Annotated in this window: 53 protein-coding genes (1 of these 53 running past the window's edge); 39 read left to right on the forward strand and 14 right to left on the reverse strand. The window is 52.0% G+C overall.

The genetic code is table 11. From position 1 onward, the window contains the following. Positions 1-284 precede the first annotated feature (284 nt). Positions 285-986 (forward strand): 4'-phosphopantetheinyl transferase family protein, encoded by a 702-nt coding sequence (locus tag DP091_RS10475; protein WP_113058275.1) that lies wholly within the window; start codon positions 285-287, stop codon positions 984-986. Between the two features lie 102 nt (positions 987-1,088). Here DP091_RS10475 and DP091_RS10480 read toward each other — a convergent pair whose 3' ends face one another. Both DP091_RS10480 and DP091_RS10485 read right to left on the reverse strand, forming a co-directional pair. Next, the gene (locus tag DP091_RS10480; RefSeq protein WP_113058276.1) at positions 1,089-2,663 is read right to left on the reverse strand and encodes an FAD-dependent oxidoreductase; all 1,575 of its coding nucleotides are present in this window, start codon (positions 2,661-2,663) and stop codon (positions 1,089-1,091) included. Between the two features lie 149 nt (positions 2,664-2,812). After that, complete coding sequence (locus DP091_RS10485) at positions 2,813-5,125, reverse strand: helix-turn-helix domain-containing protein (protein ID WP_181469775.1); 2,313 nt, start codon at positions 5,123-5,125, stop codon at positions 2,813-2,815. A gap of 198 nt (positions 5,126-5,323) precedes the next feature. Here DP091_RS10485 and DP091_RS10490 point away from each other — a divergent pair, with 198 nt between their 5' ends. The 8 genes from DP091_RS10490 (at position 5,324) to DP091_RS10525 (ending at position 14,515) form a co-directional block, all read left to right on the forward strand. After that, positions 5,324-6,862 carry an extracellular solute-binding protein gene (locus tag DP091_RS10490; protein WP_113058277.1) on the forward strand — a complete coding sequence of 513 codons (1,539 nt, stop codon included), beginning with the start codon at positions 5,324-5,326 and terminating at the stop codon, positions 6,860-6,862. A 208-nt stretch (positions 6,863-7,070) separates the two neighbouring features. Then, positions 7,071-8,606 (forward strand): extracellular solute-binding protein, encoded by a 1,536-nt coding sequence (locus DP091_RS10495; protein ID WP_113058278.1) that lies wholly within the window; start codon positions 7,071-7,073, stop codon positions 8,604-8,606. Between the two features lie 150 nt (positions 8,607-8,756). Continuing rightward, positions 8,757-9,650 carry an ABC transporter permease gene (locus DP091_RS10500; RefSeq protein ID WP_258394480.1) on the forward strand — a complete coding sequence of 298 codons (894 nt, stop codon included), beginning with the start codon at positions 8,757-8,759 and terminating at the stop codon, positions 9,648-9,650. A 20-nt stretch (positions 9,651-9,670) separates the two neighbouring features. Further along, the gene (locus tag DP091_RS10505; protein ID WP_071222846.1) at positions 9,671-10,549 is read left to right on the forward strand and encodes a carbohydrate ABC transporter permease; all 879 of its coding nucleotides are present in this window, start codon (positions 9,671-9,673) and stop codon (positions 10,547-10,549) included. Positions 10,550-10,568: 19 nt separating this feature from the next. Next, complete coding sequence (locus tag DP091_RS10510; RefSeq protein ID WP_113058342.1) at positions 10,569-12,011, forward strand: family 43 glycosylhydrolase; 1,443 nt, start codon at positions 10,569-10,571, stop codon at positions 12,009-12,011. A gap of 15 nt (positions 12,012-12,026) precedes the next feature. Continuing rightward, positions 12,027-13,145 (forward strand): hypothetical protein, encoded by a 1,119-nt coding sequence (locus DP091_RS10515; RefSeq protein ID WP_113058280.1) that lies wholly within the window; start codon positions 12,027-12,029, stop codon positions 13,143-13,145. 176 nt (positions 13,146-13,321) lie between these two features. After that, positions 13,322-13,639: a cupin domain-containing protein gene (locus DP091_RS10520; protein ID WP_113058281.1), complete on the forward strand. Its 318-nt coding sequence runs from the start codon at positions 13,322-13,324 to the stop codon at positions 13,637-13,639. Positions 13,640-13,705: 66 nt separating this feature from the next. Beyond that, the gene (locus DP091_RS10525; protein WP_113058343.1) at positions 13,706-14,515 is read left to right on the forward strand and encodes an alpha/beta hydrolase; all 810 of its coding nucleotides are present in this window, start codon (positions 13,706-13,708) and stop codon (positions 14,513-14,515) included. A gap of 84 nt (positions 14,516-14,599) precedes the next feature. On the opposite strand, the gene DP091_RS10530 is transcribed toward DP091_RS10525, so the two are convergent. From DP091_RS10530 to DP091_RS10540, 3 genes are read right to left on the reverse strand one after another with little or no spacing between them, the layout of a single operon-like run. Further along, positions 14,600-15,703, reverse strand: a complete 1,104-nt coding sequence (locus tag DP091_RS10530; protein ID WP_113058282.1) for an ABC transporter permease — start codon at positions 15,701-15,703, stop codon at positions 14,600-14,602. Continuing rightward, the gene (locus DP091_RS10535) at positions 15,669-16,691 is read right to left on the reverse strand and encodes an ABC transporter ATP-binding protein (protein ID WP_113058283.1); all 1,023 of its coding nucleotides are present in this window, start codon (positions 16,689-16,691) and stop codon (positions 15,669-15,671) included. The genes DP091_RS10530 and DP091_RS10535 overlap by 35 nt, the downstream gene beginning before the upstream one ends. A 5-nt stretch (positions 16,692-16,696) precedes the next feature. After that, positions 16,697-17,860, reverse strand: a complete 1,164-nt coding sequence (locus DP091_RS10540) for a COG1470 family protein (protein ID WP_113058284.1) — start codon at positions 17,858-17,860, stop codon at positions 16,697-16,699. 229 nt (positions 17,861-18,089) lie between these two features. On the opposite strand from DP091_RS10540, the gene DP091_RS10545 reads away from it, so the two are divergent. The 3 genes from DP091_RS10545 (at position 18,090) to DP091_RS10555 (ending at position 20,689) form a co-directional block, all read left to right on the forward strand. Next, the gene (locus DP091_RS10545) at positions 18,090-18,695 is read left to right on the forward strand and encodes a sigma-70 family RNA polymerase sigma factor (RefSeq protein ID WP_113058285.1); all 606 of its coding nucleotides are present in this window, start codon (positions 18,090-18,092) and stop codon (positions 18,693-18,695) included. Continuing rightward, a complete protein-coding gene (locus DP091_RS10550; protein ID WP_113058286.1) occupies positions 18,670-19,566 on the forward strand; it encodes an anti-sigma factor in 897 nt (298 codons plus the stop codon). The genes DP091_RS10545 and DP091_RS10550 overlap by 26 nt, the downstream gene beginning before the upstream one ends. 88 nt (positions 19,567-19,654) lie before the next feature. After that, complete coding sequence (locus DP091_RS10555) at positions 19,655-20,689, forward strand: dienelactone hydrolase family protein (protein WP_113058287.1); 1,035 nt, start codon at positions 19,655-19,657, stop codon at positions 20,687-20,689. A 177-nt stretch (positions 20,690-20,866) separates the two neighbouring features. Here DP091_RS10555 and DP091_RS10560 read toward each other — a convergent pair whose 3' ends face one another. From DP091_RS10560 to DP091_RS10580, 5 genes are all read right to left on the reverse strand, one after another. Further along, entirely contained in the window at positions 20,867-24,121 is a 3,255-nt protein-coding gene (locus tag DP091_RS10560; protein WP_113058288.1) for a carbohydrate-binding protein, read from the reverse strand. Between the two features lie 85 nt (positions 24,122-24,206). Continuing rightward, positions 24,207-25,556: an ABC transporter substrate-binding protein gene (locus tag DP091_RS10565; RefSeq protein ID WP_113058289.1), complete on the reverse strand. Its 1,350-nt coding sequence runs from the start codon at positions 25,554-25,556 to the stop codon at positions 24,207-24,209. 95 nt (positions 25,557-25,651) lie between these two features. After that, positions 25,652-26,551, reverse strand: a complete 900-nt coding sequence (locus tag DP091_RS10570; protein ID WP_113058290.1) for a carbohydrate ABC transporter permease — start codon at positions 26,549-26,551, stop codon at positions 25,652-25,654. Between the two features lie 14 nt (positions 26,552-26,565). After that, positions 26,566-27,456 (reverse strand): carbohydrate ABC transporter permease, encoded by an 891-nt coding sequence (locus tag DP091_RS10575; protein WP_113058291.1) that lies wholly within the window; start codon positions 27,454-27,456, stop codon positions 26,566-26,568. Beyond that, positions 27,443-28,774, reverse strand: a complete 1,332-nt coding sequence (locus tag DP091_RS10580; protein WP_113058292.1) for a glycoside hydrolase family 125 protein — start codon at positions 28,772-28,774, stop codon at positions 27,443-27,445. The genes DP091_RS10575 and DP091_RS10580 overlap by 14 nt, the downstream gene beginning before the upstream one ends. Positions 28,775-29,309: 535 nt before the next feature. Here DP091_RS10580 and sigK point away from each other — a divergent pair. After that, a complete protein-coding gene (gene sigK / locus DP091_RS10585; protein WP_006208952.1) occupies positions 29,310-30,011 on the forward strand; it encodes an RNA polymerase sporulation sigma factor SigK in 702 nt (233 codons plus the stop codon). Between the two features lie 110 nt (positions 30,012-30,121). On the opposite strand, the gene DP091_RS10590 is transcribed toward sigK, so the two are convergent. The 3 genes from DP091_RS10590 to DP091_RS10600 form a co-directional block, all read right to left on the reverse strand. Beyond that, entirely contained in the window at positions 30,122-30,391 is a 270-nt protein-coding gene (locus DP091_RS10590) for a hypothetical protein (RefSeq protein ID WP_258394479.1), read from the reverse strand. A gap of 206 nt (positions 30,392-30,597) precedes the next feature. Continuing rightward, a complete protein-coding gene (locus DP091_RS10595) occupies positions 30,598-30,876 on the reverse strand; it encodes a hypothetical protein (RefSeq protein WP_113058293.1) in 279 nt (92 codons plus the stop codon). Positions 30,877-31,050: 174 nt separating this feature from the next. Next, complete coding sequence (locus DP091_RS10600) at positions 31,051-31,887, reverse strand: sugar phosphate isomerase/epimerase family protein (RefSeq protein ID WP_113058294.1); 837 nt, start codon at positions 31,885-31,887, stop codon at positions 31,051-31,053. Between the two features lie 298 nt (positions 31,888-32,185). Here DP091_RS10600 and DP091_RS10605 point away from each other — a divergent pair, with 298 nt between their 5' ends. The 7 genes from DP091_RS10605 to DP091_RS10635 all read left to right on the forward strand — a co-directional run bounded on the left by DP091_RS10605 (position 32,186) and on the right by DP091_RS10635 (position 39,112). Then, positions 32,186-33,151 (forward strand): acetylxylan esterase, encoded by a 966-nt coding sequence (locus tag DP091_RS10605; protein WP_113058295.1) that lies wholly within the window; start codon positions 32,186-32,188, stop codon positions 33,149-33,151. A 280-nt stretch (positions 33,152-33,431) separates the two neighbouring features. Beyond that, positions 33,432-33,806 (forward strand): Na-translocating system protein MpsC family protein, encoded by a 375-nt coding sequence (locus tag DP091_RS10610; protein WP_071222867.1) that lies wholly within the window; start codon positions 33,432-33,434, stop codon positions 33,804-33,806. A 307-nt stretch (positions 33,807-34,113) separates the two neighbouring features. Next, on the forward strand, positions 34,114-34,893 hold the full coding sequence (locus tag DP091_RS10615) for an ABC transporter ATP-binding protein (protein WP_113058296.1): 780 nt from the start codon (positions 34,114-34,116) through the stop codon (positions 34,891-34,893). Between the two features lie 31 nt (positions 34,894-34,924). After that, positions 34,925-35,806, forward strand: coding sequence for an ABC transporter permease (locus DP091_RS10620; protein WP_113058297.1), 882 nt, complete (start codon positions 34,925-34,927; stop codon positions 35,804-35,806). A 44-nt stretch (positions 35,807-35,850) separates the two neighbouring features. Then, positions 35,851-36,894: an ABC transporter substrate-binding protein gene (locus tag DP091_RS10625; protein WP_113058298.1), complete on the forward strand. Its 1,044-nt coding sequence runs from the start codon at positions 35,851-35,853 to the stop codon at positions 36,892-36,894. 51 nt (positions 36,895-36,945) lie between these two features. Continuing rightward, positions 36,946-37,608, forward strand: coding sequence for a cysteine hydrolase family protein (locus DP091_RS10630; protein WP_113058299.1), 663 nt, complete (start codon positions 36,946-36,948; stop codon positions 37,606-37,608). Between the two features lie 100 nt (positions 37,609-37,708). After that, entirely contained in the window at positions 37,709-39,112 is a 1,404-nt protein-coding gene (locus tag DP091_RS10635) for an MFS transporter (protein ID WP_113058300.1), read from the forward strand. 72 nt (positions 39,113-39,184) lie between these two features. Here the strand turns inward: DP091_RS10635 and DP091_RS10640 are convergent, their stop codons facing one another. Then, positions 39,185-40,258: a M42 family metallopeptidase gene (locus DP091_RS10640; protein ID WP_113058301.1), complete on the reverse strand. Its 1,074-nt coding sequence runs from the start codon at positions 40,256-40,258 to the stop codon at positions 39,185-39,187. Positions 40,259-40,816: 558 nt separating this feature from the next. On the opposite strand from DP091_RS10640, the gene spoVAC reads away from it, so the two are divergent. From spoVAC to DP091_RS10735, 19 genes are all read left to right on the forward strand, one after another. Next, entirely contained in the window at positions 40,817-41,305 is a 489-nt protein-coding gene (spoVAC, locus tag DP091_RS10645; RefSeq protein ID WP_113058302.1) for a stage V sporulation protein AC, read from the forward strand. Positions 41,306-41,311: 6 nt separating this feature from the next. Further along, positions 41,312-42,325, forward strand: a complete 1,014-nt coding sequence (gene spoVAD / locus DP091_RS10650; protein ID WP_113058303.1) for a stage V sporulation protein AD — start codon at positions 41,312-41,314, stop codon at positions 42,323-42,325. Positions 42,326-42,329: 4 nt separating this feature from the next. Next, positions 42,330-42,680 (forward strand): stage V sporulation protein AE, encoded by a 351-nt coding sequence (gene spoVAE, locus DP091_RS10655; protein ID WP_015734153.1) that lies wholly within the window; start codon positions 42,330-42,332, stop codon positions 42,678-42,680. A gap of 171 nt (positions 42,681-42,851) precedes the next feature. Then, entirely contained in the window at positions 42,852-43,808 is a 957-nt protein-coding gene (locus tag DP091_RS10660; RefSeq protein ID WP_113058304.1) for an AAA family ATPase, read from the forward strand. A 2-nt stretch (positions 43,809-43,810) separates the two neighbouring features. Continuing rightward, positions 43,811-45,058 (forward strand): DUF58 domain-containing protein, encoded by a 1,248-nt coding sequence (locus DP091_RS10665; protein WP_113058305.1) that lies wholly within the window; start codon positions 43,811-43,813, stop codon positions 45,056-45,058. After that, entirely contained in the window at positions 45,055-47,295 is a 2,241-nt protein-coding gene (locus tag DP091_RS10670) for a DUF4129 domain-containing transglutaminase family protein (protein WP_113058306.1), read from the forward strand. Before DP091_RS10665 ends, DP091_RS10670 begins: the two co-directional genes overlap by 4 nt. 237 nt (positions 47,296-47,532) lie before the next feature. Continuing rightward, entirely contained in the window at positions 47,533-48,063 is a 531-nt protein-coding gene (locus DP091_RS10675) for a YqeG family HAD IIIA-type phosphatase (protein ID WP_009592142.1), read from the forward strand. Further along, positions 48,060-49,187: a ribosome biogenesis GTPase YqeH gene (yqeH, locus tag DP091_RS10680; protein ID WP_113058307.1), complete on the forward strand. Its 1,128-nt coding sequence runs from the start codon at positions 48,060-48,062 to the stop codon at positions 49,185-49,187. The genes DP091_RS10675 and yqeH overlap by 4 nt, the downstream gene beginning before the upstream one ends. Before the next feature lie 54 nt (positions 49,188-49,241). Continuing rightward, entirely contained in the window at positions 49,242-50,108 is an 867-nt protein-coding gene (locus DP091_RS10685; RefSeq protein WP_113058308.1) for a shikimate dehydrogenase, read from the forward strand. Between the two features lie 99 nt (positions 50,109-50,207). Beyond that, a complete protein-coding gene (gene yhbY, locus DP091_RS10690; protein WP_071222881.1) occupies positions 50,208-50,498 on the forward strand; it encodes a ribosome assembly RNA-binding protein YhbY in 291 nt (96 codons plus the stop codon). A gap of 66 nt (positions 50,499-50,564) precedes the next feature. After that, on the forward strand, positions 50,565-51,155 hold the full coding sequence (locus tag DP091_RS10695; RefSeq protein WP_113058309.1) for a nicotinate-nucleotide adenylyltransferase: 591 nt from the start codon (positions 50,565-50,567) through the stop codon (positions 51,153-51,155). Beyond that, complete coding sequence (yqeK, locus tag DP091_RS10700) at positions 51,139-51,717, forward strand: bis(5'-nucleosyl)-tetraphosphatase (symmetrical) YqeK (RefSeq protein ID WP_113058310.1); 579 nt, start codon at positions 51,139-51,141, stop codon at positions 51,715-51,717. Before DP091_RS10695 ends, yqeK begins: the two co-directional genes overlap by 17 nt. Next, positions 51,714-52,061 (forward strand): ribosome silencing factor, encoded by a 348-nt coding sequence (rsfS, locus tag DP091_RS10705; protein ID WP_071222884.1) that lies wholly within the window; start codon positions 51,714-51,716, stop codon positions 52,059-52,061. Before yqeK ends, rsfS begins: the two co-directional genes overlap by 4 nt. Continuing rightward, entirely contained in the window at positions 52,058-52,960 is a 903-nt protein-coding gene (locus DP091_RS10710; protein ID WP_113058311.1) for a CvfB family protein, read from the forward strand. The genes rsfS and DP091_RS10710 overlap by 4 nt, the downstream gene beginning before the upstream one ends. Positions 52,961-53,002: 42 nt before the next feature. Further along, positions 53,003-53,773, forward strand: coding sequence for a class I SAM-dependent DNA methyltransferase (locus tag DP091_RS10715; protein WP_113058312.1), 771 nt, complete (start codon positions 53,003-53,005; stop codon positions 53,771-53,773). 323 nt (positions 53,774-54,096) lie between these two features. Continuing rightward, complete coding sequence (locus DP091_RS10720; RefSeq protein ID WP_113058313.1) at positions 54,097-54,963, forward strand: sugar phosphate isomerase/epimerase family protein; 867 nt, start codon at positions 54,097-54,099, stop codon at positions 54,961-54,963. Between the two features lie 25 nt (positions 54,964-54,988). Beyond that, positions 54,989-56,158, forward strand: a complete 1,170-nt coding sequence (locus DP091_RS10725) for a Gfo/Idh/MocA family protein (RefSeq protein ID WP_113058314.1) — start codon at positions 54,989-54,991, stop codon at positions 56,156-56,158. Positions 56,159-56,181: 23 nt separating this feature from the next. Then, entirely contained in the window at positions 56,182-57,255 is a 1,074-nt protein-coding gene (locus DP091_RS10730) for a Gfo/Idh/MocA family protein (RefSeq protein ID WP_113058315.1), read from the forward strand. A gap of 77 nt (positions 57,256-57,332) precedes the next feature. Further along, positions 57,333-57,671: the start of an AraC family transcriptional regulator gene (locus DP091_RS10735; RefSeq protein WP_113058316.1), read on the forward strand. It continues 543 nt past the right edge of the window; the window shows 339 of its 882 coding nt (coding positions 1-339); the start codon lies at positions 57,333-57,335; the stop codon falls past the right edge of the window.

The raw sequence follows: 57,671 nt of genomic DNA on the forward strand, positions 1-57,671 counted from the left end.
TTTCCCCTCTTGAAGTGACCACTTAAAAGGGAGAAACCCTGCACTTTTTTCAAAGTGCAGGGTTTCTCGACAATCTGAGGCTGCCTACAGGGCAGTCTTTTTCTTTTTTTGTTATTCCGCCAACTATTCCACTTTCACCATTAGAACTTTCTTGTGCATCAGTGTCACTCCGTACGTCCGCTTACACATGGAATTGCGGAAAGGGAGCCGAAAGCAAGCAGGGGATTCGAACGTACATATCGAAGTGAACACTTGACTATGTTTTTTGTTGAAAGGACGGAGTTATGAATACTGTTCATGATGACCAACCAAGCCATATCGAAGTATACACAATCAGGAATTCGGACCAAATTCGCGATGAGACGTTTCGAGCCTTGTTCCAGACGCTATCACCGGAAAGGCAGGATTATGTATCCAAATTCAGAAGAGCGAGCGATTACCAGCGATCGGTGCTTGGTGATGCGATGGTCCATCGAATCCTTCGGGATAAGCTGGGACTTGATCCGATGAATATAGAAATCATAAGAAACGCTTATGGCAAGCCGTTCTTAAAGGATTATGACAACCTGCATTTTAACGTCTCCCATTCCGGGCATTGGATCGTCTGCGCCGTTAGCCATGAGCCGGTTGGGATTGACGTGGAGAAAATGGAGGCCATCGATATGGATATCGCCAAGCGTTATTTCCATAAAACCGAGTTTAACGCGCTGTTAGACTGTGATCCTTCCGTCCGGCTTTCCCGCTTCTTCGATTTATGGACGTTAAAGGAAAGTTATATCAAGGCCGTTGGCAAAGGCCTGCATTTGCCGTTGGATTCTTTTGCATTGGAGCTGCAAGGAAGCGAGTGGGCACCTGTTGTTGGCGAGGGCGGAGAGACCTATTATTTTAGACAGTATGCGGTGGAAGAAGGTTACAAGCTGTCGGTGTGCGGCATTAGCCGTCATTTCCCTGAGGAGGTCCAATTCGTAACCGCTGAGGAGTTATGAGTTATGAGTTACGAGATATGAGTTATGAACGGAACCGGGAAAAACCAGCCCAAGGACGAGGCCCTTGAGCTGGTTTCTTGGCATTTCTATAATAGTAGTGGATCAGACAGGACGCAGTGCCGGCCATGCCAGCTCGATGCCTTCACTGACGAGCTTTTGCTGGAAGCTGGCGAGTCTTTCTTCGTCGTTCCGGACTTCCGTCGGCAGAATATCATGGTCCAGGCAATAGCTGACGCAATATCCGGCGGCCTCGCCGATGTTCCATTCTACGGGATGCAGCCGGTAGCAGCCGTTCGTAATGTGGGTCACCCCGATATTTTTGCTGGCAGCCAGCACATTCTTCATCCGTTTCGGTATTAAGCTGCCCAGCGGGATTTGGAACGGCAGGGACGAGATATCAATGTATGGGCGTTCGCCCGTACTCGGATGCAGATCGATCCGGTAACAGCCGATGCCGACGGAATCAGGGAACGTTTCCGAAGCGCCGTCCGGCCGTGATTCGGTTGCCACATGCTGCTCCAGGACCGTGAACTCGGCCTGAATTCTTCTCGACTCACGGATGTAAGGATACATGGCCATCCCGTCTTCCGTTCCGACCACATCGGGACGCAGGCGCAGCCCGGGATAACCCTTCCCGCCGTCCGGCCGCGGCACCTCGGTCTGCAGCCAATACAGCAGGGACAGACTGAGCTGTTTGGCTTGATAGATATGATGGGCAGCGTCTTCCTTCGGCACATCGATAATGGAGCCGAGCCAGTAGTCGTTTTGCGGCCAGTTCACAAGCGATACCGAGCTTTCGAACGTACCTTCGGCGAAATGTTTCGGGTCCAGGATTTGCCGGTATTGATAGAGCGGAAACTTGCCGTGTCCCGGAAAGATCTCATACCCGATCGGCTCATTCGTGGACGGCTTGACGGCGGTCAAGCTTAACAGCTTATCCGGCCAGAACTCGGGTTTATACTCCCGCCAAAAATCGTAAAGGGCAGGCTTCTCGATCGTGTGGTCCTCCCCCTCCAGATAATCCACGGCAAAACAATACGTAAAGCCCTGCATGTCCTGCGGCAGCGGATCGCCGTCAACGGCATGCGGTTCCCCTGTTTGGGATTTGGACTCGGCGCCGGTAACATATTCGATGCCCGCCAGCGGAAGCAAATCGCCGAGCTCGGTGGCATCCACGAAGAACGGAGCGTGAAGCGCAATTTGATCCTGCGTCTCAAGGTGACGAACGGTTACGCTGTTCACGCGATCCCCTGAAACGTCGGCAGACTCTGCCGCATATTGGTAGAGAATCTTAAGCCGACCGCTGTGAATGTACGGAGCCAGCATTTGATGCAGGACGGCGAGGGCCGTGCGCGGCTCATGGCACAGCCGGCTCACGATGCCGCTGCCGGGATTTAATTGCACATTGGATCTTGCCTTGGGAGTCATGGGGAAAAAATCGCGGTAGTACTGGCGGACGCCTTCACGGAACTGCCGGTAGCTGCGCGTGCAGCCAAAGGATTCAATCCACGGATGCTCGTCGGGCGGAACCGCCTGGCTGGTTAGCTGCCCCCCGATCCAAGTGGTCTCCTCGGTCATGATGACCGTCTTTCCTGATTTAGCGGCGGCAAGCGCAGCGGCAGTTCCCCCTGTCCCGCCGCCGAGAATGACGATATCGGCCTGCATTTCTCGTATCATTGACAGATTCTCCTTTTGGGATAGTTTCATACATGATCCACAAGATAGCACCACAAACAAGTGACTATTCTAATTGTAGATTCTCTCCTGCAGGAAAAGTACGGGACACAGGTGACCTTTTTTGGTAATCTGATGCCGTTTTTTAAGGCTTATTGTCCGGTTTTGTATTTGCTGCGATATTGTCCGGGCGTCATCCCCTCCAGCTTGCGGAAGGAGCGGATAAAGTTCTGCGAATTGTTGTAACTTAGCTTCTCCGCAATATCCTTAATGGGCATGTCGGTTTCGACAAGCCATTTCTTGGACATTTTGAAGCGGTACTGGGACAGGTATTCGCTGAAGGACATATTGGTTTCTTTTTTGAACACGCTGCTAAGATAAAAATTGTTGTAATGAAGGCGGGAAGCACATTCCTCGAGTGTAATATTGCGATCAAACTCATTGCGGATGATCTCGATCATCTGCTCGGAGAGATTCTGGTATTGAGAGTCCTGGCGATCCCGGAAAACACTGACCATCGGCCGGATGATGCGTGATTTAAACCAGCTTTCGATATCGTGATTGGTGTAGAGCCGAAGAAGCTCTTCCACGAGAGAGCTGTCCCGGATGTCGAGCTGCTCGAGCATGATCCCGTTCTCCTGCATTACGATCATCAAATCATTTAACAGCCGGATGAGCGAGATTTGATAATCATGCGGAGACCGATCCTTCCGAAACACTTCGAGCAGCCACTGCTTCAGAAGCTCCACTGCCCGATCTTCATCAGCCAGCTTGATGGCATCAATCAGCTCGTTCTCCACCTGCATCGGGTAGAAATAGACCCGGGTGTGCTTGCCCGAGTTCAGGCTGAAATAAGGGATAATGACACCGGTTCCCAGCTTGATGCGGTGTTTAAGGGCTTCGAGCCCTTCCTGGTATGCGCGTGCCGTTTTGGATAGGTTCTCGTAAGGCAGACTGATGCCGATGCTGACCTCCAGATCGAGAACACTGCGCGTCGTCTTCTGGATCTCCTCCGATAATGTATAGATGTAGTCATTGAATTCTTCCAGCGTGATGCCGCCTCGTCCGATGAGCGTAACCTGCGTGAGATCGATAATGACAGAGGGGAGGCGATGGGAGGAGGGGATCATCTCCTCGATGATATTGTTGATGGCAAACAGCAGCAGGTCGATATCCTTGCGCTCATAGCGGGTTTCGTCCAGCATATCGATCTGAAGGGTAAACACCGCCAGGTGCTCCCAAGTGGATATTTGCTCCTTGAAGCCGAACAGCTCGATCTGCTCCATGACTTCGGGCGGACTGCTCTTGCCCAGAAACAGTTTATGGAGGAAAAAGGTGCGCACCTGCTGGCTGGTCTGCCGAAGCTCGCTGCGGAGCTTCGTGTTTGAATTGAACATATCCCGGATATGTTCGTCGATGATTTGCAGCTCGCTCTTTTTGTTGGCTTGGATTTCCGGCAGACGCTCCACGATATTTTCAAAAATGTGCCGGATGGGCGTGTACATCTTCCGCGTTCCAAGCCATACCAGCAGAATGCTGAAACCGATCATCAGCACGCAAATATACAGCGTAAACCAGCCGATGGAGCGGGACTCCTTGGTAATGGCGGACATCTCGGTAAAGGAGGCATACAGCCAGCCGTTAAAATCGGACCGGACGAACGTAACGGACACCGGCTTGTTGTCAATCTTTGTCTCGAACTGTCCCGATTTATTGTCAAAATGGTCCAGCTCCGCCTCCGCATATCCGGTATCGGTCAAATTTTGCCCGAGCTTTCCTTGCTCGGGATGTACAACGATCCGGTAATTATGGTCCAGAACCATCACCTCCCGGGTTTCGGAAGGGGTATCCATCATAGCCGCAAGACTGCAGCTGGGTATGGTGGCGAGTGCGACACCCCGGGCGCTGGAGGAGGAGAGCGGCATTTTCTTCACCAGCGCAATCGTGTAGGGGCAGGCATAACTGAGCGTATCGCTGGACCCGAGAGATTCCGTCTCGAGCATCACCCAATTGGAGTTCCCTTGAAGCTCCATGAGTGTCAGCAGCGCATCCTTGGAAGCGTATTCATTAAATTTGTACATGCCCCGGTTATTGATCAGCCAGTTGGTTGTCGTGTTCGCAAGGATGACGTCTGTAACCTTGGTCTCCGGAGATTGCAGCAGACTCATCTCTTCTCTCAGTTTGTTATACAATTGGAAGTCATAATAGGACAGGGGCCGATACAACGCGCTTTGCAGAATATTGGAATTAATGACGTAATTCAGTGTATAATCCACAGTCCGCAGCACCTGTTCGAGATTGCTGTTCGTTTGATTCATAATCTGGATATTGCTGCTGTTGACGTGATTTTGGACGGAGGTGGATGATTTCATGAACGAGAAGAAGCCGAGGGCCACGAGAGGAATGATGCTGATGAAACAGCCGTACAGGACCATTTTAGAATAAAAGCTACTTTTTGGATGCAATAGGTACACCTTCCTGTTTAACAAAGTGTATAATCATTGTATGGGCAACCCGGGTTACATTCAATAATCATTTCCAAAAGAATAATCACTGTATTTGATCATCACGGTTTGTCATGAAAAAAGATGTACATATGTTAGGATCATCCCAAGCACACGGGATCCGCAAGAAACATGGGGGAACGGAGGTAGAACGGATTGATGACCCGTCTGTCAAACTATGTCATTCTTACGCTTGCTATCCTGATGGTGTCGGCCGCGTGCATCAGCATGGCACGATCATCGGGAGCGGATGGCGGAAGTACGTCTTCTGATCGCAAAACCAGCATTTCAATTATGGCCAACCTGCACACCACCGAGGTTCCCTCCGATCGGATCGAGAAATGGATCGAGGAAAAAACGGGCGTGCAGCTTAACATTCAGTGGGTACCCGACGGGAGTTACGATGAGAAGGTGTTTGCTTCGCTTGCAACAGGGACTTTGCCGCAAGCGCTGTATCTGAAGAATGCCGCATCCTTATCCTATTTCAGGGATGAGATTCGGAGTGGGCTATTCTGGGAAATCGGCCCGTATCTTAAGGACTATCCGAATTTGCAGAGATTGAAGCCCGAGGTTTTGAAGAATACGGCCATCGACGGTAAATTGTACAGCCTGTACCAGGAGCGAGCCTTAGCCCGTTCAGGCATCATTTACCGTAAGGACTGGGCAGATCGGCTGGGGCTATCGGCACCGGAAACGCTTGATGATTTATATGAAATGTTGAAAGGGTTTACATATAACGATCCGGACAATAACGATATCGATGACACCATCGGTTTGACGGATCGCAACGATTTAATCTACGGGGCTTTCAAGACGATCAGCTCCTATTATGGAACACCGAACAATTGGGGATGGTATAACGATTCATTGCAGCCGGAATTCGTCTTTCCGAAATATATGGAAACGATGAAGTTCTTCAAGAAGCTTCATAACGAAGGACTGATCAATGAAGACTTCCCGATTACCAGCAAGACCGACCAGCTGGAGCTGTTCGTAACGGGAAAAGCCGGGGTTTATATCGGCGCGATGGGAGATGTCCTGTCCCTGGAGTCAAGGCTGCTGGCGAATGATCCCAAGGCAGTGCTGGACGTTCACAATCGGGTTCTCGGGCCGGAAGGGTACGGGATATGGGCTTCGCAGGGGTACGGGACGGTGATTCTGTTTCCGAAGTCCGCGATTGCTACGGAAGAGGAGTTGAAGAGCGTACTCTCCTTCTATGACGCGCTGATGAGTCCTGAACTTGCAAACCTGATGTATTGGGGAATCGAAGGGATCCATTATACCGTTCAGGATGGCAAAGCGATGGCGGTGGATGCCTTTGAGTTAAGGGAAAAGGATGTAAAGCCCTATCAGGCTTTGATGGCCGGAGGATTCAGCACCATACCGGGCATGCTGCAGCCGGTTAACACGAATCAGGTTAAGGATAAAGCCGAGCGGCTGATTTACGATAATGAGAGTTTCCTCATTTACGATCCCACCGCACCGCTGGAGTCTCCAATGTATAACGAAATCGGCGTCAGGTTGAATGAACGCATACGGGATGCCACCTATCAATTTATGTTAGGAATGATCGATGAGCAGGGTTTCGAGGCCGAGATCGACCGTTGGCTGGAAGAAGGGGGCAGGCAGATTATCGAGGAATATAATGCTTCCTACCGAAGCACGGTCGGACCCTATTTACATGATAAATACCGCTAGGGGATTAATTTCCCCGGCGGTATTTTTGTTTTGCAATGCGTGAGCGATCTCATTGACAACATAATCATTAGATTTGATTCCACAGCATTAAATGTCGGGCGTGACCGAACTCTCCATATCCAATCTCAGGATTATATACGTACCGGGCTTCCCTCAACTAAGCTGTTTCTTGTCAGTCCCTATTCAAATTTAAAACGGAGGTCAGAAGATGAAGAAGAAGAAAGCCAGTACCATCCTGGCAATTGTAACCGCTTTATCCGTGTTGGCTGGCTGTGGCGGCAACTCCGCCCCTGCAGCAACCGGCAGCTCAAACGGAAGTTCGGCCCAAGGCGAGAACAAGAACGAACCGGTATCCATCTCGATTATGGCCAACCTCCATACCCCTGAAGTTCCCTCCGACATGATTGAGAAGCTGCTGGAAGAGAAAACGGGCACCAAGCTCGACATTCAGTGGGTGCCGGACGGCACTTATGATGAAAAGGTCAATGCATCCTTCGCAACCGGAACGCTGCCGCAGGTGACGTATCTGAAGAATGCCGCTTCGCTTGTGAATATGCGTGATGCGATCCGCAACGGGCAATTCTGGGAAATCGGGCCATTGCTGGATCAGTATCCGAACCTCAGCAAGCTGAAACCTGAAGTGTTAAAGAACACGGCGGTGGACGGCAAAATCTATGCGCTTTACCGTGAAGTGCCTTTGTCACGCCAGGGCATCATTTACCGTAAGGATTGGGCCGACAAGCTTGGGCTCGGCGCCCCGACCAATGTGGACGAATTCTATAATATGCTGAAGCAGTTCAAGGAGAAGGATCCTGACGGCAACGGCAAAGATGACACCATCCCGCTGACGGATCGAAATGATCTGATTTATGGCGCATTCAAAACGATAAGCTCGTGGCTCGGCACGCCGAATAACTGGGGCGAGAAGGACGGCAAGCTGGCTCCCGAATTTATGTTCCCCGAATATATGGAGACGATGAAATTCTTCAAGAAACTTCACCAGGAAGGCCTGATCAATCAGGATTTCCCGGTTACCAGCAAAACCGATCAGCAAAATCTGTTCATTACCGGAAAGTCGGGCGTTTATATCGGAGCGATGGGGGACGTATCCAGCCTTCATCCCAAGGTCGTCGAAGTGAATCCGGATGCGGAGCTCGATGTTCAGAATAAAATCGAAGGTGGCCCGAATGGCTTCGGAATCTGGTCGGTTCCCGGCTATGGCTCGGTGATTCTCTTTCCGAAAACAGCTATCAAATCGGAAGAAGAGCTAAAGGATGTACTTGCCTTCATGGATCAGTTGATGAGCCCGGAACTTGGCAACCTCATCTATTGGGGGGTTGAAGGACAGCATCACAAGCTGGAGGAAGGCAAGGTCATCCCTTCGGAAGACACGAAGCTGACTGATCGCGAAGTGAAGCCTTATCAAGCCATGCAGGTCGGCGGACCGTTAACGATTGAAGGATTTTATGAGGCGAAGCATATGCTCCCGGTCAAAGCGAAATCCGAGGAAATGATTATGGAGAATAATGAATACCTCATAGAGGATCCTTCGGCTTCACTGGATTCCAAGACATTTAACGAAAAGGGCGTACAGCTGCAGGAAATGATTAAAGACGGCACGTATCGATTTATGCTTGGCGATATCGATGAGGCCGGATTCCAGGCTGTGGTGGATAACTGGCTTAAGAGCGGCGGTCAGCAAATCATCGATGAGTTCAACGTTTCCTACGAATCTTCCAAATAATGAACAAGCCAGCATCCCGAACGGCCGGAGACTGCAATGCTGCAGTCTCCGGCAGGCTTCGGGACAGAAAGGAAGTCTGAGATCATGAGCGAAACCGCAGTGAAGACCGGGTTGAGCAAGAGCGCCCGTAAAATACCGGAGACCGGTCGAATGAGAAGAATAATAAAAAACCGGGCGATCTACCTCATGATTCTTCCGGGATTTTTATACTTCCTGATCTTTAAATATATCCCGATGTCGGGATTGATCATAGCCTTCCAGGATTATCAGGCTTATCTCGGCGTTACGGGAAGCCCCTGGGTGGGGCTCAAGCATTTTGAACGGCTGTTTACCGAGCCGATGTTTTTCACGATTTTGGGCAACACGCTGCTGCTGTTTTTCTTGAACCTGGCATTCTATTTTCCGGTGCCGATCATTCTTGCCTTAATGCTCAACGAGGTTCGGCGCGAAGTGTTTAAACGATTTATCCAGACGCTGGTGTACATTCCCCACTTCATGTCTTGGGTTATCATCGTATCCATTTCGTTTGTCATGTTATCGATGGATCGCGGCATCATTAATGAATTGCTGGTTATGGCCGGATTCGAAAAAATCAATTTTCTGATGAGCAGCGAATGGTTCCGGCCGATGTATGTCCTGCAGATTATCTGGCGGGAGGCAGGCTGGGGGACAATCATCTATTTGGCTGCCATGGCGGCGATTGATCCCGGTCTATACGAAGCGTCACGGATTGACGGGGCCAGCCGCTTTCGGCAAATGTGGCATATTACGCTTCCTTCGATTCGAAGCGTGATCGTCGTTTTATTGATTTTGAAAATCGGCGACGTGCTGGAACTTGGGTTCGAACATATCTATCTCCTCTTAAACTCGATGAACCGGGATGTGGCGGAGATATTCGATACGTATGTTTATACCGCAGGTCTTAAGCAAGGTCAGTTCAGCTTCAGTACGGCGGTCGGGTTCTTTAAATCGCTGATCGGTCTCATTCTGGTAATGCTGGCCAATTGGATGGCCAAAAAAGCCGGAGAAGAAGGCATCTATTAACTACAGAAAGGTGGACCGCTATGGTACAAGATAAAACGATATCGAGCCGAATCTTCGATATCGTGAACTATACGCTGCTGTTGATCATTGGCCTGGTTACCATCCTGCCTTTCCTTCACGTCATCGCCGGATCCTTCACAACGGTGACGGAGCTGGCGCAGAAGCAGTTTGTCCTGTTTCCGACCGTTTGGTCCCTTGATGCTTACAAATATGTGTTTTCAACCAATACGGTATTTCGTTCGCTTGGCGTTTCCGTTGGAGTCACCTTCTTAGGCACCTTGTTCAGCATGCTGTTAACGTGTTTGATGGCCTACGGGCTGTCGCGCAGGGATCTGGATGGCCGAAATTTCATCATGTTCATGGTATTATTCACGATGCTGTTCAGCGGCGGAATGATTCCCACGTTTCTCGTGGTGAAGGAGATGGGACTGATCGATACGTATGCGGCGCTGATTGTCCCGACAGCGATCAATGCCTTCAATCTTATCATCATGCGAAACTTCTTTCAGAACCTGCCTGAGGGACTGGAGGAATCGGCGAAGATCGACGGGGCCGGCGATTGGGGCATCCTGTTTCGAATCGTGATTCCGCTGTCGATGCCTGCCATTGCGACCATATCGCTCTTTTATGCGGTTACTTACTGGAACACGTATATGTCGGCGATTCTGTACCTGAATGATGCGGCCAAATGGCCGGTGCAGGTCATTCTGCGGCAGATCGTCATCCTGGCGAGCGGTTTGGCGGCGGACACCTCCGGCATGGACGAATTTGTCCGACCGCCGGAGCAGACGGTGAAGATGGCGGTCATCGTCATTGCTACGCTTCCGATTCTGTGTGTGTATCCGTTCTTGCAAAAGCATTTTGCAAAGGGTGCGCTGCTGGGTTCCATCAAGGGATAGAGAGGAGCGAAGGTTGGTGTTGGAAAAGAAACGATATGCGCCGATCATTGCCGGCAATTATGCCGACCCGTCGATCATCCGGGTCGGCGAGGATTATTACATGACGCATTCCTCCTACAAGCTGACGCCCGGGCTCGTCATCTGGCATTCGCGCGATTTGCTCAATTGGAGCCGAGTTGGGGCTGCGCTGCCCCACTACGAGGGGAACGTGTGGGCGCCAGATTTCGTAGCGCATAACGGGATGTATTATATCTATTATCCGGCTGGGCGGACGAACTGGGTCGTTACCGCGTCCAGTCCGGCGGGACCGTGGAGCAAACCGATCAATCTGGGGATCAAGGGAATTGATCCGGGGCATACGGCAGGACCGGACCGGAAGCGTTATTTGCATATGTCAGGCGGTGATTTTGTAGAGCTTACGGCAGACGGACTCGCGGTCGCGGGTGAAGTCAGACATGTGTATAACGGCTGGCGGTATCCGGACGATTGGGTCGTAGAGGCGTACAGCCTGGAGGGGCCGAAAATTACCGTTCACGATGGTTATTACTATCTGACGGCAGCCGTCGGAGGGACGGCCGGTCCGCCTACAAGCCATATGGCCGTATCGTCAAGATCCAGAACGCCATGGGGGCCCTGGGAACACTCTCCGTACAACCCGATTATCCATACGGAATCCAGGGATGAACGCTGGTGGTCCAAAGGACACGCCTCGTTGATCGACACTCCGGATGGCCAGTGGTGGATGGTCTACCATGCTTATGCCAATGGGTTCCATTCACTGGGCAGGCAGACCTTGCTTGAACCGATCGAATGGACTTCCGATGGATGGTTTCGTGCTGCGGGAGGCCGTGAGAGACTTATTGACCAGTACGATGATCGGCCGCATGATGAAGGAGAAACCAATGCTGGGAATCAGGGAGCCTCATTCAGGGATTCCTTTGACGGTCCTGAGCTGGGTTTGCACTGGCAGTGCGAAGGCGTGGAGCCTTCTGCACGGTTCCGTCCGGGGAATCATGAATTGGTAGCCGAGGCCGCCTCCGAGGAGGCAAAAGCTTCTCCGCTGCTCTATATGGCGGGCCATAAGCGTTATTCAGCAGAGGTTGAGATCATCGTGGAGGGTCCGGCAGAAGGCCGCCTGCTCCTCTATTATAACGATGCGGCATATCTTGGTATGGGAGTCAACGAGCATGGAGTGCGGCATTTCCGGTCATTCAAGGGCTACGGCACGATGCAGAACCATACTCGCAGGGCTTTTTTGCGGTTGGTTAACGATGCGCATATCGTTTCATTCTATTACAGCTTCGATGGGGTGGAATGGATCCGGTATGACAAAGTGGCGGATGTTTCAGGATTCCATCACAACACGTTTGGCGGGTTTCAGAGCCTCCGCATCGGACTGGATGCCGTCGGCAAAGGCACGGTGATTTTTCGTGATTTTTCATATAACGCCATCAGCAACTGAAAGAAGGGATAGGCCATGACAAAGGGATTAGAGAACATTCTGGAGGGGGGCGATAGGCTGTTTGAAGGTTTCTTCGAATGGCTCGAAGGACAATATGACGGTGCTTCCGGCGGTTTTTATTACGCCCGCAGTTCCAGGGATTCCGATGCGTTCACGCCGGACATCGAATCGACGGCACAAGCATTGGGCATTATCGAGCGCTGCGGACTTCGGCAAAGGCTGACCGATGGCATCAAGGCGGATCTTGTGCGTTTTTTCCAGTCCAAGCAAGACCCTGGGACGGGGTGTTTCTATGATGCCGATCCCAAGATGAGAAAAGACGATGTGATGGTGGGCCGTGCACTTGGCTACAGCGTAGGAGCACTCCGAACGTTGGGCGCATCCCCGTTGCATCCGCTGCCGGGCAATCGGAATAGGGCTCCGGCATACTGCCGTTCTCCTAAGGCTTATGCGGAGTGGCTGCGTTCCATCAGTCTTGCGAACAGCTGGCGCGGCTGCGACCGGCTGTGTAACTCAGCCCCCTATTTATATCAGATGACGCCGGGGGAGCGGGAGCCGTTCTTATTTGAAGCTTTATCTTATTTTGCGAGTATACAAGACCCCTTGACGGGGTTGTGGGGTGAAGGCACCCCTTATGTGCGAATATCCGGAACCTTCAAGCTGTTGACGTTCTATAACCGGTTTCAGGTTCCTCTGCCGCGGACGCCGGAAATATACCGGTCCCTGCTGCACGCTCTGCGGAACGAGAAGGCCGTTGACATGTGTTATATCCGGAACCCAATCAGTCTCCTGACCTCGATGAAGCTGCGCATCCCGGAAGAGGACGTCCTGGAGATCGCGGAAATCACCTTGTGGAATATGGCACGGCTCAAGCGGGAGGACGGCGGTTTTTCCAGAGAAATCGATCATTCCCCGCCGGCACCGAATGTGGCTCAAGTGAAGCAAGGTGAGTATTATCCTGACATGCCGGAGGCGGTTCCACTGGGCAAGGGTGAGGTTGAAGGGGACATGAATGCGGGAACACAGGCGATTTTTATCCGCTATTCGCTGCATGAGCTCGGGGGGCTGCAGGGACGAAAGCTGGATATTGCGGATTCTGTGTTCTCATCTCTACGAGCAGGTACGGGTAGATGATATACGAATCAAGACTTCTATATATAGGATCAATCAGCCGAGATGAGCCTCTGAATTTTTATGACTTGGATAATAGGAATACATAGACCCTTCGGCGAAGAAGTATAAAGGTTTTTTTTATTTAATGAATCGATGAACACGGAATTCGGTACTTGGATTAGCAGAGGAGGAGGATCATGGCGGAAATCGGCGTTTGGGAACAAGCGGAGCCCGGGGTAACAAGGAAGGTGTTTCAACCCGGAACGGGGCTGATGATGATGGAGGTGCATTTTGAAGAAGGGGCGGAAGGTGCATTGCATAGTCATCCCCATGAGCAGATGAGCTACTGCCTGAGAGGTGCCATCGAATTTTATATCAACGGTGAGACGACCCTTGTGCGGCAGGGTGATACCATCGTCATTCCCGGCGGGGCGGAGCACGGGGTAAAAGCTCTGGAACCTTCCGCTCTTTTGGATACGTTTACACCGCTGAGACTGGATTTGCTTGGTCTCTGAGTGCCTAAAGCTGATAGAAATGAATGAATAGACGACTGGATATGAAGACAGAAAGGAATGGATATGATGAAACTTTGGGAACAGGATATTCCAGGACAAGAATCGGTGGAAGAGAAGTTCACACCCTACATGACACCTTATCTATTACAAAATGAAACCCCTCACGGAGCCGTGCTTGTGCTTCCGGGGGGCGGGTACGAGCGGCGCGCGGATCATGAGGGTGATCCGATTGCCATGTGGCTGAATTCAATCGGGCTATCTGCCTTTGTCGTTCATTACCGTGTGGCCCCTTATCGCCATCCCTATCCGCTGGGCGATGCCCAGCGTGCAGTCCGGCTTGTAAGGCATAACGCCAAGGAGTGGAACATCGATCCGGATCTCATCGGAATCCTTGGGTTCTCGGCAGGCGGACATCTCGCAGCGAGCGCCAGCACTCATTTCGACGAAGGAAACCCGGAGGCCGTGGATGCTGTGGACCGGCAGAGCTCCCGCCCGAACGCTTCCATCCTGTGTTACCCGGTCATTTCTTTTAAGGATTATTATCATGAGGGCTCCATGTCCAGGCTGTTGGGAGAGAACCCGCCGGAAGAGTTGAGAAATGCGTTGTCGCTTGAGCTTGCGGTGAAACCGGAGACCCCTCCTTCCTTTCTATGGCATACCGCTGACGACGGCGCGGTTCCCGTTGAGAACAGCCTCATGTATGCCAAAGCGCTAAGCGAGCAGCGCATCCCGTTTGAGCTTCATGTTTTTCCGGAGGGCCGGCATGGTCTTGGTCTTGCGGAAGAAGATGCCAGTGTGTCGCAATGGACGGGCCTGTGCGCGGGCTGGCTGCAGAAGATCGGATTTCTGTCGCAAGCGGTCGTGCAGGGAAGGTAGGACTAAGCGGCCTAACTTGAGAACTCATGCAAAAAACAAGCTCATCTGAAAAATTCAGATGAGCTTGTTCGCATAAGCTAAAGATCAGGACCGGCCCCTAATCTCCTGTCGGAGGAACAGGACGTAAGAGATGGCGAAGCAGATCAGCGTGGCTGCGGTCAGTCCGGTAATTTGCGGCCAGACGAGCAGCAGGCTTTGACCAAACGGCAGCGGACTAGCGATGGCGCCGTACACCTGCTCCTGCGTGAGCGGTCCGAGATTGCGGATGGACGGCATCAGCAGAGTGCTCGTTGCCTCATTAAACAGGGTGTATGGCGACAGTCGGCCAAGCCAGAGCATCAGATTCTGATAGCTCATGACATCATGGGCCGTGGCTGAGGCAGAGTCCGGAGCCAATCCCCGTGCCAGCAATTGCAGGATCATATCAAAAAAGAAGCTGAAGAACAGCCAGACCGCAATGCTTGACAGGGCGGAAGTCGCCGGCTGGCGGAATCTTACGGAGAACATAATGGACAGATTCAGCCAGAAGCCGACGTAAAAAATGGTCACGACCAAAAAGCTGATGGTTCTCAAAAATTCCTCGAAGGTTGGCGGTATGCCGATAATCAGGGTGCCCAGCGCCATGGTCAGCAGCCCGAGCGTGATAAACATGATGCTGATCACGATCAGGGAAGCGGCGAACTTGGCATTGAGCAGGTCATCGCGGTGAATCGGCTGGGCCATGATTCGGCTGAGCGTCCCTTTGTTCCGTTCACTGTTGATGGCATCAAAGCCCATGCCGATTCCGAGCAATGGACCTAAGAAACCGACAAACCCGATGAAGGTCGGAAGGGTTCCGTCCGAGAGGGTGAACAGCTTCAGGATGACAAAATCATCGACTCCGTTCTCCGAGCCGAGAGCTTCCCGGATGCTGTTCATAGCCGTGTAAAGCGAAGCCACGCAGGTTAAGGCAATAATGCCCAGCAGTAAAATGAAGCGCCAGCTCCGGATATGGTCCGCGATCTCTTTGCGGACCAGCACGCCGAAAGCTGAAGGCGTGGTCGGTTTGGCGGATTCTACTGTCGCTGATTGACCGGGTGTGCTGGTACGCTTGGAAAATGTTTTTTTGATGTTTTCGGAGTAGGACTGCAGCCGGCGGCCAATGTCAGCCAGCTTATCCTGTACGCTCGGCGCTCTTCGCTCTGCCATGCTCATCACCTCCTGCAAAATAACGGTGGTAGATTTCGTCCAAACCATATTGCTGACGGTTCAGCGAGAACAGCTGGACACCTGCATTCACAACCGCTCGGGCAATTTCAGGGCTGCAATCCTTATCGGCCCGGATCAGAACCTTAGCTGGAAGGTCTCTGATCCGGGTGTCCGCATGCTCAGCCGGATCGCTTTCGACAGACGGAACCTCGATCAGGTGAACCCCTTCGATAGCGCTGATCTCATCCCGCAATTCGGGCCGCAGCTCATCCAGCTCCACCGTGATCATAATCGGATCATCGGCGAACAGGGTCCGGGACAGCCCCTCGACATCCCCTTCGGCGAGAAGCCGTCCCCGCACGAACAGGCCGACGCGGTCGCAGATCTGCTGAACCTGGTGCAGCTGGTGGGACGATAGCAGTACGGTAAGGCCCTGCTCACGGCTTAGCTTCCGTATCAAACGCAGCAGCTCCTCCATTCCTGTTGGATCGATGCCCAAAGTCGGTTCGTCCAGAATGATAATTTCCGGGGATTTCATCAAGACGTCCGCGAGTCCGAGCCGCTGTCGCATCCCGCGGGAATAGGCTCCCGTCTTCTTATGGGCTGCCTGCGTCAGCCCGACCTGCTCCAACAGCTCCAGTGCCCTTTCCCGGGCTTGGGAGTCGGGGATTCGATTCAGCCGGGCCGTTAGCATCAGGTTCTCCAACCCGGTTCGGTCTTCGTAAAAGCCGACGTCATCGGGCAGGTATCCGACCCGCCGCTTGACCGGGATCGGTTCTCTTGTCGGATTCAGGCCGAGCACGTTAATGGTTCCTGAATCCGGCTCGCTGAGTCCGAGCAGCATCAGGATCGTGGTTGACTTGCCCGCACCGTTCGGGCCGAGCAGACCGAAGATCTCGCCGCGTTTAATTTGGAGGGATAAACGGTCTACCGCCTTCGTTTCGTTGTAGCTCTTCGTCAATTCGCGAATGTCAATGACCGTATCCATCAAGGTTATCTCCTTCCGTATTTACGAATGAGAACATAGATGCCTCCCAGAATAGCAACAATGACAAGCACGCCGATCCAGCCCCACAGCATGGAGCCTTTGACGGCTACGCGGAATTGGGCGTCGGAGCTTGCTTCAGCTGCGGCAGCCTTCAGGCTGGTGACATAATCACCCGCAATGGCTTTGTCGCTTGACGTCAGTTTGGCCTCAACCGTTGTGGACTTGCCTGCAGGCAGATTTTCGATCGTTTTCGGATTGAAACTTACTTCCCAGTCCACCGGCGTATCGGAGCTAAGATTAATATCCGAGAGAGGTGCGGTCCCCGTATTCTTGACCAGCAGCTCAATGGTTTTGCTGCCGCCTGCATTGACGTTTGTACTGAGCAAACCGTTTGGAGTTGTAAGCTCCAGCCCATAAGATCCCGTAATGACGGCTTCCAGCGCAAGCTCGGAGGATGTCGATGAATTGGAGGCACGGATCGGAATGGAGAAGGAGCCCTCCGTCACTTCGGCAGGCGGTTTGATATCGACGGTGATAGATTGGCTTGCGCCCGCTTCGATTTCAACGGAGGATACCTGCTTGCCGCCTGAGGTGAATGTAACGTTCCAACCCGCCTGGGCATCGGCCTGGAGGGCATAGTTTTGTTTATTGGCGGTTCGGTTTTGCAGATTCACCGTGTAGGTAAACGTGGAATCGGCATGCCCCTCCAGATTGGCTTGATCGGTTGTGAGCTCGGTTTGATAGGTTCCTTTTTCCGTGATATCCACGGTTAAAGGCAGACTGGCGATGGATCCCGCCGTTACTTGAAACCGGTAGGAGCCTTTATCTACTTTGAGCGGTACGGTAACCTCCAAGGACACCGATTCCGATTCGCCCGGCTTCACGGACACTTCTTTCAGCTGCCAGCCTCCGCCGTTAAGCTTGGTGCTCCAGCCGCTCGGCAGGCTGTTGATTTGGAGCGGGACCGTAATGACGCCGCTCGTATTGTTTTTGACTTCAAGGGGATAATTGATGACTTCCCCCGGTGGAACGGAAATCGAGGTGTAAGGTGTGTACAAGGTGATTTCCCCGGCGGCGAACGCGGTATTTCCTCCACTTAACAAGTAAGTACCCAGGATGAACAAGAGCAGCAGGTTCAGCTGCTTGGCTCTCTTTTTAAGCAATTTCATGACACTACCCCTCCTAATTTATGGATTCATAATGAGTACGTTGGAAGCACCGGGTTTGGATTTATCGGAAAGATTAAAATTACCTAAAAAATTCATTAAAGGAAGCTGAAAAGTGCCCCGGTTTATTCAAAAGACAAGGAGCGTTTGCTAAAATATTGATCGAAAATGGCCGTGCGCAGGCAGGCCATCATGATGTGTGAGAGGAGAACAGGTTAGGGGGAGTTCGGGGATGAACGATCATTCTGCGATGTGGCTGGAGGAGATTGCAGAAGGTTCGGCCACAGCGTTCCGGCGCTTCTATGATACCCATGCCCGCCTGGTTTACCGGCTGGCTTTGCAGATGACCAAGGATCCGGCCGAGGCGGAGGAACTATGCCAGGATATCTTCATGGAAGTGCTGCATAAGGCGGGTCAGTATGATCCCGCACGCGGCAGCGTTGAGGCTTGGCTGGCCGTGAGAACACGGTGCAGGGCGATGGATCGGCTGCGCAAACGGCAGCGTATGGCTGAAGCCGAATGGATGGAAGAGGCTCTGCCGGAAACGGCATGGGGCGAAGGTCAGGAATCGGTAGAGCTGGCCGCCTTGCGCCGGGTGGAGCTGGAGCAGGTAAAGGAGGCGCTTCAGGGGATTCCGCCCCTCCAGAGGATGGCGGTTTACGGGAGTTATGTCGAGCAGCGGTCCCACCGGGAAATGGCCGAATTGTTAAACCGGCCTGTCGGAACCGTCAAATCTTTAATCCGGTACGGCATCCACAATGTCAGGCGGCGGCTGGATGCGATGAACGGGAAGGAAGGAGGGAGCTCGCAGCATGAAACATTCAAAGCAAGACCATGAGTTCCTCGCTCAAGACAACGTTGGCTGCTCGTTATACCCCGAGGAAAAGCTTGTTGATTACGTTATGAAGCGATTGCCGTACGCGGAGAGCATGAATATTGAGGGACATCTTAAGGAATGTGAGATTTGTTCCGGGACAGCGGCGGAATGGGCGAAGCTAATGGATACTGTAGAGCTCGTCATGCCTTCTTATCCTGTCGATGAACATGAGTCACAGCTGGATCGAGACTGTGCTCATGGGGATCCGTTCGTCAGATCGACACAGCCGGCAGGTGCGGGAATGGCCTTTGGTGAGTCAACGAATAAGAATAAATTCTTTGATGAACCTATGCCTCAAAGCCGGGTGCGCAGCAGGCTCATGCGGGCGGCTTATATACGGTCAATCCAGGGCCGACTTCGAATCAAAAAGCACGTTGTCCTGCAGGCGTTGTCGGGAGCGCTGCTCATTCTGTTGATTGCGGGTTTATTCATCATGAAGGGAAACGAGGGGCAGACTCATGCGGCCTTCGAACATGCGGTAAGTCAGCGCATTGCCGATATGCAAAGCGAGGATACCGAGCGGTATGTCATACAGCCGATGGAACCTTTCTACGGCAGCGGCTCAGTATGGTTAAAACGCGGCTCGGGAGAAATGCTGATCGTTGTCAATGGCCTGCATTCCTTGGAGGAGAAAGACTATCAGGTGTGGCTTCAGGATGAGGATCGGCTGTCGAGCGCGGGTTTTATGCTTGTTCAGGGCCCGCAGGGAAAGAGCTACTATTACGGTTACGGAGCAGAGAAAGCGAAACGGATTGTCGTCAGCATGGAACCCAAAGGGGGAAGTCGGACTCCGACAGGGCCCGAAGCCGTCCTGGTGAATATGGGGCCTTGATGCCCAGGTATACAGGTGAAATGCATGATCTGATCCAGGGGAACATCTTGTCCAAAAACAGGAAGTAAATGGAGGCGGTGAATACGGGATGTGGCGCGCGGATGCTTTGCTGGAGTCCATGTATAACGAAGCAATGGGACGGACGAAAGACAGGCAGATTTCCATGAGTGCTGAAGAGCGCAAAGGGCATTTGAAGCAGACGCTTCGACAATTGATCGGGGAATTCGAAGCCAATGAAGGGCACAGACCTGTACTGCTTGAACAGGAGCGGTGTGATGGATATATTCGGGAGAGGGTAGAGCTATCGGCCATACCTGGCGTGTCCTTTGCGGCATATGTATTAATTCCGGAAGGGAATCAGATGAAGCCGATGCCAGCAGCCGTCGCCGTTCATGGGCATGGCTATGGAAGCAGGGAGATTGTCGGGCTGAGGGAGGACGGATCAAGCGATCCCGATACATCTGGTATACATCGGCATTTTGCCGTCCAGTTGGTACGACGAGGCATGGTGGTGATCGCTCCGGATGTTGCCGGTTTCGGAGAGCGGCGCCTTGATGCGGATCTCGCGCGGAATCCGGATGCCCCGAACTCCTGCCACCGACTGTCCACCGGGCTCATGATGCATGGCAAGACACTCGCCGGTCTCCGCGTAGCTGAGACGCTAAAGGCATTGGAGTACATGGCCGAGCGTCCTGAGGTTCAGGCTGAACAAATCGGCATCATGGGTTTTTCGGGAGGCGGGCTAATCTCGTTTTTGAGCGCGGTGCTGGATGAACGAATACGGGCTGCCGTGCTTGCCGGATACCCTAATACTTTCAAGGACAGCATTATGGCGATGCAGCACTGTATATGCAATTACATCCCCGGCATTCTGAACCATGCCGAGCTGCCGGAATGGTTGGGACTGATCTGTCCCAGGCCCTTGTTTCTGGAGTCTGGAACCCATGATCGGATATTTCCGGCTACCGGCTTTGAAGCAGCAGCTCATGAGCTCAGAGAAATATATCGGCGCACCGGTGCGGAGGAGAGGCTGCGAACCGATCTGTTCCCCGGAGCACACGAAATTAGCGGCCGGTATTCGTACGACTGGTTGTTTGCACGATTAAGCAACCCGGACTTGTGAAGGCTGTCTATCCCTAGCCCCTGCTAATTAATATTACGTGTGACAGGCATCGCGCGTATGGACCGCAAAATATTATGGGGTGCAGCTAAAATGAAGAAAAAAGTGACTCCCCAATCACATCATCAGGAGTCACTTTTTTTATATCCTTAGCATGGTTGCGGCTTTAGCGTATTTTGTTTACTTCAAGCCAGCTTGCCAATCTTGAAGCAGCGAGTCAGCATCGGTATTCAATGCCGTTTTGGCTTGATCACTGACGTTACGCCCCATCGCCTCCTTGTTCAGGTGCTTGGTGAAATTCAGCATATGCTTGACGGCCTGATCCTGTCTTCCCTTATCCAGATGATGCTGTACCTGATTAAGTGCGTTGGTCAGCTGAGGAATGATCGCTCCGTGTACATCTCCTGAATCCACGAATCGGGCGATTAATTGTTTCATGGAATGCACGCTCGTGATGACTTGGAACCGGATTGTTTTCTGAAGCTTGTTACCGGATCGATCTTCAGTCGTAACGGTTGCCGTTATGTCGCCCAAATTCCCGGCCAGATCGATGTCGATGGCATCCTTGGTCAATGGATCCAGCGTATAGGCTTTGCCGTTGATGGTTATTTCGGCGAATTGAATGACGGAATTGTCCATGATTTTGAAGCTGAGGACCATATAATCCTCCAAGGCATCGCCATCTTCCAAGCTCTTGCCATTGGCGGTCAGAGAGAAGGAAGGAGAATTGGTAACCTCAATGTTGACGCCCTGTGAAACATTCCCGGACCGATCAACGGACCGGATGAAGAACGAGTAATCCTTGCCCGCCTCGATTCCCTGAATCACCGCTGTTTGAATTCCACGATTCACCTCGATGACGTCGCCGACCTGCTGTCCGTCGCTCCGCAGCGTAATTTGCACTTTTTGAGCATCGATATCATAGGGACCATCCCACGTCAGCGTGATGCTGCCTTCGCCGCGCTTCGCCTGAACATTCTCTACCTCCCCGGGAGCAATATGGTCCTCTTCAGGTATAGGAGGAGGTGGATTCTCTGTAAATACGGCCGGATCGCCAAAAGTGAATTTATCCAAGTTGTATAACCAGTCTCCGCCCTTAAAAGACAGGAATACAATATGTTTTCCCGTTACAGGGGCAGTTACTTCCGTTGAGAAAACTTTGAAATTCTGCCATCCGCCGGTCCCAGAGACGGTGGCTGTTGCAATAACCGGACCGCCCAGACTGTCCAGCCTGACCTCGATCGTTCCGCCGCTTGTGGCGCTGGCTGCGTTGACATGGAATTGCGTAGGGCTTTCGCTGCCAAAATCGATATAGTTGTACATGGCATAAGGGTTATTCGGACCAAACATCCCGGCCAGGTAAGTTTCCCCGCCGCCGGCTTCTCTGCCGAAGCCTACGCCGTTTGTATAGTTTTCGGCTTCCAGCTTGCCGGAAGCATCCCTTGCTTTTCCTTTCATGGTGGTAAAGGTGAACCACTCCAGGTTGAGAGGATAGTCGCTGCTGTTTGCTCCCTTGAAAACCAGGTATACGTCGTGAACGCCTACTGCCAAGCTGTCATCGATATTCGCCATGATATCGACCCAGTGATCCCAGCTTCCCAGCGCCGGAATTGGAACGACACCTGCGGTAGGTCCATCCAGACTGTCTAGTTTAACCTCAATTGTGCCGCCTTGATTGCCGCTTGCCACATGTACAGTGATGCCAGCAGCGCCAGATCCAAAATCAATTCCTTCATAAGAGGCATAGGCATTGTGATGGATTCCGTCCAAATACCCGAACTCGGCATGTTTACTAAGTCCTTCGCTGCTGTCATAATTTCCGGCCTTTAGTTTGGCATAAGCGTCAGTTTCCGTCGGATCCGTGGTTGTAAATTGAATCCAGTTTAAATTGAATAGATAATCGTCATTTGTCTTGGTGAAGACAAGATACAGATCATGGACGCCAGTAATGGTGCTTGGCGCTCCTTGGTCATCCTTAAGGAGGGTGACGGCATCGATATAATGATTCCAGTCGCCCGTTCCCTCTACGTTCAGCGTCCCGACTTTGGGGCCGTCCTTGGAATCAAGCCGGATCTCGATGTTACCCCCGCCCGTTCCGCTGGACGCTCTGGCAATGAAGCCGATCGCGCCCTCTGATCCGAAATCCACATTTTTGTAAGCGGCATAAGAGCCATGCTGGATCCCGCCTAATTGCAGCGAGCCTTCGAATGCCCCTTCCAGAACGAATCCGGTCCCGATATTGTAGCGTTCCGCTTCGATTTTCTCGAAGGGGTTTTTAACGGCATAACGAAGCTCCGCTTCCATTGGCTTGATCACGTTTAAAGCTTGAACGGCAGCGGCTGAGGACCAGGATTCATAGGTTCCGGACAGCAGCTGTCCCGCCCAGTTTCCATCCACGATATGATCCGAATTGCGGTGGCTCCAGGCCATCTCGACATTGAATGCAAGCCACTCGTCGAATTCAGCGCTGAAATCCGGGTATTGGCCGGTTTCATCCAGCGTCTTTTGCAGATGGGCCAGGTTTCGCATCAGGATCGTTTTGCCGCCTTTCAGATCTCCGTTGGGTCCTTCGTAATTCAGCACCCCGTTTGAATCCACCAGATGGTTTTTGGTGAATTTGGCGGCCTTGACCGCGTCATCGAGGTAAACGGCATTTCCGGTCGCTTTATACAATCCAACGGCCGACCCGATGTATGTACCCTGATTGTAGTGGGTAGCATCCGGAACCGCGCCATGCTCAATTTCGATCCGGTCGAACACTTTTCCGTTTCCGTCCGTCAGCATCGTTTTGCCCCATCTGAATATTTTGGTTGCCGCGTTCAGATAATGTTCATCTTCCGTAATATCATAAAGATAAAGTGCAGCTTGCGCCGCCGGGAAATTAATGCATGCATTTTTGGTATTATGCTCGCTGTTCAGCCACCAAATGCCGCCGCTTGCGAACTCTTCATCCCACTGCGTATCGTACACAAAATCGAAATGATCTCTGGCGGCCTCCAAATATCTAGGATTCCCGGTGATTTGATAGGCTCTGGCGCTTCCCATCGCCCACCACATAATATCGTCATTGAACGGATTATTCGTCCAATCTTGTCCGTACTTCGCAACGGTGCCGTCATAAACATCGTCGATCTGCGTTTTAAGCTCGGCTTTCAAGGCGGGATCGGATGTATGCTGATACGCATCCATGACCAATTCCCACAGCTCTGCTTCCACCCAGAAGTCCTGATGCTTTTCGCGCTTGGAGTCCTTCCAGAACATCTTGGCGTTCGGATCCCAGAATGTATCGTTAAATGCTCTCATCGCTGTATCCCCATCCGATGCGGTATAGGCGTGGGCCTTGGACGATCCGATGCCGGGCATGGAGCCGAGCATGAGAGCGATAGCCAGAGGCATCGCAAGAAACTTGAATAGTTTACCTGATCTGAGTGACATGAATGTTCCTCCTTTATTTTCAAATCGAAGCCGATCCGTTCCATCCATGATCGGCTTCATGAGTTTAGCGATACCCGGTTATTACCTACTTGCCGGTCGTAATCACTTTATTGATTTTTTCGGCCATCACATCCAGTTCGGTGATCGGGGCTTTGCCCATCAGAATGTTTTTCCATGATGCTTCGATGAACGGGTACGCTTTGCCTGCCCATGTCGACAGGAAGCGAACCGGCTGCGTATTCTGAGATTTCAGAATATGATCAAGGCCTTCGCCCACTTCAGGATGTCCGGCCGTTTTCAGCGCTTCGTAATAAGCAGCGGAAGAGGCTTGATAGGCTGCAGGAGCCACCGGCGTTGAAGGGAGGACTTCCTCGTACATTTTGGAATCCAGGTACTTGAGCACTTTCCAGACCGCTTCCGGATTTTTGAGCGTTGCCGGACTGGACCAGCCTACGGCGTCATAAATCTCGGTTTGGCTGTTTACGACCGGCATCGGGACGTAGCCCCATTCCAATTCTTTCGGAGCCGTACGGATCAAGTCATCGGCTACCCACTGCCCTTGGAGGGTCATCGGGACTTTACCTTGTTTGAATGAACTCATGGCATTGGTTAAATCAAAGGTAGGGGGATTCATATAGCCATTTGCAATGGCTGACTTATATTTCTCGACGCCTTCCCTGAACGGGTCGCTGATTTCCACCTTCGTTGGATTAATGATGGCATCAGCGAAGGGAGCGCCGCCGGCGGAAACCGAATAGAGAGAGACGTGGAAAGGGTCAAGAGGGGCGTAATAACCGAATTGCTGCACACCGCCCTGATTGCTTGAAAGTTTCTCCATCGCCGTGAAGAATTCATCGTAGGTCCAGCCGATTTTCGGTTCCGGGAGGCCTGCATCCTGGAATGATTTTTTATTGTAAAAAATGCCGTAGGTGTTCAAGAGGCCTGGCAATCCGACCAGCTTGCCTTCATAGTACCAGCTGTCTACCACGCCGTCGTAAAAGCCCTCCATGAACGCTTTGTCCTGTGCTGCAAGCTCCGTCCAGTCATAGAGAAGTCCTTTGCCAGCATTATCGAGCAGCATGTCGTTACCGGTCATGAAGATGTCAGGCGCTTTCTTCGCCGTGATCATTCCGTTAATCTTGACACCGTAATTGTCCAATGGAGTAGGGATGAGTTTCACTTTGATGTCGGGGTTTTCCTCTTCGAATTTTTTCATGGATGCCATGATTTTTTCGTTCATGGCCGCCGACTCCCAGGTAATCATCGTGACTTCGACGGGTTTCTTGGACCCGGTGTTATCTTCCCCGGATGGCGTGTTTCCGGGACTCGCCGGACTCGAGCTTCCGCTGCTGTTGCCGCCGCAAGCGGCTAGCAGACTTGAAAATAACAGTAAAGCGATGATTCCACTGGCCCACCTTCTAACACCCTGTCTCATTGAAAGACCTCCCCAATGGTAATTTAATGAACTGAAAAATGTTTTTTACTTCAGTCAAGCCAAAATCGGCATCACCTCCCATACGGTCGGAAGCTTTACTTCAATCCAGCGGAATTCATGGAGCCCAGCCCCTGCATAAAAAACTTCTGGCCAAAGAAGAAGAGCAGCAGCATCGGCAGAATATAAATTAAATCCGCGGCCATAAACAGGTTCCAGGCTGTCGCATAGGTGCCCGTATAGGTAGCCATCGCCAGCGACAACGTCCATTTGCTTGGGTCGATAATATAGAGCAGGGGTTCCAAATATTGATTCCACGCCCCTTGGAATGCAAAGATCACCATGGTCATGATGACCGGCATGGACATAGGCACCAGCACCTTGAGCAGAACATAAAGGTCCGATGCCCCGTCGATTTTGGCTGCCTCGTCAAATGAAACGGAGATCGTTCTGATATACTGGACAAACAGGAACGAGAACGTAGCGTTTCCAAAAAAGGCGGGCACGATGATTGGCAGCCAGGAATCGTACCAACCGATGCTGGTGTACAGGTTGAACATAGGAATCATGCCAACAAATCCGGGAAGCATGAGGCTCCCAACAAATAGCGAGAACCACAGTTTACGTCCCGGGAACTTCAGCCGCGCGAGACCGTATCCCACCAGCACCGAGCTTATAATCTGCCCGATCGTGCAGGTAATCGCGATAAACAGGGAGTTGCCAAACGTTTGCCAAAAATTGATTTCCTTCGTACCGGTTACAAAATTGGACCAGTGAAATTCCCGCGGAAACCATTCGGGCGGAATCTTGAACACGTCATTGTTGCTCTTCAGGGCAATCGTAACCATCCAGAAGAGGGGAAACAGCATCGCAACAGCCCCGATAGCCAATAGGATAAAACGAAAGGCGTCTATCCAGTTCAACCGTACTCTTCGCTTAACGCGTATGTCCGCTGCTTTCAGATTTCCTCGTTGTTTGGGCCGTACTTCCGTTTGCATCACTTCTTACCCCCTTATTTGTCGCTTTCGTAATAAACGAACCGGTTGGAGTACCGGTAAGATATCAAGGTAAAAATCATGATGATGACGAACAGCACCCACACCTCCGCAATGGCATAACCAAACATTCTCCCATTGAAGGCGTCGGTATAGATTTTGTAATTCAGCAGCGAGGTGGAAAAGTTCGGGCCGCCTCCGGTCAGCACCTGAACCTGGTTAAACGCCTGGAATGCGCCGATGATGCCGAGGATAAGCTGCAGGAACAGGATCGGAGTGATCATGGGCAGCGTAATGTTTAGCGACATCCGCCACCGGGAGGCGCCGTCGACTTCCGCCGCTTCATACATTTCCTGGGGCACCGACTGCAGACCGCTCAGAAAAATGATGACACTGGATCCGACCTGCCATAAACCGATTAACACGATGGATGGAAGCGCTGTCGTTTCGCTGGTTAACCAAGTGCCAGGCGGCAGTCCGAACTCTCTTAGCAGCGAATTCGCCAGACCGTATTGCGGCTCATATATAAATTGCCACAACGTAAGCGTGGCGATGGAGGGAACGACGACAGGAAGATAAAAGATCGTCCGGAACCATTTGATGCCGGTTAAGTTTTTGTTCAGCATCATGGCCAATAACAAGCCTAGAATCAGCGATAAAGGAACACTCAGGATTACGAAGTAAAACGTCGCCCGGATCGAAGGCCAAAAAGCAGGATCCTCGGTGAACAGGTACCTAAAGTTCTCAAAGCCGACAAAACGGGGAGAATCGTACCCGCTCCATTCTGTCAAGGCGTAATACATGGACGACAACAGGGGATAGGCGACAAAAACGCTGAAGCCGATAATGGACGGTAAAATGAACAAATATCCGATGACCCAGCCGCGAAGCTTCCTATTGGTTCCCATGGTGATCCCGACGACCTCCTCCGATACCATTTGCTTTGACCCGAATGTCGCAGTAATCCATCATCAGCTCGCAAAACATCATGTTAGCCCAGGAAAACCATGGGCGGGTATAACGGGTTGGGTCATCGACCAGAAATCCTTCATGCATCATGCCGGTGCCTGCATCGGTCTCCGCCATCAGCCGTAGCAGTCGAAGTTTCTCTTCCCGATCGGTAGTCGTCAGGCCTTGAATCGCCAGCGCAATCGGCCAGATATAACGATCAGGCGTATGGGGGCTGCCAATACCCGCAGCGGCAGTGCCCTGATAATAGTACGGATTCGAGCGGCTCAGCACGAACCTGCGAGTATTCTGATAGACGGGGTCATCAGCGCTTGTATAACCCAAATACGGAATGGACAAAAGGCTGGGAACGTTGGCGTCATCCATCAGCAGATGGTTTCCCATTCCGTCCGTTTCATAGGCATAAATGTTGCCATATTCGGGGTGATCAACCACGCCGTATGACGCAATGCCATGACGGATCTCATCGGCAAGTTTCTCCGCCTCCGCTTCCAATTCGGGATCGCGCAGGACATCACGGCTAATCTCGGCCAGATAACCAAGCACAACGACGGCGAACATATTGGACGGTATGAGGTATCCATAGGCGCAGGCGTCGTCGCTCGGGCGGAAGCCGGACCAGGTCATTCCCGTGTAAGCCACCTCAGTCCCTTTTCCGCCGCGAGGGAGCGTGTCGCTTGGGGGACAATCGAAGCGTTCGAAGAAATAAGGCGAGTCGGTTTCATGATGCTGCTCGGTTCGCCAGATGTCCAGAATGACCCTGGCGGCTGAATGGAATGTTTGATCTAGATGCGAGGTCCTACCGGTTTCTTTCCATAAGAGGTAAGCAAGCTGGAGGGGATAGCATAACGAATCGATTTCATATTTGCGCTCCCATAGCCATGGATTCATGGCGGTGCGGTCGTTCTGATGGCCTTGACCGGAAGGCGAATCATTGAATGCATTGGCGTATGGATCAAGCAGGATGAATGCCGTTTGCCTGCGTACGAGCCCCTCGATCAAATCGGCCAGATTCTCGTCTTGACCCGCCGGAACGAGGAAGGGCCGGATTTGGGCAGCCGAATCCCTCAGCCACATGGCGGGAATATCGCCGGTGATGACAAAGGTGGTACCGTCGGGCTGTCGTTGAATGGTTGAACTCAGGGTATTGTCCAGCATGCTTCTAAACATATGTCCGAGCTTCGGATAAGCTGAGGTGCGTTCGGTTATCGTGCGGTTCAAATCATGCAGTACAGAGAAATAGTCCAACGTATACATGGTAAGCTCTGCTCCCTTCCATTCTTCAGGGTTGTTAATCATTTTGTTAGGTCATTATATAAAACGCTTACATTTAATATAATTACATACCAATTTAATGTCAATATATTATATTAATAAAAATTATGGCTGTTATATTATATGAGTGTGGTGAATATCATATTGACCATTCTGCGGGTTCTTAAATTTGATTTGCCAAAGTCAACTTCCCTCGTTTTGATGTAGATATGCTGGATCTTGAATGGTTGATTTAAGGCATAGTCATGTTTTTGAATGAGGAGCATCCCTTGGCGGTATAAGCAGTCCTTTGGTCGTTATGGCCTGTCGTTATAACATGATATATTGGTATGTGTTCAAGGGGGTGACTTGTAGTTGCTGTTGTTTGCTGCTTGGTTGAGGAATCGGCAAACGTTTTTACGGATCACTTTCTCGCGTACAGGCACTTCTGGGCCGTTGCCTACATACAATGAGAAGACCGAGAGACCGAGCGCGATAAGGGCCGGTTGCATTGTAACTTCGCAGGAGGTGTCCCAAAGTGCCTGGATTGTTTACCGCAATTGCTTTGTTCATAAAAGAGTTGACCCTGCTCGTTTCGTACGTGAAAAACAACGCGTTTCCCCAGCCTCTGACCGAGGAAGAGGAAGCTAAACATCTGCAGCGAATGGCCGAAGGCGATCCTCAGTCGCGGAATAAACTGATTGAGCATAATCTTCGGCTGGTCGCACACATCGTCAAAAAGTTTGATAACACCGGCGAGGATTTGGAAGATTTGATATCCATCGGGACGATAGGACTCATCAAGGCGATTGAAAGCTTCAGGCCGAATAAAGGCACGAAGCTGGCGACATTTGCTGCCCGTTGCATAGAAAATGAGATACTGATGCATTTGCGTTCGCTCAAGAAGACCCGCAAGGACGTATCCCTCCATGATCCGATAGGAACGGACAAAGAAGGGAACGAGATTACACTGATCGATATCCTCGGGACGGAAGCGGATGATATCGTGGATGCCGTGCAGTTAAAGATTGAGAAGAGTAAGATCTATCGGAACCTCGATATATTGGACGACCGGGAGAAGGAAGTCGTTATTGGTCGTTTTGGACTGGAAGCGGGCGGAGAAGAACGGACGCAGCGTGAGATCGCCAAGGAGTTGGGGATTTCGCGGAGTTATGTGTCGCGGATTGAGAAGCGAGCGCTCATGAAGCTGTATCATGAGTTTTATAAGCAGAAACGGTAGGAAGAAGTCTGTGTTAACCACTCCATGACCGAAACGGAAATGTCGATATAGACTGCTAAAGCCACTTCCTGTGTTGGAAGTGGCTTTACTTTGAGGGGCGTTCGCTTGATTTATGTAGGACCCAGTTTGCCCGACTTGCTGAGTGCACGCAGCCCAAAGTGTACATGCCGCTCGGATATGCGCTGCTGCCATTGCAGCACTCGTCGAATGGCTATCGGAGCGATCATGCTGCCGATCATCCCGAACAAATCGGATTGAAGCGCTTTTTGAGCGATGATGAACCCGCAAGAACCGCCGATAAATTCAATGGACATGTAGCGCTTTACACTCGATAACGTGACAACATAAATCACGAATTCATCCTGCTTCTTGTTGGGCATGATGCCTCCCCCACTCCTTCATGTCTCTGTATTTGCGGATGGCGAAATTCTGTCTTCTGTGAAAGTACGCCGATAAAGGCGGTTTTTATATGCCATTTTATGTATTTTTATAGGCCGTTATGCTTTCGAATCTGAAGATACAAGCCCTGTTACGACAAAAACCAACCGTCTTGTCCAAAGAACGACGGTTGGTTTTTAGGTTGGCTCTACTCGGGTTTCTGCTGACCTGGATCCGCTTGAATGCTCTCGTCTTCACCGGGATACTCCCGCTCGATGCCCATGTGCAGGTTGCGATCCTCATAATCAAACCGATTCGGAGGGCGTTGATCCTTCCGCCAAGGACTGCTTTTACCAAGCGTTTCGGTCCGCAGGCTGGATCCGTAAGGACCCTCCGGGAATTCCTCTGCGGTTAAATCGTTCCGCTGGGACTCCACGGTAGATAGATCCGTAAATTTATCCCGTTCTTCTTTCTTAAATCCGTTCATACCTGAAACCTCCCGAAAAGGTACTTAACCTACCCTTTCAGTGTTTCCCTGTACAGGTGGGATCATTCCGTTACCTGTCGAAGCTTCACTATATTAAGCAGCTCGGATTGAACGTTTTGCCGATCCTGAGCACCGATAGTCAGTTAACCGCTCCCAGTATGCCTGGATCCTCCACTACAATCCGGCAGCACCGAATACGCTGTCGAAGGCTCGCCGTGATTTAGCAACCAATTCTTCAGGGGTCCCGGTCGGCGTGGAAGGCGTCAATATTTCTTGTGTCACCGGGCCTGCATAGCCGATATAATTCAGAGCCTGAAGGAACCCTGGCAGATTAATTACGCCCTCGCCCGGATAAAGCCGGTCGTTATCAAGCACATCTCCCACGGGTAATTTCTTGGCATCGTTAATATGGACATGAACGATTTGTTCGGCGCGCAGCTGCCGGATATCCGCGACCGTCATCTCATTGGTGTACCAGTGATATGCATCATACAGCAGCCCGACATTCGGCTCCCCGATCGCATCGATCCAATCCAAAGTTTCTTGTACCGTCCAGATGAACGGGTTCTTCCATTGGGTGCGCAGATGATGCGGTCCTACGAACTCCAAGGCCAATCGAATTCCGTATGCCCCCAAAATGCTGGCACAAGCCCGCAGTCTGGTGGTGGCCAGCGCCATGAAATGAGCAGCGGGTGCATCGGTGGAAGGAAGAATGTATGTACAGCACCGTGTGCAGCCGAGAGCCTTGGCAGCAGCTGCAGCTGCCGGGAGTTTCTCAAGGCCGCTTAGGAACTGCTCGTCCGTTCCTCTCCATTCCACGGGAAGGCCGATGGCCCCGATCTCCAGTTGGCGGGACTTCAGCATATCGGCTGCCGCCTCAACGCCAAGGCGGTCTACAAGACCTTTGGCATCGATATCGATGCATTGGAATTCGTATTTGGCCGCGAGTTCGATAAACTGTAAATCGCTTTCAAGTTTTCCGAGTCCTGCGCTTGTTAAACCTTGCAGCATATTCATCGTCTCCATTCGCTATTAGATGTCGTGTTGCTAGAGGCGGGCCTTCGTTTATATCAACCCATTGGTTTTCATAGTTTCTATTATGATATGTTCCACTCTATAAATCTATGATCGCTTTTTATTTTTTTAGAAAGATAGCGATAGGATTCGCTGCCGATTGTTATTGTGAGCAGGATTTGTAATAAACCGGCAGGAATTCCTACCGTTTCGAAGGGGATTGCGTATGTTTTGCCGAAATAACCATGTCATATGAACTTCCACTTTACTCGCGAAAAGGAGATTTAAACTCAGAATGAATACCATTGAACAGCGGAAGAAAGAGCTTGGTAACTTGTATCCGGAGCCCACGATCGACGAGCAGGTATTGAATCGATTTTGGGAGGAAGCATTGTACTCGTACGGGAATAAGCCGCTCCACATGGTTAGTCAACCGGAAACGACGCCATATCCCTACATGGAAGTGTCCAAGGTCACTTATCATGGTTATGATGATACGCCCATCCATGCTTGGTATATAACTCCCGCCAAATCTTCTACGGACGAGAAGCCTCGGGCGTGTATCGTAACCTTCCCGGGTTATTCCGGAGACCGTGGATTTCCCGAACGGTATGCCCATTGGCTTATGCTCGGTTATGCAGTGTTTGCCGTGGACGTAAGGGGACAGGCCGGTGAGACGGGGAATCTGCTTCCATTAGACAGCGGTGTGGTTAAGGGCTGGGTGACGCAGGGGATTGCGGATATTCGTCGCTCCTATTACATGGCAGTTGTAATGGATGCTGTGAGGGCAGTGGATGCGGCATCGGAGCAGCCCGGAGTGGATCCGAACAAAATTGCCGTGGTAGGCGGCAGTCAGGGCGGCGGACTGGCTTTGCTTGCAGGGGCTCTGAATCCGAAGGTCGCGGCCATTGTGGCCGACATTCCCAACATGTGCAGGATGGACTACGGGATTCTGTATTCGGCTAGTTCGCTGAACGAAATCGCCCAATACATAAAGCGCTACCCGGAGCAATTGAATCAAATTTTGAAGCATCTCTCGTATTTCGACATGCTGAATCTGGCGCCGCGAATTCAGGTGCCGGTCATGGTATCCGTCGGCTGGAAGGATACGGTCTGCATGCCCGAAACGATATATGCCGCATACAACCGAATGAAATCGACAAAAGAAATAAGAGACTATCCATTCTCTGGCCATGAAGTCAATGAGTACCAGAAGAGGGAGGGCGTCTTGTTCCTGGAACGGATTTTTAACGGGGGATAGAATATGGAGCCAGGAAGGGCGCTGGTCCCGACGATTGCTCGGGACGGCTCTTCATAAAGCGTCGGCGGACAGAAGGCAAACGAATTCTATGCAAAAGTACGTTATGTACATGTTATATAAAGTGACACAAATTAATCATTTGTTATCTTTTTTAACGTAAATGTATTGACAACTACCCGAATTCGCCTATAATTATACTCAAGGACAGAAAAAACTCGATAAACACCCTATACCTACCCCGGTCAATGTAATATTAATTTACACAAAGGGATGTTGAACCATGATGACAGCAGGCGAACTCAAACAGGATCTTTTGAGGGTTTACAACGCGATAAATAAGAAAATATTTAACGTGGGTGTAAAGCAGCAAAAAGTCGATTTCGTTGGCAACAAAATCATCATTGTATCGAGAAATAGTAGAGTCCCCGTCCTCAAACTGCTGGATGAGAATTACCCCCTCTCTACCCGGCAGTTGGACCACCTTTTATTCCAGGTGTTCAAGCAGGAGATTAAAGCTTCCTTGGAACAGCAGTTTCAATTTAAAATCATCTCCATTCTTAAAGACTATGATGCAGAGACCGAGTTTTCCGGTACCATCGTATTCTTGGAGAAGGAGGTCGAAGCATATCTGAACGACATGCCGGAACTCTTGTAGTGCGGGTTCAAAAAGTCAGCTTACAGCACCGAGAAGGTTGGATGAAGCTAGGGACTGGGGAGCGGAGCGTAGGCAAAACCTGCGTGAGCACCGGAAGGCCCGGCTGAATTCAATCCTGCTACGTGATCAAAAGATGACTTTTTGAATAACCTCGAGTAGAGAGCGGGCCGATCGTCAGTTTGGTACCAAGGCACATACATGTGTGCGGCTTGGGGCTGGACTGGCGATTTTTTGTTACATCCGCTTTTGAAAATAAATGTCTGTTGTTTCTGAAAATATGAAACCCAAAGGAGAGGAAGGAAGGGCCATGACTCACAAAATTGAAATTTCGGGTATCAGCAAATGGTTTCGCAGAAACGGGGAAGAAATTGCAGCTATGCGGGAGACGAGTCTGGCGATTGAGGAGGGGCGTTTTGTCAGTATTATCGGTCCCAGCGGCTGCGGCAAGTCAACGTTGTTTAACATTATCGCCGGTTTAATGCCGCCCTCCACGGGCAAAGTGACGGCTGACGGAAAGGATATCATCGGGACAACCGGTTATGTGGGCTATATGCTGCAAAAGGACATGCTCCTGCCTTGGCGCACCATCCTCGACAACATCATTCTGGGTATGGAGGTCCGGGGCGTACCCTACAACGAAGCCGTGGAGAGGGCGCTGCCCTTGATGGAAAAATACGGTCTAAAGGGTTTTGACAAGCATTATCCGAAGGAGCTTTCTGGAGGGATGAAACAGCGTGCCGCGCTGCTGCGGACGCTGCTCTACGACAGGGACATCATTTTGCTGGACGAGCCCTTCGGCGCATTGGATGCGCAGACTCGGCTGACCATGCAGAACTGGCTGCTGCAAATCTGGGAGGATTTTGGCAAGACGGTGCTGTTTGTCACCCACGATATCGACGAAGCGATTTATTTATCGGATGACATCTATGTATTTTCGTCCAGACCCGGGCGGATCAAGTCCAAAATCACCGTAACGATGGAGCGTCCCCGGAAAACGGAAGACATGACGTCTCCGGCCTTCATGGAACTGAAGCATCATCTCATGGATTTGCTGTCAGCTGGACAAGATGAAGAACAAATCTCTTAGGGAATAAAAACGAAATGAGGAGGGAACTGGAATGGAAACTGCACGCAAAGAGGCTTTTATCGTACATGCCGTGACGCCTGCGGAGCCTGCAGCGGGTTCGTCCAAAAGGCCAGAGGTTGTGCCGTACATCTTGGATGAAGAGGCGCTGGAGCGCCGCAGAAGCCGGCGAATCGTTTGGGGGCGGGCCGCTGTGGCTGTACTTGTTTTTCTGGTATGGGAGGTGTTCACCCGGATCGGCCTGCTGGATTCCTACTATTGGAGCAGCCCCAGCGCGATTCTTCGCACGACCTGGACCCAAATGACCGAAGGAACCCTTCTGCGTGACATTACGTATACATCCGGCTCGACGATTCTCGGTTTTGTGTTCGGAACCTTTCTCGGCGCACTGCTTGGACTGTCGTTCTGGTGGTCAAGATCGTATGCCGGCATCAGCGAGCCGTATCTGATCATCTTAAATGCGATGCCAAAGCTCGCACTGGCACCTGTACTTGTCATACTGCTGGGAATCGGATTTTTTTCCAAGGTGGCGCTGGCATTCTCCATGACGGTTGTCGTTTCGGCGCTTTCCGCATACAGCGGCGTGAAGAGTGTGGATCCGGACATGGAGAAGCTGATGTATTCCCTGGGCGCCAAGCGGCATCAGGTTTTTACCAAGGTCGTCGTACCATGGTCCATGCCCTGGATCATCAGCAGCTTGCGGATTAACATCGCCCTTGCGCTGGCAGGCGCCATCGTGGGCGAGTTCATCGCCTCAAGCCAAGGCGTCGGCCGGATGATTATGTATGCAGGAACGATACTGGATATCAACCTCGTGTGGGTGGGCGTCGTTGTCCTGTCGCTGCTGTCCATGGTGATGTACTGGGGCGTGGTGGTGCTGGAGAAGTGGTTATCCAAGGGATTGACCAAACAATAGACAGAATAACCGAATTCATTATTTCTATTAAAAGGGGAATTCATATGAAGCAAAAAATGAGGAAACGTTCACTGTTGTTCGGACTGGTTATGGTAACCGTCCTGCTTGGCGCCTGCGGCAATGAAAAAAACGATAACAGCACCGCGTCCGCTTCCGGTGACGGGAAGCTGAAGAAAATCGTGATCGCCGAGCCGCTTCACTCCACGGGCTATCTGCCGCTGTACGTCGCGCAGCGGGAAGGCTTCTTTGAGAAAAGAGGGCTCGACGTCGAGGTCATCCAAGCGGCAGGGGGAGCGCACGTAACCGCCGTGGTCAGCGGGGATGCCTGGGGCGTGATCGGCGGGACGGAGTCCAATGCCTTGGCTAACAACAACAATTCCGATCCGATCATTTCGGTCGTGAATGTCGTCAACCGGGCGAACGTGTATTTAATGGCCAAGAAAGGCACCTCACCCGCGAGCAATTCCCCTGAAGACCTGAAGGCATTTTTGCAAGGGAAAAAGATTAACGCCGGTCGTCACGGCGGTACGCCCAACCTTCTAACCCGCTATCTCCTGATTCAGCTCGGACTCGATCCGGAGAAGGATGTGCAGCTGCTGGAACCCGCAGACGGCTCTACGGTGGTGACGATGGTCCAACAGGGCGCGGCTGACATTGCGAACGGAGCCGAGCCGCAGATCAGCGACGGGATATCAAAGAACGTATGGGAAGAGCCGTTTTACAAGTTTCATGACCTCGGGGATTTCTCGTACTCGGTTCTCAGCGTGAAGAAGTCAACCATCGAGAAGGACCCGGAAGCCGTTCAAAGCTTCACGGATGCCATAATCGAAGCGCTTGCAGTCGTGCAATCGGATAAGGAACTAGCCAAGAAGAATCTGATAGCCGAATTCCCGACGTTGTCCGATGATGCGATCCAAGCTGCCTTGGACCGGGCCTATGCCGACAATCTCTGGAGCTTGGACGGGATGATTTCGGAAGAGGCGTTGAAGCACGATATGGATGTCATGATCGAGACGGGGATATTTAAAGGGGACTATACCTATGATGCGCTGGTGGATATGCAGTTTGTAAACAATTCCAAGAAGTGATCGGCAGGTGCATGATGTCCAAATACACGACCGGAAAGGGAGAGAGTCACGATGAAATCTTTAAATCAGCTGTTGCTCGGCAGCAAAGCGGCGGTTATCGTGGTCGATGTGCAAAACGATTATTGTCATCCCGAGGGGGCGCTGTCTCTTGCGGGCTGCGATGTTAGCGGGGTAGCGGAGATGATGCCGCAGCTCCATAAGCTGCTTCAGAGGGCCAGGGAGCTGGATGTGCCCATCATTTTTATTCAGACGCTTCATGAGAAAGCGACGGATTCCGACGCTTGGATCACCAGGTCCTCGGGACGATCGGCGAACGTATGCCGGAGAGGGAGCTGGGGCGCGGAATTTTACGAGGTATCGCCGAAGGAGGGCGAAATCATTGTCCATAAACACCGATACAGCGCTTTTGTAAATACTAGACTGGATTCGGTATTGAAGACGCTGAAGATCGAGACCCTGATCATGACGGGAGTCAGCACCAATGTGTGCGTGGAATCGACGGCAAGGGACGGTTTTATGCTGGATTATCATATCGTGCTTGCAGCGGATGCTTGCGCATCGTATTCTTCAGCGGCGCATGAGATGACGCTTGAGAATATTGAAGGCTATTTCGGGAAAGTTAGTGAAGTGGCGGAGCTTATCGATATTTGGATGGATCAAATGCCTGAGGAACCGCTGCGACCGATGTCGACCGCTCAGCCGGCCGTTGGCTAGCTTGTCAGAACGTGGTTCAAATCATTGGGAAGCTCTCCGCATGCGGGAGCTTTTTCTATGAGCGGCACAGAAATTCATGAATAAAGCTGGTGAGTCCTGTATGAATAACAGATCAAGGATGATCGTCCAATATACCATTTGTTTAGGAGCATTTCTGTCCAATTTGTCGGCCGGCATGTTCAACATTGCGCTTGTTGATATCGCCAGAACGTTCGATTCCACCATCCCTACGGCCCAGTGGATCGTCACCGCTTATTTGCTAGTCATCTCCATATTGCTTCCGGTCATGGGAAAGCTGGGGGATATGCTGGGCCGGCGGAAAATCCACAATATCGGCTATTTTGTGTTTATGGCAGGGGCGCTCTGCTGCGCCTTGTCACCTTCATTAAACGGACTCATAACTTCTCGGATTCTGCAAGGCGTAGGAGCGGCCATGTATCAGGCCACCAATATGGCGCTGATCGTCTCCGTATTTCCGAAGGAGCAGCGCGGTAAAGCGCTTGGGCTCATCAGCACGTTTGTTGCCGCAGGCTCGATGGTCGGACCGAGCCTTGGCGGAATACTGATTCAGTGGTTTTCGTGGCGGAGCAATTTCTGGCTGCTGACAGCCATATCCTTGATTGCATGGTTGTTCGCCCAGCGCTTCATTCCCAAGGACGAACCGGAAAAAGTCGTAAGCCGGTTGGATGTGCCGGGGGCTGCCTTTTTTGCGATATCTCTAACCGGACTGGTTACGGCCGTGAATTTGGGGGCTCAGTGGGGATGGGGTTCATGGCAGGTTTCGGTGCTGTTCATCGTATTCGGTGCGGGAGCCGTCGCATTCTTCGGGTGGTGTCTTTCGCCGCGGTGGAAACGAGCAGGGGAAGGGAAACTCCCGTTTATGAAGCTGAGCCTGTTTCGGGATGCAGGCGTTAGCGTGGGAATCATTATCACCATCATTACCTACATGGCGGCTTTCTCGGCTCAGCTTGTGCTGCCTGTATTTCTGCTGAGCGAACTGGGCGTTGAACCTGCGACGGCAGGGCTGATCATGATGGGATATCCGTTGTCACTGATCATATTCTCGCCTCTGAGCGGGAGCCTGTCGGACAAGCTGGGGACATTCCCGTTATTGTCAGCCGGGCTGCTGCTCATGACAGCAGCGTTAATCGTGCTCGGTTTTGTATCGCCGGCATATCCGATCTTCTTTCTCATTCTCCTTATCGTCCTGCTCGGCGGTTCCATGGGCATCATTACGCCGCCGAACAACTCCCTGGTGATGGGCAGGACATCCAAAACGGACCTCGGCCTGATCAGCAGCATTTTGGCGCTGTCGCGAAATCTGGGGATGATGTTTGGCACGGCGGCGGGAGGTGCCATGCTGGCTCTTCCCGCCCAAGTGACAGGGGGGCTTACCGGATTTCGGATGATTTTCGTACTGAATACGGCGCTGGTTGTCATCGTTTATGTAACGATGCTCATATCGTTTCGCTTTGCCAGGCATAGGGAGACGTTATCTTCTTAGCGGAAGGGAAATGAGAAAAAGGGTATCCCGCGGTCTATTCAAGACCTGTAAGGATACCCTTCTTCATTTAGCCTACGCGCGGTCCAGAATCGTCTGTAGTGTCGTACGATCCAAACCTTTCACGAGCTTGATCAGAAGTTCTTTAGCAGCTTCGTAGTCGTCCGTGTGGATGATGGACGAAGATGTATGAATATAGCGGGAGCATATGCCGATGATGGTGGACGGAACGCCGATGCCGCTAAGATGCACTTGGCCAGCGTCCGTGCCGCCCGGCGAGACGAAGTATTGGTATTTGATTTTGTTGGTCTCCGCCGTATCTTGAACGTACTCTACCATGCCGCGGTGAGTCAGCATTGTCGGATCGAAGATGCGAAGCAGTGCGCCCTGACCCAATTGGCCGAACTGGCTCTTGTCACCCATCATGTCGTTCGCCGCGCTGGCATCCAGTCCGAAGAAAATATCCGGCTGAATCAGATTGGCTGAAGTCCGTGCTCCGCGCAGTCCGAGCTCTTCTTGGACGGTTGCGCCGGCGTAAACGGTGTTAGGCAGTTTCTCGCCTTGGAGCGCCTGGACAAGCTCGATCGCGAGGCCAACGCCATATCGGTTATCCCACGCTTTGGCCATGATTTTTTTCGGGTTAGCGAGCGGCGTGAATTCACAGATCGGAACCACTTGCAACCCGGGACGAATGCCGAACGACTCCGCTTCCGCCTTGTTATCGGCGCCGATATCGATATACATGGTCTTGATGTCGACCGGCTTGCTGCGCTGCGCTTCATCCAGCAGGTGCGTCGGGATGGAGCCTACAACTCCGACAACAGGACCGTTGTCCGTGATGATTTGCAGGCGCTGAGCAAGCACGGCTTGGCTCCACCAACCGCCAAGCGGCTGGAAACGGACCATCCCCGCTTCGGTTATGCCGGTTACCATGAACCCGACTTCATCCATGTGACCGGCTACCATGACTTTTGGACCTTCATCGTTACCGCGAAGAACGGCGAACAGACTGCCCAGCCGATCCTGCACGAACTCATCTGTATATGGCGAAAGGGCATTCTTCAACCAGGAACGAAGCTCCCTCTCAAAGCCCGGTGCAGCCGGGAATTCAGTCAAAGTACGAAATAATTCCAGTGTTGATTCATTCATTCCGAAATCGCTCCTTTAGAAAAGGTATGTAAGAGTTTTTTCTTTTCTAGTATGCCCCTATACATCTGAAAAGTCTACAAAACCCGTGCCGCTTTGGAGCACGTCATTTTAAAATAAATGAAACAAGCACCCTGCATCCGGGATAGGAATACGATATTGAAACGCAGGGAATTTTTGTCGTCCGAGGGAAGGGGCAGCGTATGAAGCACCATGGGGTTGAGCTAAACGTCTATCATGCCGAAGTCAGAGAACTTCTGCTCATTATGGTCCTGTTCATCCTCCTCGTCATTTTGCTGAAATACATTCTTATATAATGACCGGCTCCAGCAACGATGGCAGGCGAGTCTAACTTCAGCTTTCAGGGAGGTTCCTGGAGGCTGATTTTCGTGCGGGGTGACTTTATATATTAGGACAAGCCGTGGCTGCCAAGTGAGAAGGATGATTTTCCAAACATAAAGGGAGTTCATTCAAAGCATAATGATATCGAGTGATATCCATAATGGCTCTTTAGCGTTTTTAAAGGATTCCATACTTAAATAAAAGCGGAGGTGTATTGAAATGTCAGGCTCGAACCAAAAGCCTAAGTCTGATATCACCACAATGAGCTCGGCAGAATATCAGGCGATTGCCAAAAAGCATGAACCTCCTCGCGCCGTACTTAAAAATTGTCTGCGCGCTTTTTTGGTGGGAGGTCTCATTTGTGTGATCGGCCAATGCATTCAGCAGTTTTTTATGTCCGTATTCGACATGAGCACCACCGAAGCGAGCAATCCGACGGTCGCCGTGCTGATTATACTCTCCGTCATTCTGACCTCCTTCGGCGTGTATGACAAAATCGCGCAATGGGCCGGAGCAGGCAGCGCCGTGCCGGTCACGGGGTTTGCGAATTCCATGTGCTCCGCTGCGCTCGAGCACCGTGCGGAGGGTTTGGTTCTGGGGGTCGGGGCGAGCATGTTTAAGCTGGCGGGATCTGTCATTGTATTTGGTACCGTGGCTGCGTTTATTATCGGTATCATTTACGCTATTTTTGGCATTGAGGGGAGGTAACGAGAGATGAAGGTGATCGGCCAAACCTGGCAGTTCGAGAACAAACCCGTCATTATCGGCACGGGGACGATTGTGGGACCTGAGGAAGGCGAAGGGCCGCTAGCGGATGATTTCGACTATATCTACGACAATATTGAGATTAACGAAAAAACATGGGAAAAGGCGGAACGGAAACTGCTGGAGGACGCTTCGAGAAAAGCGGCCGAGAATGCGGGCATCAAGGAAGACGAGCTGCAGTTTTTTGTCGGCGGGGACTTGATGAACCAGATCATCAGCAGTTCGTTTGCCGCAAGACAGTTGGGTGTGCCTTACATCGGCGTCTTCGGTGCTTGCTCTACATCAATGGAGAGCCTCGCGGTGGCCTCCATGCTCGTGGATTCAGGAGGGGCCAAGTATGTCATGGCCGGCACGGCAAGCCACAACTGTACGGTTGAGAAGCAGTTTCGTTATCCGACGGAGTACGGATCGCAGAAGCCGCCGTATGCGCAATATACAATAACGGGAGCAGGCTGCTCCGTCATTTCGGACAAGGGAGACGGTCCTGCTGTCACGTATGCCACCATCGGCAAGGTGGTGGATCTGGGCATCAAGGATCCGTTCAATATGGGGGCGGCGATGGCTCCGGCGGCAGCCGATACGATAACAAAGCACTTTAAAGACACAGGCCGGCAAGCGAAGGATTATGATCTGATCGTGACCGGCGACCTGGCCTCCGTGGGGCTTCCAATCGCGAAGGATCTTTTGCAACAAAATGATGTCATCATGGATGGTACGGTGTTTGCAGACTGCGGCTTAATGATCTACGACTTGGAAACACAAAAATACGTCAATGCAGGGGGCAGCGGCTGTGGCTGCTCGGCTGTTGTCACGTATGGCCATATTTTAAAACGGATGCGTAAAGGCGAATTGAAAAAGGTGCTGGTCGTTGCTACCGGGGCTTTGCTGTCGCCTCTTTCTTACCAGCAGGGTGAGAGCATTCCGTGCATCGCTCACGCTGTAGCCTTAGAGATGGGAGGATAACACAATGCAGTTTCTATGGGCATTTATTATTGGCGGTCTGATTTGCGTCATTGGACAAATTATGATGGACGTTATTAAACTGACACCGGCACATACGATGAGTACGTTAGTAGTCGCCGGAGCCATCGCCGACGGGTTCGGGTTATATGAGCCGCTTGTCAAATTCGCCGGAGCGGGAGCCTCCGTGCCGATCACAAGCTTTGGTAATTCGCTTGTGCATGGCGCCTTGACGGAGCTGGGGAGGGACGGCTGGATCGGGGTCGTGACGGGGATATTCGAAGTCACCAGTGCAGGTATATCCTCGGCGATCATTTTCTCCTTCCTGGCCGCTCTGTTTGTTCGTCCGAAGGGATAACCATCATCATCAAGAAGGAAAAGACCCGGCATCCTGCCGGGTCTTTTCCTGTTTAGAGCGGCGATAAAAAGGTGAATACCCAAAATATCTCATCGAATGTACTCCGGGACCTCGATCATGTACAATAGTACTAAAATAAGTATTTATTCCCTTACAGGAGGTTAGTCATACATGCCCGTAAGCCAAGAATCCATGAAAATCATTACCTCGGTGCGAACCAATCTGGAGTCGTGCCTGTTAGGCAAAGAATTTGAGATCCAATTGCTCCTTACGGCGCTGCTCGCTGGCGGACATGTACTGATCGAGGATGTGCCCGGCACAGGAAAGACCCAACTGATCAAAGCATTAGCGAAATCCATGCAGGGAGACTATCGCCGCATTCAGTGTAACCCGGATATTCTCCCCAGCGATATAACGGGCGTGTCCGTGTTCCATCCTCGAGATGAAATGTTTTACTTCCGACCTGGTCCGGTCATGACCAACATATTGCTGGCGGATGAAATCAACCGGGCGACAACCAAGACGCAATCGGCCCTGCTTGAGGTCATGGAGGAGCGCAGCGTAACGGTGGATGGGGCTACCCACGAACTTCCGCATCCCTTCATGCTATGCGCGACCCAGAACCCGATCGATTTTGAAGGCACCTACATGCTCCCGGAAGCGCAGCTGGACCGATTTATGCTCAAGCTGAGCCTGGGTTACCCAGATGCTGTCACGGAGAAGCAGCTGATGTACCGTTCACGCGACGGACAACTGGCGGATAAGCTTCAGCCGGTGACGCATATGGATACCATTTCGGCTATTCAACGCGAGATTCGCGAGGTATTCATCGGTGACCCGGTCGCCGATTACTTGCTCAATATCACCCGGTCGACGCGCGAGCACCCTTCCGTTATGCTGGGTGCAAGTCCCCGTGCGACGCTGTCATTCATGAATGCCGTTAAAGCCTATGCCTTCTTGCACGAGAGGGATTACGTTCTGCCAGATGATGTGAAGACGCTGGCACCATACGTGCTTTCGCACCGGATCATGCTGCGTCCGGAAGCCAGGCTCGACAATGCGAGTCCCGAATCGGTGCTCGAGTTTATACTGCGTCAGGTCAAAGTGCCTGTTCAGATGGGGAGATAGGCATGCGCCGCGCGGTTTCGTTATTTTTGAATGGCATGCAGCCGTCTAGACTCGCAGCGGTATTAGCGGTATGGTGCCTATGTCTTTTGTACGTATTATTTCAGGGGGGCAAAACCTCGCTCATGCTATTCTCCATGGTCAGCCTTCTGACGATCTATTTAATCGGTGCTGGCTTTGGCGGAGTCAATCGGGTGAAAGCTCAGCGGAAGGTGCTGGGTGGAGCGGAGCATGGAGGAGAACATCTTCATGCCGGTGAACAGGTCCGCGTGAAGCTGGAGGTCCATGTTCCTGGGTTGCTGCCGATGCCCTATATGGTCGTGCGTGAAGTATTGGAAAGGCATAACGGCGACTCCTGGTCTTTTGAAGACAGCGTCATTCCGAACCTTCGCGGTGCGGGCAAGCTTGTGTTTCAGACGCCTCCGCTTGAACGAGGGCGGTACGCTTTTTCAAAGACAGAATGCATTAGCGAGGATATTTTCGGATTAATGGAGCACAAGGGACGCATTGAGGTTCAGACCGATTTCCGCGTTCTGCCGAGAACCATATATATTCCCAAATGGCAGCGAAACATACGAAATTCGAGATTGGGCGGTACACATACTACTATTTCGGCTTCAAGACGGGAAACCACGCAGATCAACGGAGTCCGCGATTATGTGTACGGCGACCGGATCTCCCGGATACATTGGAATGCAACGGCGAAGACCGGCTCGTGGAAGTCAAAGGAATTTGAGCATGAATCCTTTCCCAGGACGTTGATCGTGCTGGACTGTACCGCGGACGGATATGATCATGCCCAGCAGTTCGAGCTGGCCGTATCGGCAGCAGCGTCGCTGATCGAATATGGTGCCAAGGAGCATGCGGGTACAGGCTTGTTCACGGCTACCCGAGAAGCTCAGATGTTCGCTCCCGCCGATCACGCCGGAGAGCGGATGCGCATGATCCAGCATTTGGTTGACGTGGATTATAACCGTAAAACCAAATTGATTGCATCCCTGGAGAAATTCTATCGCCATTTTCCAAAAGGGGCCCTGTTCCTGCTGATCAGCCCGATGAGCGGCAAGGACGCTTCAGAGATCATGCGCTGGGTTGAAACCCGGGGAATGAACCCTTGCTTCTTGCAAATAACCAATTCCAATGAAACGAAAAAACGCGATGATTCCATATCGCTTCTGCAATCCCGGGGGATTTCAAGCTATTCGGTCTCTTCCCTTGACGAGCTTCCGGCTGCGCTGGGAGGTGGTGCATGATGAAGTTGTGGCTGGACAAACTATCTACTACCTTCTTCAGTACTTTAACGATGCTATGGATCTGGATCATCGGAATGCAGTGGGTATCCTTTACGGAGACGATATGGCTCTCGGAAACGACAGCCATCGTTATTGCAGCATTAACCATTACGGCGGTTACCGAAGCGCTGCTTCCGATCAAGCAAGGTTACCGGGTGCTTATCCAGTTTATTTTGATCTTGTATTGTGTATACAGTTTGTTGAAAACTCACGGTAATCCGGTTCCTGTCCTTGGCGCTGAAGGCGGTCTGACCGAGGAACTCATGTATCTTTTTCCATATTTATGGTTTGCTATCGCCGCTTGGGCCGCTTTTCTGTTCCTTGCGCGGTGGGCCAAAACCAAGGGGCGCGTGCTTTTTGTAGTCGGGATCAACGTCATCGGTTTTGCCGTGCTGGATTCCTTTACGAAAATCGTGCTGTGGGATGAAATCGCATGGGTTGTCGGAGCGGGCATGGGCTGGCTCGTATCCAGCCATTTTAACCGGTTCCGCAGACGATTTCCGCAGGGATGGGTCAATTTATCGAAGTATCCGTTCAAGATTGTTGCCAACATCCTGGTCATCTTCTCTTTGATCATTGTAGCCGGTGTGAATATGCCGCACGTGAAGCCCACGTTGACCGATCCTTACACGGCGTGGCGGGAGTGGAACGGGGTGCCGTTATCCGGCGGCAGTACAGCCGGTACCGGAACCCTTATCGAGTCGCCGTCTGAAAGCATGTCCGGGTATGGACGGGAGGACAACGACCTTGGCGGCGGTTTCAACTTTGACTATTCACCGGTGATGTCGATTACCTCGGATGAACGCAGCTATTGGCGAGGGGAAACCAGAGCCGTATACTCGGGAACGGGTTGGGCGGACGGAGCCAGCAGCCGGCGTTCCGGCACGGGCGTGGACATCGGGGAAGAATTGCCGAGGGAAGCCAGCGGATCCGTACCTACCAAAACATTGGAGCAATCGGTAACGATGCTGAGTGATACGGTGTATCCGGTATTGTTCGGCGCCTACTCCGTTCGTCAGCTGGAGAGCCTGGATGAGGATATCAATCCGGATCGTCTTAGCTGGGTGACCGAAGGCGCGGAGATGCATCTGGACGACGTTCGTAATGCGGACTATCCGAAGAGTTATACCTTAACGTCGGAAGTGCCGGTGATTCCAATCGATGAGCTGAGCACCAGAACTTATGATGAACTATATTCCGGCTCGATTGACGATGCGTATATCCAGATGCCGAGAAACTTCCCTGACCGCGTGTCCGATCTGGCCGAAGAAATTACCGCGGGCGGAGATACGCCGTATGAGAAGGTCATGCTCCTGCAACAATATTTAACGAGCAATTTCACCTATACCAACACGCCGGATCTTTCGCGCAAGAAGAGCGATGATTTTGTGGATGCGTTTCTGTTTGAAATCCAGGAAGGGTATTGCGATTATTTCTCGACCTCCCTGGTGATGATGACACGGTCGCTGGATATTCCTGCACGCTGGGTCAAAGGTTACGCGCCGGGAAGAATGACGGCGTCGGAGTACGTTCCTCTCGAGGGTCAAACCTCGATTGAGCCCGGAAACTATACCGTTACGAATGCCGACGCTCATTCCTGGGTTGAAGTGTACTTCGGGGAGTACGGCTGGGTACCGGTTGAAGCGACACCGGGCTTTAGCATGCCGATTCTGACGGCTGACACAGACGCTGAGCCTGTCATTGAGGAAGAAGTTGAAGAAGAAGAAGAGGCAGAGGACAAGGCTACGCCAGCTTCGACCTCCGATCATCAGCAGCCCGGCTGGGTAAAAGTTGTTGTAACGGCCGCGGTGGTTGTTATCGTATTATGGATTCTGTACATCGTATGGCGAATGCGCATCAGCCTGCGTTTTGCCGGAGCGCGTATTCGGGCAGGCAAACCGCTGACGGCCGCGGATAAAGTCATTGCCGAAACCGAACGATGGATTCGTTCCGTACAGCGCAGAGGCTTGGTAAGGCAGGAACACGAAACCCTCCGTGAATCGGTAGGCCGCTGGGTTAGTGCACACCCTGAGCTGGGAGTGGAGCTGAGACCTCTGTTGCAGCAATTTGAAGCTGCCCGGTACAGCCCGGCTGAAGTGAAGGAAGAGCAATGGCGCTCCGTCCAACAGGATGCCCTGAAGCTGAAGAAGTCCATTAAGAAGGTCCGCATAGTATCCGAGAAACGTCTATCTACCTAATCCAAGAAGACAGACCGCGTGATGGTGGTTGTTCTTGCGTGTATCAGGATAGCTAGGTATCAAACGTTCTGATATCGATGATTTGAAGACCGCCCGGTCCGCTTCCAAACAGCCGCCGGGTGGTCTTTTGCCGGTATAGGCAGCGACGCGGCATACGGGAAGAAAAAGGCTCGTGATTATTTTTACTAAGGAACCGGAATATGGTATAGTTTTTCGTATGAAATTGAGGTGACGAACTTGTTTGAAATGTTAATCCCAAAGCTCCGTGTCAATACGGTTTTTGATATTAACCTTGAGGAATTATATGAGCAGGGGTATCGCGGAATCATTACGGATTTGGACAATACCCTTGTAGGGGCCAAGGCGCCGCTTGCGACACCGGAACTGGTCGTTTGGTTCAAAAGGGTGAAGGAGATCGGTTTCCAGCTGATCATCGTCTCGAATAACCAGCTCGAACGCGTGTCTAAATTTGCGACGCCGCTGGATATCCAGTATGTGCATGAAGCCCGTAAACCAAGTAATACCCCGTTCCGCAAAGCAATGAAAATGATGGAGCTCACGCCGGAGAAAACGGTTGTGGTCGGCGACCAGATGCTGACCGACGTTTATGGCGGGAATCGGCTGGGTCTGTATACGGTGCTGGTTATGCCTATCGCCATCAACGATGAGGGATGGTTTACGCGCCTGGTCAATCGCCGGGTGGAGCGGATCGCATTGACCCGTTTGCGCAAGAAAGGATTATGGATGGAGGAGGAACCGAAATCATGACGTTGCCAACTGGCGGAGAAGACATCAAGAAGTGCAGCGGCTGCGGCATACCGCTTCAGAGTGCAGCACAGGACAAGCCGGGTTATTTGCCGGAGAAGGCCTGGGACCGCGACCCGGTTATTTGCCAGCGCTGTTTCCGGATTAAGAATTATAATGATGCCTCCTCGGTTGCCGTGGACCAGGATGAATTTTTACGGCTGCTGGGACAGATCGGCGGCAAGAATGCGCTTGTTATTCATATCGTGGACCTCTTCGATTTTGAAGGGAGCCTTATTTCGGGGCTGCAGCGGTTTGTCGGCAACAATCCGGTTATTCTGGCCGTTAACAAGACCGATCTTCTGCCGAAGGTCACCAATTGGAACAAGGTACTCAATTGGGTACAGAAGCAGTGCAAGGAGCATGGACTGAGAACGGAAGACATCGTGCTCTGCAGCGCGAAGAAGAATCAAGGCTTTGAGCGGCTGCTGGAGACGGTTGCGCATTATCGAGGAGACCGGGACGTCTACGTGGTTGGCGCCACGAATGTGGGTAAATCCAGCTTGATCAATCGTCTGATCCGCGACTACAGCGATTTGGATCAGGAGCTGACCGTTTCCCGTTATCCGGGAACGACGCTGGATATGGTCAATATTCCGCTGGATGACGGTCGGTATATTATAGATACGCCGGGCATCGTATACCCATGGCGCTACAGCGAGCTTGTGAGCCGTGAGGATCTGGGGACGGTCATGCCGGAAAATCCGCTGAAGCCGATGGTATACCAGTTGAACGAAGGGCAGACGCTGTTCTTCGGAGGTTTTGGCCGTTTTGATTTTCTGCAAGGCGAGCACCAATCCTTTACTTGCTTTATCAGCGGCAGACTAGGGATTCATCGGACCAAGCTGGAGCGGGCGGATTCGTTATTTGCCGAACATGCCGGAGAGCTGCTTTCACCGCCGACCAAAGAACGGCTTGAAGAGCTGCCGGAATGGACAAGACATGAAATCCGTATTCCTAAGGGAACCCGCCAAGACGTGTTTATCTCGGGGCTCGGCTGGATCAAGATCAATGGTGAACAGGGTGCGCTTGTGGCAGTTCATGTACCTAAAGGAATCAAAGTTCTGTCGCGTCCATCCTTGATATAAGAGATAAAATCGCTTAGGTACAGCCCGGTTTATCATGGGAGAGATAGGGGAGAAATGAAAGTGAATCCAATGATCGAGCGTGATTATTTGCTCCTAGGCGTAATGGGGGACCCGATCGGTCACTCCAAATCACCGGCTATGCATGATGCGGCGATTACCGCCCTGGGTTTGTCAGGGGCCTATGTGCCCCTTCATATACGTCCGGAGGGGCTTCGCGACGCTATCCAGGCTGTCAAAGCCCTTGGATTCCGTGGCGTGAATGTAACGATCCCGCACAAGGTGGAGGTTATGGAGTATCTGGATGTCGTCGATGAAGGGGCGGGGCGCATCGGCGCCGTGAATACCATCGTCAACGACAATGGCAAATTGACGGGTTATAATACGGATGGCATCGGATATGTTCGTTCATTAAAGGATGAAGCCTGTCCCAATCTTAAAGGGAAACGCATCGTTGTTCTCGGCGCCGGCGGAGCGGCCAGGGGAATCATCTACGCCCTTACCGGCGAAGAGCCTGAGAAGATTTCCATTGTGAATCGGACATCCGACAAAGCGCTGGCATTGGCCGAGGAGTGGAGCTCGTTTGCTGACTTGAGGGGATACGGTGAGGATCATGCCAGGGAGGCATTGTCGGATGCCGATGTCTTGATCAACACAACCTCGGTGGGCATGTTTCCTCGGGTTTCCGAGCTTCCTGTTCCAGCGGAGTATATACCGGAAGGGATCGTTGTCAGCGATCTGATCTATAATCCGTTGAAGACCGAGCTGTTGCGGCAAAGCGAGCTTCGGCGATGCACGGTGCATGGCGGTCTCGGGATGTTCATCAACCAGGGGGCTTATGCATTCGAGTATTGGACAGGTCTGAAGGCGCCCGTACAGGCGATGAAGGAAGCGGTTCTGACCAGCTTCCAATCCGAGGTTTAATCTCGTGTTTATTGATTAATGCTTATGCAGAAGCTACAATATAGCTTTCGACAAGCTGCTGGCTTTAATAATTGAATATTTAAGGAGTAATGACCAAGCATGTTAACAGGAAAGCAAAAACGACATTTACGTTCGCTTGCGCATCATCTGGATCCGCTGTTCCAGGTAGGCAAGGGAGGAAGCAATGAGCATCTAATCCGGCATATTTCAGAGGCCATTGAGAAGCGGGAACTCATGAAAATATCCGTGCTCAACAACTGTCTCGAAGATCCCCGCGAAATCGCCGAGGAGCTTGCCGAAGGTGCCGGGGCCGAGCTGGTACAGGTTATCGGCAAGACGATCGTGCTCTATAAAGAATCAAAAGACCACAAAACCATCGAACTGCCGTAAGGAAGTCTTGATGGCATTAGCTTAATGAATATAGAATGACTCTCTTATTAGGGGAGGTGAACCCGGATGAAGATAGGGATAATGGGCGGAACCTTCGATCCCATTCATATCGGGCATATGCTCGCAGCCGAATCAGCTCGGGACGCTTACGCTCTGGAAGAGGTATGGTTTATGCCCAGCCACATTCCCCCGCACAAGGAAGATGCCGGCGTAACCGGCCTAATGAGGCTGGAGATGACCTCTGAGGCTGTGGCCGACCATCCGTCTTTTCGTACATTGGATTGGGAAGTGAAACGCGGCGGCGTATCCTATACGGTAGACACGGTCAGAGAGCTGAGGGACACGTATCCCGAGCATGATTTCTCGTTCATTATCGGGGCGGATATGGTAGCCTATCTTCCCAAGTGGAATCGGATCGGGGAGCTGGCGGAAATGCTCACTTTTATTGGGCTTAACCGTCCCGGAACCAAGCTGTCGGTGGATGATCTGCCCGATTTCCTGCAACAGGTGGTAGTGACAGCGGAGATGCCGCTGATCGAAATATCTTCCACCTTGATTCGGAGCAGAGCCGCATCAGGCTTGTCCATCCGTTATATGGTGCCGGACCGTGTATACGATTATATTGTTAGGAGCGGTATTTATGGAGTACAGCCGTGATGAACTCATTCAAGCGGTATCCTCACAGATGCCGGCCAAGCGCTGGGAGCATACAAAAGGCGTAATGGAAACCGCGGTCATCCTTGCCGGCCGGTTCGGGGCCGATCCGGTCAAGGCAGAATTAGCGGCCATCCTGCATGATGTGGCCAAATATTGGCCCGTGCAAAAGCTTCATCAAATGATGGTGGAGCATGCGCTATCCGAAGAGCTGCTCCGTTACGACAAGCAGCTTTGGCATGCGGAGGTAGGCGCGTTCGTAGCGGAGCACGAATATGGCGTAACGGATACCGACGTGCTTAACGCCATCCGTTACCATACGTCGGGTCGCGTCGGCATGACACTGCTTGATAAGGTGGTCTGCCTTGCGGATTATATGGAACCGGGACGGGATTTCCCCGGCGTGAATAATATTCGCGAACTGGCCAACCATAGCCTTGAAGATGCGCTTGCAGCCGGTTTTGATTCGACGATTGGACATCTGCTTTCGCGCAGACAAATCATTTTTCCGTTGACGGTACTAGCCCGAAACGATCTAATTAAGCAATTGGAGGCGAATTCATGACGTTGAAACCGAATGAATTGTTAAATGTGGCAGTGACTGCCGCTGAAGATAAAAAAGCGATGGATATCGTGGTCCTGGATCTTAGAGGAATCTCCCTGATCGCAGACTATTTTGTCATTTGCCACGGTAACTCGGATACTCAGGTGCAGGCGATCGCAACTGAAATCCGTAAACAGGCTCATGATGCGGGAGTAGCTTTGCGCGGACTGGAGGGAATGGATGCAGCCCGCTGGGTGCTGATGGACCTTGGAGACGTGATCGTTCATATCTTCCATCGCGATGAGCGGGAATATTACAACATCGAGCGATTGTGGTCCGATGCTAAAGTGGTGGAGAACGTATGAGTCTGATTGCCGGCACATTAACGAAACTGGTCGTTTCCAGAGAAGTGTCCCCTTACGGTTATTTCCTGGATGGCGGAGATCGGGATGTGCTTCTTCACTATTCGGAGCTCACGGGTAAAATCGAGCCGGGGGATACGGTAGAGGTCTTTATATTCTTCGATACGGAAGACCGCCTGGCCGCAACGATGAAGAAACCTTACCTTACGTTAGGTGAAACCGCTAAGCTTGAGGTGGCGGATGTTCATCCGCGCTTGGGATGTTTCCTCGAGATGGGGCTTGGCCGGCAGCTTCTGCTTCCGATCCGGGAATTGCCGGAGATGCGGGAGCTTCATCCGCAAGTGGGGGATTATGTATTTGTCATCATGGAGCATGATAAACAAGGACGGCTCCGCGCGAAACTCGCCGGAGAACAAGAGCTTGTTCCGCTTGCGTTTCATGCGCCTGAATCGTGGAAGGGCCAATGGTTCACTGCTCTGGTGTACAAACCGCTCCAGATGGGCACGTTTGTTATTATCGATGGCGGTGTGATCGGTTTCGGCGCCATTGGCATGATCCACTCCTCCGAACGGACGCGTATGCTGCGGCTTGGCGAAGAGGTGAAGGTTCGGGTAAGCCATATCCGGGAAGATGGCAGGGCTAACCTGTCGATGGTACCGCAAAAAGAGATTGGCCGGACGGATGATGCAGACCGGCTGCTCGCTTTTCTGAAGGAGCGACCGGGCCGTGGGATGCCATATTCGGATGAAACGCCCCCCGACATCATCAAGCAGCGGTTCGGCATTAGCAAATCCGCCTTCAAACGCGCGCTTGGCAAGCTGATGAAGGACGGTTTGGTTACCCAAAAGGACAGCTGGACGTATATGGTCAATAAAGAGGAGAACTCCGGTTCAAACGAATAACCCGGCAAGGTAGGGGAAGCTTCTAAGGAAAGTGGTGTCATCATGTTGTCTTACCGCAAGTTTGCTTACGTATATGACCAACTCATGGAAGACATGCCGTACCCGGACTGGATTCGCTTTGCGAGAACGGCCTGGGATAAGCACGGAATGCCAAAAAGCGTCGTTGAGCTCGGATGCGGGACAGGCAGCATCACCATTCCGCTCGTAAACTCCGGTTTCGAGGTAACAGGAATAGATCTGTCGGCAGATATGCTCTCGGTTGCCAGACGCAAGCTGGAGGGTACGCCCCAAGGGCATCGATTGTTCCGGGAAGGCAGCGTCCGCTGGGTACAACAGGACATGCGTTCTTGGGAGCTGCCCGAGCAGGTGGATTCCGTCATTTCATTTTGTGATTGTGTGAACTACCTGCTGGAGGAAAAGGATATCCGTTCCGCTTTTACAAGGACCTTCGACGGCCTCAAGGAAGGCGGCACGTTCCTGTTTGATGTACATCACCCGAACACGCTCCTACGATATGACGCAGATCAGCCATTTGTTCTGGACGAAAGGGAAGTGTCCTACATTTGGACATGCGACATGGATGAACGCCGGATGGAGATAGAGCATCATCTTTCCATCTTTGCACGGGATGATCAGGATCCCACGGTTTACCGCCGCTTTGAGGAAACGCATGTGCAGCGAGGGTATGACCCCGAATGGATGAAGGTCGAGCTGGTTAAGGCCGGATTCCGGGATGTGAAATGTTATGCCGATTTTGAGTGGGTGGAAGCGGGTCAGGATGCATCCCGGCTGTTCTACGTTGCGGTAAAATAAACGAATATCCTTAACGAGAAGCACTTTCTTTTGTCGGTAGCGACGAGAGAAAGTGCTTTTTTTATTGTCGAGCATGGCTTCATTATATTCAAAGACACTTCTTTTCTGCTTTATTTGACTGTGGTTAAGGTTCATTAGAAGGGATATGGGTTTGCTTCTGGGACTGTGCTACGATGAGGAATAGATAAGATGAACAGAAATGAGAGCGCTATCTCAAGGGAGGATTCCAGGCATCCGGTACGCGCTGTATGAACGTATTTGAGTTCAACGATGGTCAAATGATGCATACACTAATCTATTGGGACGAGAAAGGATGAATGAGCATGAAACTATCCGTTTTCACGGTCGCAACTCCCGACTTACAGCCTGAGGAGTTGGCAAAAGCCGCAGCGGATGCCGGTATTGAAGGAATCGAATGGCGCTTTAAGGAGATTCCGGAAGAAGCTGCAGGGGAGAAGCCCTCGTTCTGGCGGCATAACCGCTGCTCCATGGATCCGAACGGCACGCAGGAGGATTGGCTCAGGTTTCAGCAAGCGGCCGACAAGCATGGCAGGCGCAGTCTTGCGGTCGTGCCTTATTTGACATGCGGCGACGTGGAAGCAACGGAGAAGGTGATGCAAGCAGCCAAGCTGATTGGAGCTTCATTTATTCGCGCGGGTATCCCGGGATACGACCGGAAGCGAAATTATAATGAGCTGTACGACCAGGCGGTTCGTTACCTGCATGAGGTGCAGGATCTCGCTGCGGCTTACGGGGTCAAAGCCGTGGTGGAAACGCACCATCTTACGATCGCTCCGAGCGCCGGACTGACGCACCGGCTTGTATCCCACTTTAATCCGCAGCATATCGGCGTTCTGTATGATCCCGGCAACATGGTCCATGAAGGTTACGAGAACTACCGGATGGGCTTGGAGCTTCTTGGTCCCTACCTGGCTCATGTCCATGTGAAAAACGGGGGTTATCGCAAAACGCCTTCCAACGATGGTGCCTCTGCGGCATGGTCCGGGGAATGGGTTCCGCTTGACCAGGGGGCCGTGCCATGGAAGCAGGTCATACAGGATCTGCAGTCGGTTGGTTACGAAGGTTACTACGGAATCGAAGATTTTAGCGGAACGTTTGAGTCCAGGGAAATGCTTCTTCGTTTTGCCGAGCAGATGAAGTTGTGGTCAGAGCAGAAACAAAACGCGTAGGTCACTTTTGAAGGAGGCTATAGACATGGAACAGGTAAGAGTAGGGGTTATTGGACTGGGGATGGGGTTTTCGCATGCCAAATCGCTGGCGTCCGGGCGGATCAAGGGAGCGCGGCTAAGCGCTATATGCGACCTGAATCCGGCTAAACAGGAAGAAGCAAGGGCAACGCAGCCTCCGGATGTGAAGATATGGAGTGATACGGAAGCTATGATCTCCTCGGGGGAGATCGATGCAGTAATCATTGCGACGCCTCATTATGCTCATCCTCAAGTGGCGATCGAGTGCCTCAATCATGGACTCCATGTCCTGATCGAGAAGCCGGCAGGCGTTTACACGAAGCAAGTGCGAGAAATGAACCGCGCGGCAGAAGCCAGCGGCAAAGTGTTCTCGATTATGTACAACCAGCGCTGCAATCCGCTGTACAAGAAGCTGAAAGAGCTCATAGAAGAAGGTGAACTCGGGGAGATCCGGCGCATGAACTGGATCATAACGAATTGGTACCGGTCTCAGAGCTATTATGATTCAGGCGGATGGCGGGCTACCTGGGCGGGAGAAGGCGGTGGGGTGCTGATTAACCAGTCCCCGCATCAGCTGGACCTCTGGCAGTGGACGACCGGCATGATGCCGAAGAGAATTCGTGCATTTTGCGCTTTCGGCAAGTACCGGAACATCGAAGTTGAAGATGACGTGACGGCTTATGCGGAATACGAGAATGGGGCTACGGCCGTCTTCATTACGACGACGGGTGAAGCGCCCGGAACCAACCGATATGAAGTGACGGGCGACCGCGGAAAAATCGTCATCGAGGACGGCAAGCTTACCTTCTGGCGCCTCCGAGTGCCGGAGCCGGAATTCAATCGGCAGTATACCGGGGGGTTCGGCGAACCGGAATGCTGGAAATGCGAGGTGCCGATCTCGGGGGATAATCCACAGCATAGCGGCATTATCCAGAACTTTGCGGATGCTATTTTGCATGGAACACCATTGATAGCTCCCGGTGAAGAGGGAATCCACGGATTGACGCTGTCGAATGCCATGCATCTGTCCACCTGGACTGACAATTGGGTTGATCTCCCTCTTAACGAGGACCTGTATTACGAAATGCTGCAGGAAAGGATCGCACAATCTTCCGCTCAGAAAACGGTCAAGGAGATCGGGCCGGTGGATATGAGCAAGACGTTTGGATCCTACTAAATCACAATCAGGAGGCATGTGGTATGGACCGCAGTAATGGAATGCTCTATGCGCCGGTGGGCAAGGCCCAGCCGGTGTGCAAGCCCGGAGAGTTTATTTTTGCCGCTATGTCGCTGGAGCATGGACATATATACGGCATGTGTAACGGATTGATCGAAGCCGGGGCGACGCTGAAGTGGGTGTACGACCCAGATCCCGCGAAGGTTGCGGCTTTTTGCAAGGCTTATCCAAGTGTAACCGTCGCCTCGTCCGAATCGCAGGTGCTTCAGGATGCGGAAGTGCGTCTGGTTGCGGCTGCCGCCATTCCTTCGGAACGATGCGAGCTTGGTCTTAAGGTCATGTCGCACGGCAAGGATTATTTTACGGATAAGACGCCTTTCACGACGCTGGAGCAAGTGAACGCTGCTCGCGCGAAAGCCGAGGAGACAGGCAAGAAGTACATGGTCTATTACAGTGAACGGCTGCATGTGGAGAGTGCCGTCCATGCCGGGAAGCTGATCCAGGGCGGGGCGATCGGGCGAGTGGTGCAAGTGATGGGAACAGGGCCGCACCGTTTAAACGCATCCTCCCGTCCGGACTGGTTTTTCCGTCATCAACAGTATGGGGGCATTCTGTGTGACATCGGCTCCCACCAGGTTGAACAATTTTTGTTTTTTGCGGGCTGCCGTGATGCCAAGGTGCTCAGCAGCAAGGTAGGGAATTATGCGAATCCGGATTACCCGGAGCTGGAGGATTTCGGAGATGCGACGCTTATGGGAGACAACGGGGCCACGAATTATTTCCGAGTCGACTGGCTGACACCCGGGGGCCTTGGCACCTGGGGCGACGGAAGAACCTTTATTCTGGGGACGGAAGGATACATCGAGCTTCGCAAATACATCGATATCGCAAGGCATCCGCAGGGCGATCATCTGTACCTGGTTAATGGGGAGGGAGAGTTTCATATGGAGCTACAAGGCAAGGTGGGCTATCCATTCTTCGGTGAGCTTATCCTGGATTGTCTGGAACGCACGGAGCATGCCATGTCCCAGGAGCATGCCTTCAAAGCCGGAGAATTGTGCGTCATCGCCCAAAATGAGGCCGTGCGCATTCCATAAAATCATTTATAATAGAGAAAACCCCGTTATCTTGTGGGTTATATAACTCCAAAATCGCTAAAGGGGCGATTCTCTAGATGACCTCATCTGCCGATATGATGCCAGGCTTTGACCGCATGCAGCTGCAAGCGCCGTTCGATCTGACCTATTACAATGAACAGCCGCTGTCGGGAGGGCAGTTTCACTCGCATGCTTTTTATGAAATTTATTATTTCCATGAAGGACGCTGCACTTATTTGATCGGCGATTCCGTTTTCACCCTGAAACCGGGGGATCTGCTCCTGATGAACGGGCTTACGCTCCATTGTCCGAATGTTGAGCCCGATTCGAGATACGTCAGAAGCATTCTGCATTTCGATCCGGCCTGGATCTGCAAGGGGCTTTCGGAGACGGCCAAATCGATATTGCTGGATCCC

It is taken from the genome of Paenibacillus sp. MDMC362 (assembly GCF_003269305.1).
In the GTDB taxonomy this organism is placed as follows: domain Bacteria; phylum Bacillota; class Bacilli; order Paenibacillales; family Paenibacillaceae; genus Paenibacillus_AQ.

Excerpts from the sequence above, each read along its gene's own strand:
- DP091_RS10475 (WP_113058275.1), top strand. The coding sequence starts at position 285 with ATGAATACTGTTCATGATGACCAACCAAGCCATATCGAAGTATACACA.
- DP091_RS10480 (WP_113058276.1), bottom strand. The coding sequence starts at position 2,663 with ATGATACGAGAAATGCAGGCCGATATCGTCATTCTCGGCGGCGGGACA.
- DP091_RS10490 (WP_113058277.1), top strand. The coding sequence starts at position 5,324 with ATGACCCGTCTGTCAAACTATGTCATTCTTACGCTTGCTATCCTGATG.
- DP091_RS10495 (WP_113058278.1), top strand. The coding sequence starts at position 7,071 with ATGAAGAAGAAGAAAGCCAGTACCATCCTGGCAATTGTAACCGCTTTA.
- DP091_RS10500 (WP_258394480.1), top strand. The coding sequence starts at position 8,757 with ATGAGAAGAATAATAAAAAACCGGGCGATCTACCTCATGATTCTTCCG.
- DP091_RS10505 (WP_071222846.1), top strand. The coding sequence starts at position 9,671 with ATGGTACAAGATAAAACGATATCGAGCCGAATCTTCGATATCGTGAAC.
- DP091_RS10515 (WP_113058280.1), top strand. The coding sequence starts at position 12,027 with ATGACAAAGGGATTAGAGAACATTCTGGAGGGGGGCGATAGGCTGTTT.
- DP091_RS10520 (WP_113058281.1), top strand. The coding sequence starts at position 13,322 with ATGGCGGAAATCGGCGTTTGGGAACAAGCGGAGCCCGGGGTAACAAGG.
- DP091_RS10525 (WP_113058343.1), top strand. The coding sequence starts at position 13,706 with ATGAAACTTTGGGAACAGGATATTCCAGGACAAGAATCGGTGGAAGAG.
- DP091_RS10530 (WP_113058282.1), bottom strand. The coding sequence starts at position 15,703 with ATGGCAGAGCGAAGAGCGCCGAGCGTACAGGATAAGCTGGCTGACATT.
- DP091_RS10535 (WP_113058283.1), bottom strand. The coding sequence starts at position 16,691 with ATGGATACGGTCATTGACATTCGCGAATTGACGAAGAGCTACAACGAA.
- DP091_RS10540 (WP_113058284.1), bottom strand. The coding sequence starts at position 17,860 with ATGAAATTGCTTAAAAAGAGAGCCAAGCAGCTGAACCTGCTGCTCTTG.
- DP091_RS10545 (WP_113058285.1), top strand. The coding sequence starts at position 18,090 with ATGAACGATCATTCTGCGATGTGGCTGGAGGAGATTGCAGAAGGTTCG.
- DP091_RS10550 (WP_113058286.1), top strand. The coding sequence starts at position 18,670 with ATGAAACATTCAAAGCAAGACCATGAGTTCCTCGCTCAAGACAACGTT.
- DP091_RS10555 (WP_113058287.1), top strand. The coding sequence starts at position 19,655 with ATGTGGCGCGCGGATGCTTTGCTGGAGTCCATGTATAACGAAGCAATG.
- DP091_RS10560 (WP_113058288.1), bottom strand. The coding sequence starts at position 24,121 with ATGTCACTCAGATCAGGTAAACTATTCAAGTTTCTTGCGATGCCTCTG.
- DP091_RS10565 (WP_113058289.1), bottom strand. The coding sequence starts at position 25,556 with ATGAGACAGGGTGTTAGAAGGTGGGCCAGTGGAATCATCGCTTTACTG.
- DP091_RS10570 (WP_113058290.1), bottom strand. The coding sequence starts at position 26,551 with ATGCAAACGGAAGTACGGCCCAAACAACGAGGAAATCTGAAAGCAGCG.
- DP091_RS10575 (WP_113058291.1), bottom strand. The coding sequence starts at position 27,456 with ATGGGAACCAATAGGAAGCTTCGCGGCTGGGTCATCGGATATTTGTTC.
- DP091_RS10580 (WP_113058292.1), bottom strand. The coding sequence starts at position 28,774 with ATGTATACGTTGGACTATTTCTCTGTACTGCATGATTTGAACCGCACG.
- DP091_RS10590 (WP_258394479.1), bottom strand. The coding sequence starts at position 30,391 with ATGCCCAACAAGAAGCAGGATGAATTCGTGATTTATGTTGTCACGTTA.
- DP091_RS10595 (WP_113058293.1), bottom strand. The coding sequence starts at position 30,876 with ATGAACGGATTTAAGAAAGAAGAACGGGATAAATTTACGGATCTATCT.
- DP091_RS10600 (WP_113058294.1), bottom strand. The coding sequence starts at position 31,887 with ATGCTGCAAGGTTTAACAAGCGCAGGACTCGGAAAACTTGAAAGCGAT.
- DP091_RS10605 (WP_113058295.1), top strand. The coding sequence starts at position 32,186 with ATGAATACCATTGAACAGCGGAAGAAAGAGCTTGGTAACTTGTATCCG.
- DP091_RS10610 (WP_071222867.1), top strand. The coding sequence starts at position 33,432 with ATGATGACAGCAGGCGAACTCAAACAGGATCTTTTGAGGGTTTACAAC.
- DP091_RS10615 (WP_113058296.1), top strand. The coding sequence starts at position 34,114 with ATGACTCACAAAATTGAAATTTCGGGTATCAGCAAATGGTTTCGCAGA.
- DP091_RS10620 (WP_113058297.1), top strand. The coding sequence starts at position 34,925 with ATGGAAACTGCACGCAAAGAGGCTTTTATCGTACATGCCGTGACGCCT.
- DP091_RS10625 (WP_113058298.1), top strand. The coding sequence starts at position 35,851 with ATGAAGCAAAAAATGAGGAAACGTTCACTGTTGTTCGGACTGGTTATG.
- DP091_RS10630 (WP_113058299.1), top strand. The coding sequence starts at position 36,946 with ATGAAATCTTTAAATCAGCTGTTGCTCGGCAGCAAAGCGGCGGTTATC.
- DP091_RS10635 (WP_113058300.1), top strand. The coding sequence starts at position 37,709 with ATGAATAACAGATCAAGGATGATCGTCCAATATACCATTTGTTTAGGA.
- DP091_RS10640 (WP_113058301.1), bottom strand. The coding sequence starts at position 40,258 with ATGAATGAATCAACACTGGAATTATTTCGTACTTTGACTGAATTCCCG.
- spoVAC (WP_113058302.1), top strand. The coding sequence starts at position 40,817 with ATGTCAGGCTCGAACCAAAAGCCTAAGTCTGATATCACCACAATGAGC.
- spoVAD (WP_113058303.1), top strand. The coding sequence starts at position 41,312 with ATGAAGGTGATCGGCCAAACCTGGCAGTTCGAGAACAAACCCGTCATT.
- spoVAE (WP_015734153.1), top strand. The coding sequence starts at position 42,330 with ATGCAGTTTCTATGGGCATTTATTATTGGCGGTCTGATTTGCGTCATT.
- DP091_RS10660 (WP_113058304.1), top strand. The coding sequence starts at position 42,852 with ATGCCCGTAAGCCAAGAATCCATGAAAATCATTACCTCGGTGCGAACC.
- DP091_RS10665 (WP_113058305.1), top strand. The coding sequence starts at position 43,811 with ATGCGCCGCGCGGTTTCGTTATTTTTGAATGGCATGCAGCCGTCTAGA.
- DP091_RS10670 (WP_113058306.1), top strand. The coding sequence starts at position 45,055 with ATGATGAAGTTGTGGCTGGACAAACTATCTACTACCTTCTTCAGTACT.
- yqeH (WP_113058307.1), top strand. The coding sequence starts at position 48,060 with ATGACGTTGCCAACTGGCGGAGAAGACATCAAGAAGTGCAGCGGCTGC.
- DP091_RS10685 (WP_113058308.1), top strand. The coding sequence starts at position 49,242 with ATGAAAGTGAATCCAATGATCGAGCGTGATTATTTGCTCCTAGGCGTA.
- yhbY (WP_071222881.1), top strand. The coding sequence starts at position 50,208 with ATGTTAACAGGAAAGCAAAAACGACATTTACGTTCGCTTGCGCATCAT.
- DP091_RS10695 (WP_113058309.1), top strand. The coding sequence starts at position 50,565 with ATGAAGATAGGGATAATGGGCGGAACCTTCGATCCCATTCATATCGGG.
- yqeK (WP_113058310.1), top strand. The coding sequence starts at position 51,139 with ATGGAGTACAGCCGTGATGAACTCATTCAAGCGGTATCCTCACAGATG.
- rsfS (WP_071222884.1), top strand. The coding sequence starts at position 51,714 with ATGACGTTGAAACCGAATGAATTGTTAAATGTGGCAGTGACTGCCGCT.
- DP091_RS10710 (WP_113058311.1), top strand. The coding sequence starts at position 52,058 with ATGAGTCTGATTGCCGGCACATTAACGAAACTGGTCGTTTCCAGAGAA.
- DP091_RS10715 (WP_113058312.1), top strand. The coding sequence starts at position 53,003 with ATGTTGTCTTACCGCAAGTTTGCTTACGTATATGACCAACTCATGGAA.
- DP091_RS10720 (WP_113058313.1), top strand. The coding sequence starts at position 54,097 with ATGAAACTATCCGTTTTCACGGTCGCAACTCCCGACTTACAGCCTGAG.
- DP091_RS10725 (WP_113058314.1), top strand. The coding sequence starts at position 54,989 with ATGGAACAGGTAAGAGTAGGGGTTATTGGACTGGGGATGGGGTTTTCG.
- DP091_RS10730 (WP_113058315.1), top strand. The coding sequence starts at position 56,182 with ATGGACCGCAGTAATGGAATGCTCTATGCGCCGGTGGGCAAGGCCCAG.